The organism is Streptomyces sp. SID3212, assembly GCF_009865405.1.
Classification (GTDB): Bacteria; Actinomycetota; Actinomycetes; order Streptomycetales; family Streptomycetaceae; genus Streptomyces.
The window spans coordinates 1-55,425 of record NZ_WWJY01000010.1 but is presented as its reverse complement, the minus strand read 5'-3'; the positions used below and the strand labels follow the sequence as shown (position 1 = coordinate 55,425).

Annotated in this window: 45 protein-coding genes; 25 read left to right on the top strand and 20 right to left on the bottom strand. The window is 71.0% G+C overall.

Annotated elements, in window-relative coordinates; translation table 11 throughout:
- Positions 1-204: PfkB family carbohydrate kinase (locus tag GT042_RS00960; protein ID WP_237530359.1), on the top strand; the 204-nt coding region annotated here is incomplete at its 5' end.
- A gap of 113 nt (positions 205-317) precedes the next feature.
- Positions 318-1,169, top strand: coding sequence for a class II fructose-bisphosphate aldolase (locus GT042_RS00955; protein WP_161306789.1), 852 nt, complete (start codon positions 318-320; stop codon positions 1,167-1,169).
- 45 nt (positions 1,170-1,214) lie between these two features.
- Here GT042_RS00955 and GT042_RS00950 read toward each other — a convergent pair whose 3' ends face one another.
- Together GT042_RS00950 and cdgB are read right to left on the bottom strand one after the other, a co-directional pair.
- Entirely contained in the window at positions 1,215-2,228 is a 1,014-nt protein-coding gene (locus tag GT042_RS00950; protein WP_161306788.1) for a carbohydrate-binding protein, read from the bottom strand.
- Between the two features lie 188 nt (positions 2,229-2,416).
- Complete coding sequence (gene cdgB, locus GT042_RS00945) at positions 2,417-4,198, bottom strand: diguanylate cyclase CdgB (protein WP_161306787.1); 1,782 nt, start codon at positions 4,196-4,198, stop codon at positions 2,417-2,419.
- Between the two features lie 393 nt (positions 4,199-4,591).
- Between cdgB and GT042_RS00940 the strand changes: the two genes are divergently transcribed.
- A complete protein-coding gene (locus tag GT042_RS00940) occupies positions 4,592-5,107 on the top strand; it encodes a flavin reductase family protein (RefSeq protein ID WP_345943627.1) in 516 nt (171 codons plus the stop codon).
- Between the two features lie 21 nt (positions 5,108-5,128).
- On the opposite strand, the gene arfB is transcribed toward GT042_RS00940, so the two are convergent.
- The gene (gene arfB, locus GT042_RS00935; protein ID WP_161306785.1) at positions 5,129-5,560 is read right to left on the bottom strand and encodes an alternative ribosome rescue aminoacyl-tRNA hydrolase ArfB; all 432 of its coding nucleotides are present in this window, start codon (positions 5,558-5,560) and stop codon (positions 5,129-5,131) included.
- 219 nt (positions 5,561-5,779) lie between these two features.
- Between arfB and GT042_RS00930 the strand changes: the two genes are divergently transcribed.
- The gene (locus tag GT042_RS00930; protein WP_161306784.1) at positions 5,780-6,355 is read left to right on the top strand and encodes a TerD family protein; all 576 of its coding nucleotides are present in this window, start codon (positions 5,780-5,782) and stop codon (positions 6,353-6,355) included.
- 150 nt (positions 6,356-6,505) lie between these two features.
- Entirely contained in the window at positions 6,506-7,057 is a 552-nt protein-coding gene (locus GT042_RS00925) for a GNAT family N-acetyltransferase (protein WP_161306783.1), read from the top strand.
- 11 nt (positions 7,058-7,068) lie between these two features.
- Here GT042_RS00925 and GT042_RS00920 read toward each other — a convergent pair whose 3' ends face one another.
- Positions 7,069-8,463: a M1 family metallopeptidase gene (locus GT042_RS00920; protein ID WP_161306782.1), complete on the bottom strand. Its 1,395-nt coding sequence runs from the start codon at positions 8,461-8,463 to the stop codon at positions 7,069-7,071.
- Positions 8,464-8,583: 120 nt separating this feature from the next.
- Here GT042_RS00920 and GT042_RS00915 point away from each other — a divergent pair, with 120 nt between their 5' ends.
- Positions 8,584-9,081 carry a hypothetical protein gene (locus GT042_RS00915; RefSeq protein WP_161306781.1) on the top strand — a complete coding sequence of 166 codons (498 nt, stop codon included), beginning with the start codon at positions 8,584-8,586 and terminating at the stop codon, positions 9,079-9,081.
- A gap of 241 nt (positions 9,082-9,322) precedes the next feature.
- Here GT042_RS00915 and GT042_RS00910 read toward each other — a convergent pair whose 3' ends face one another.
- The gene (locus tag GT042_RS00910) at positions 9,323-10,048 is read right to left on the bottom strand and encodes a pentapeptide repeat-containing protein (protein ID WP_161306780.1); all 726 of its coding nucleotides are present in this window, start codon (positions 10,046-10,048) and stop codon (positions 9,323-9,325) included.
- A 124-nt stretch (positions 10,049-10,172) separates the two neighbouring features.
- On the opposite strand from GT042_RS00910, the gene GT042_RS00905 reads away from it, so the two are divergent.
- The 4 genes from GT042_RS00905 (at position 10,173) to GT042_RS00890 (ending at position 14,878) form a co-directional block, all read left to right on the top strand.
- Entirely contained in the window at positions 10,173-11,369 is a 1,197-nt protein-coding gene (locus GT042_RS00905) for an NAD(P)-binding protein (RefSeq protein ID WP_161306779.1), read from the top strand.
- Between the two features lie 161 nt (positions 11,370-11,530).
- Positions 11,531-12,529 carry a zinc-binding dehydrogenase gene (locus GT042_RS00900; RefSeq protein WP_161306778.1) on the top strand — a complete coding sequence of 333 codons (999 nt, stop codon included), beginning with the start codon at positions 11,531-11,533 and terminating at the stop codon, positions 12,527-12,529.
- Between the two features lie 145 nt (positions 12,530-12,674).
- On the top strand, positions 12,675-14,219 hold the full coding sequence (locus tag GT042_RS00895) for an MFS transporter (protein WP_161306777.1): 1,545 nt from the start codon (positions 12,675-12,677) through the stop codon (positions 14,217-14,219).
- Between the two features lie 77 nt (positions 14,220-14,296).
- Entirely contained in the window at positions 14,297-14,878 is a 582-nt protein-coding gene (locus GT042_RS00890) for a Uma2 family endonuclease (protein WP_161306776.1), read from the top strand.
- Here GT042_RS00890 and GT042_RS00885 read toward each other — a convergent pair.
- Together GT042_RS00885 and GT042_RS00880 are read right to left on the bottom strand one after the other, a co-directional pair.
- Positions 14,807-15,340, bottom strand: a complete 534-nt coding sequence (locus GT042_RS00885; protein WP_161306775.1) for a GNAT family N-acetyltransferase — start codon at positions 15,338-15,340, stop codon at positions 14,807-14,809. The two genes, GT042_RS00890 and GT042_RS00885, sit on opposite strands and share 72 nt — an antisense overlap.
- A gap of 89 nt (positions 15,341-15,429) precedes the next feature.
- On the bottom strand, positions 15,430-16,323 hold the full coding sequence (locus tag GT042_RS00880) for an aminoglycoside phosphotransferase family protein (protein WP_161306774.1): 894 nt from the start codon (positions 16,321-16,323) through the stop codon (positions 15,430-15,432).
- A 95-nt stretch (positions 16,324-16,418) separates the two neighbouring features.
- Here GT042_RS00880 and GT042_RS00875 point away from each other — a divergent pair, with 95 nt between their 5' ends.
- Entirely contained in the window at positions 16,419-17,825 is a 1,407-nt protein-coding gene (locus tag GT042_RS00875; RefSeq protein WP_161306773.1) for an FAD-dependent oxidoreductase, read from the top strand.
- Positions 17,826-17,892: 67 nt separating this feature from the next.
- Here GT042_RS00875 and GT042_RS00870 read toward each other — a convergent pair whose 3' ends face one another.
- Positions 17,893-19,995 carry a restriction endonuclease gene (locus GT042_RS00870; protein WP_161306772.1) on the bottom strand — a complete coding sequence of 701 codons (2,103 nt, stop codon included), beginning with the start codon at positions 19,993-19,995 and terminating at the stop codon, positions 17,893-17,895.
- A 272-nt stretch (positions 19,996-20,267) separates the two neighbouring features.
- Here GT042_RS00870 and GT042_RS00865 point away from each other — a divergent pair, with 272 nt between their 5' ends.
- The 3 genes from GT042_RS00865 to GT042_RS00855 all read left to right on the top strand — a co-directional run bounded on the left by GT042_RS00865 (position 20,268) and on the right by GT042_RS00855 (position 24,764).
- Positions 20,268-20,708, top strand: a complete 441-nt coding sequence (locus tag GT042_RS00865) for a CBS domain-containing protein (protein WP_161306771.1) — start codon at positions 20,268-20,270, stop codon at positions 20,706-20,708.
- A 54-nt stretch (positions 20,709-20,762) separates the two neighbouring features.
- The gene (locus GT042_RS00860) at positions 20,763-22,604 is read left to right on the top strand and encodes an MOSC and FAD-binding oxidoreductase domain-containing protein (protein WP_161306770.1); all 1,842 of its coding nucleotides are present in this window, start codon (positions 20,763-20,765) and stop codon (positions 22,602-22,604) included.
- 159 nt (positions 22,605-22,763) lie between these two features.
- Complete coding sequence (locus GT042_RS00855; RefSeq protein WP_161306769.1) at positions 22,764-24,764, top strand: Ig-like domain repeat protein; 2,001 nt, start codon at positions 22,764-22,766, stop codon at positions 24,762-24,764.
- A gap of 88 nt (positions 24,765-24,852) precedes the next feature.
- Here the strand turns inward: GT042_RS00855 and GT042_RS00850 are convergent, their stop codons facing one another.
- Together GT042_RS00850 and GT042_RS00845 are read right to left on the bottom strand one after the other, a co-directional pair.
- Positions 24,853-25,659 (bottom strand): alpha/beta hydrolase, encoded by an 807-nt coding sequence (locus GT042_RS00850; RefSeq protein ID WP_161306768.1) that lies wholly within the window; start codon positions 25,657-25,659, stop codon positions 24,853-24,855.
- A gap of 382 nt (positions 25,660-26,041) precedes the next feature.
- Positions 26,042-26,626 carry a histone deacetylase gene (locus GT042_RS00845; RefSeq protein WP_161306791.1) on the bottom strand — a complete coding sequence of 195 codons (585 nt, stop codon included), beginning with the start codon at positions 26,624-26,626 and terminating at the stop codon, positions 26,042-26,044.
- A gap of 179 nt (positions 26,627-26,805) precedes the next feature.
- Between GT042_RS00845 and GT042_RS00840 the strand changes: the two genes are divergently transcribed.
- From GT042_RS00840 to GT042_RS00830, 3 genes are all read left to right on the top strand, one after another.
- Complete coding sequence (locus tag GT042_RS00840; protein ID WP_161306767.1) at positions 26,806-27,216, top strand: CPCC family cysteine-rich protein; 411 nt, start codon at positions 26,806-26,808, stop codon at positions 27,214-27,216.
- A gap of 357 nt (positions 27,217-27,573) precedes the next feature.
- Positions 27,574-28,401: a DUF899 family protein gene (locus GT042_RS00835; RefSeq protein WP_161306766.1), complete on the top strand. Its 828-nt coding sequence runs from the start codon at positions 27,574-27,576 to the stop codon at positions 28,399-28,401.
- Between the two features lie 244 nt (positions 28,402-28,645).
- On the top strand, positions 28,646-29,644 hold the full coding sequence (locus GT042_RS00830; protein WP_161306765.1) for an LPXTG cell wall anchor domain-containing protein: 999 nt from the start codon (positions 28,646-28,648) through the stop codon (positions 29,642-29,644).
- A gap of 99 nt (positions 29,645-29,743) precedes the next feature.
- Here the strand turns inward: GT042_RS00830 and GT042_RS00825 are convergent, their stop codons facing one another.
- The 3 genes from GT042_RS00825 to GT042_RS00815 form a co-directional block, all read right to left on the bottom strand.
- Complete coding sequence (locus tag GT042_RS00825; protein ID WP_161306764.1) at positions 29,744-30,616, bottom strand: NAD(P)-dependent oxidoreductase; 873 nt, start codon at positions 30,614-30,616, stop codon at positions 29,744-29,746.
- Positions 30,617-30,801: 185 nt separating this feature from the next.
- Positions 30,802-32,013, bottom strand: a complete 1,212-nt coding sequence (locus tag GT042_RS00820; protein WP_161306763.1) for an NAD(P)/FAD-dependent oxidoreductase — start codon at positions 32,011-32,013, stop codon at positions 30,802-30,804.
- Positions 32,014-32,015: 2 nt separating this feature from the next.
- Positions 32,016-32,717 carry a TetR/AcrR family transcriptional regulator gene (locus GT042_RS00815; protein WP_161306762.1) on the bottom strand — a complete coding sequence of 234 codons (702 nt, stop codon included), beginning with the start codon at positions 32,715-32,717 and terminating at the stop codon, positions 32,016-32,018.
- Positions 32,718-32,866: 149 nt separating this feature from the next.
- On the opposite strand from GT042_RS00815, the gene GT042_RS00810 reads away from it, so the two are divergent.
- Together GT042_RS00810 and GT042_RS00805 are read left to right on the top strand one after the other, a co-directional pair.
- Positions 32,867-34,483 (top strand): serine/threonine protein kinase, encoded by a 1,617-nt coding sequence (locus tag GT042_RS00810; RefSeq protein ID WP_161306761.1) that lies wholly within the window; start codon positions 32,867-32,869, stop codon positions 34,481-34,483.
- Between the two features lie 145 nt (positions 34,484-34,628).
- A complete protein-coding gene (locus GT042_RS00805) occupies positions 34,629-35,243 on the top strand; it encodes a cysteine hydrolase (RefSeq protein WP_161306760.1) in 615 nt (204 codons plus the stop codon).
- Here GT042_RS00805 and GT042_RS00800 read toward each other — a convergent pair.
- Positions 35,189-36,739 carry an MDR family MFS transporter gene (locus GT042_RS00800; protein WP_161306790.1) on the bottom strand — a complete coding sequence of 517 codons (1,551 nt, stop codon included), beginning with the start codon at positions 36,737-36,739 and terminating at the stop codon, positions 35,189-35,191. The genes GT042_RS00805 and GT042_RS00800 overlap by 55 nt on opposite strands.
- 168 nt (positions 36,740-36,907) lie before the next feature.
- On the opposite strand from GT042_RS00800, the gene GT042_RS00795 reads away from it, so the two are divergent.
- Complete coding sequence (locus GT042_RS00795) at positions 36,908-37,519, top strand: TetR family transcriptional regulator (protein WP_161306759.1); 612 nt, start codon at positions 36,908-36,910, stop codon at positions 37,517-37,519.
- Between the two features lie 17 nt (positions 37,520-37,536).
- Here GT042_RS00795 and GT042_RS00790 read toward each other — a convergent pair whose 3' ends face one another.
- The 4 genes from GT042_RS00790 to GT042_RS00775 all read right to left on the bottom strand — a co-directional run bounded on the left by GT042_RS00790 (position 37,537) and on the right by GT042_RS00775 (position 42,815).
- Positions 37,537-38,913 carry an amidohydrolase family protein gene (locus GT042_RS00790; protein WP_161306758.1) on the bottom strand — a complete coding sequence of 459 codons (1,377 nt, stop codon included), beginning with the start codon at positions 38,911-38,913 and terminating at the stop codon, positions 37,537-37,539.
- 323 nt (positions 38,914-39,236) lie between these two features.
- A complete protein-coding gene (locus tag GT042_RS00785) occupies positions 39,237-39,908 on the bottom strand; it encodes a response regulator transcription factor (RefSeq protein WP_161306757.1) in 672 nt (223 codons plus the stop codon).
- Positions 39,905-41,371, bottom strand: coding sequence for a histidine kinase (locus tag GT042_RS00780; RefSeq protein WP_161306756.1), 1,467 nt, complete (start codon positions 41,369-41,371; stop codon positions 39,905-39,907). The genes GT042_RS00785 and GT042_RS00780 overlap by 4 nt, the downstream gene beginning before the upstream one ends.
- Positions 41,372-41,576: 205 nt before the next feature.
- A complete protein-coding gene (locus GT042_RS00775) occupies positions 41,577-42,815 on the bottom strand; it encodes an amidohydrolase family protein (RefSeq protein WP_161306755.1) in 1,239 nt (412 codons plus the stop codon).
- Between the two features lie 156 nt (positions 42,816-42,971).
- Here GT042_RS00775 and GT042_RS00770 point away from each other — a divergent pair, with 156 nt between their 5' ends.
- Both GT042_RS00770 and GT042_RS00765 read left to right on the top strand, forming a co-directional pair.
- The gene (locus GT042_RS00770; RefSeq protein WP_161306754.1) at positions 42,972-43,481 is read left to right on the top strand and encodes a MarR family winged helix-turn-helix transcriptional regulator; all 510 of its coding nucleotides are present in this window, start codon (positions 42,972-42,974) and stop codon (positions 43,479-43,481) included.
- Positions 43,482-43,938: 457 nt separating this feature from the next.
- Positions 43,939-44,895 (top strand): DUF2090 domain-containing protein, encoded by a 957-nt coding sequence (locus GT042_RS00765; RefSeq protein WP_161306753.1) that lies wholly within the window; start codon positions 43,939-43,941, stop codon positions 44,893-44,895.
- A gap of 49 nt (positions 44,896-44,944) precedes the next feature.
- Here the strand turns inward: GT042_RS00765 and GT042_RS39795 are convergent, their stop codons facing one another.
- Entirely contained in the window at positions 44,945-45,070 is a 126-nt protein-coding gene (locus GT042_RS39795) for a hypothetical protein (RefSeq protein WP_272925662.1), read from the bottom strand.
- Between the two features lie 527 nt (positions 45,071-45,597).
- Positions 45,598-45,999 carry a hypothetical protein gene (locus GT042_RS00760; protein ID WP_161306752.1) on the bottom strand — a complete coding sequence of 134 codons (402 nt, stop codon included), beginning with the start codon at positions 45,997-45,999 and terminating at the stop codon, positions 45,598-45,600.
- A 774-nt stretch (positions 46,000-46,773) separates the two neighbouring features.
- Between GT042_RS00760 and GT042_RS00755 the strand changes: the two genes are divergently transcribed.
- The 3 genes from GT042_RS00755 to GT042_RS00745 all read left to right on the top strand — a co-directional run.
- Positions 46,774-48,429 (top strand): serine/threonine-protein kinase, encoded by a 1,656-nt coding sequence (locus tag GT042_RS00755; RefSeq protein WP_161306751.1) that lies wholly within the window; start codon positions 46,774-46,776, stop codon positions 48,427-48,429.
- A gap of 128 nt (positions 48,430-48,557) precedes the next feature.
- The gene (gene drmD / locus GT042_RS00750) at positions 48,558-51,806 is read left to right on the top strand and encodes a DISARM system SNF2-like helicase DrmD (RefSeq protein ID WP_161306750.1); all 3,249 of its coding nucleotides are present in this window, start codon (positions 48,558-48,560) and stop codon (positions 51,804-51,806) included.
- On the top strand, positions 51,806-55,425 hold a 3,620-nt coding region (locus GT042_RS00745), incomplete at its 3' end, for a DNA methyltransferase (protein WP_161306749.1). The genes drmD and GT042_RS00745, both read left to right, overlap by 1 nt.

Genomic DNA, 55,425 nt, shown 5'->3' with positions numbered 1-55,425 from the left:
GGCAACCCGACGGGCGCGGGCGACTCGGCCGTGGCGGGCCTGCTCTCCGCGCTGGTGGAGCGCCTCCCGTGGCCGGCCCGCCTCACGCGCGCGGTGGCCCTGTCCACGGCGACGGTCCTGTCCCCGGTGGCGGGCGAGTTCGACGCGGTGGCGTACGGCGAGCTGCTCTCGCGGGTACGCGTGACGGAACAGCCCGCGCAGTGAGCCCGCCCTCTCCTGCCGCGCGGTGAGCCCCCGCCCTCTCGTCCCCCACCCACGACCGGACAGCCGGACAGCACCACGTACGACGGGCCCCCGGCCCGGGAAACCGAGGCCCTGTGCCACTCGTCAGCACCGGTGAGCTGATCACCGCCGCCGCGACCGCCGGACACGGCGTCGCCGCCTTCAACGTCATCACCCTGGAGCACGCGGAGGCGATCGCCGCCGGGGCCGAGCGGGCCGGCGTCCCCGCGATCCTCCAGATCTCGGAGAACGCGGTGGCGTTCCACGGCGGCCGTCTCGGCGCCGTCGCCGCCGCCGCGAGCGCCGTCGCCCGCGCCGCCTCCGTACCGCTGTCGCTGCACCTCGACCACGTCGAGTCGGCGGACCTGCTGCGGTCCGCGCCGGCCGAGGGGTTCAGCTCGGTGATGTTCGACGCCTCGAAGCTGCCGTACGCGGAGAACCTCAAGGCCACCGCCGAGGCCGTGCGGTGGGGTCACGACCACGGCGTCTGGGTGGAGGCCGAGCTGGGCGCGGTGGGCGGCAAGGACGGTGAACCGCCGCGCGGGGCGCACGCCCCGGGTGTCCGTACGGACCCGGCGGAGGCGGTCGTCTTCGTCGCCGAGACGGGCGTGGACGCGCTGGCGGTCGCGGTCGGTTCGTCGCACGCGATGACGGCACGCACCGCCGCCCTCGACCACACGCTGATCGCCACCCTGCGCGAAGCCGTGTCCGTACCGCTCGTCCTGCACGGCTCTTCCGGTGTCCCCGACGACGAGATCCGCCGGGCGATCGCCGCCGGGATGGTCAAGATCAATGTCGGTACGGCGCTCAACTCGGCGTTCACCGCCGCCGTACGGGAGCACCTGACGGCGCGTCCGGCGACCGTGGACCCCCGGAAATACCTCGCCCCGGCTCGCGAGGCGATGACCGGGACGGTGGCGGGGTTCCTGCGGGTGATCGGCGCCTGACGGCCCGCATCGGGGCGTGAGACCGGGCCGGCGTGTGACAGCGCGTCAGCGGTCGACCTGACCCGCCTTCAGTTCGAGCTGGTCGAGGACGGTCTCGCACTGGTCGCCCTGCTCACAGGAGATCTTGAACGTGTTCGATCCCTTGTCGAGGTCGACGTACGCGTAGGTGACCGTCCACCCCTTGTCCCAGGCGCCCTCGGGCGCCTTCGCGAAGTTCTTCATGTTTATGTCGCGGCGCTCGTCACTGTTGACGAACAGCGAGGTCTTGGCGTCCTTGCCCGGCACGCCGTACGTCACGAAAAGGGTGTACGCCCCGGCCTTGGGCACCTCCACCTTCCACGTCGCCGCCGCGCCGGCGCCGTTCAGCGACACGTACGCGCCGTTCGTGCCCTTCGCGCCGGGGATGTCGGACGCCACCGCCGCCGGAGGGGTGAGCTGGAGGGTCGCGGCGTCCTGCTTGGGCAGCTCCGCCGGCTTCTTCCCCGCCTCCTGGCTGGGCTGCTCGCTGGGCTGCTCCGACTCGCCGACGCTCGGGGCGACCGTCGGGGCCGCGTCGTTGTTCTTGTCCTCGTCGCCGCCGCTCGACACGAGGGCCGCTGTGATTCCGATCACGACCACCGCGACAACCGCGACCGCGCCTATGAGCAGGCCCTTGGTGTTCGGGCCGTTGGGGCCGCGACCCCGGCCGCCGCCGCGCTGGAGCGGTACGCGGCTGGTGGATTCGGAGGCGTGCGGAGCCGCCGGGGCGCCGTACGGGCCGGTCGGCGCGGGGCCGTTCGGCTGCTGGCCGTAACCGGCGTAGGGGGCCTGGCCGTACTGCTGCTGCTGGCCGTACCCCTGCTGCTGAGGGACCTGCGACTGCTGGCCGTACTGGCGCTCGCCCACCGCTCTGACCTGGTTGTACGACGTCCGCGGTACACCTGGCTGGGCCGCGGGACCGGGGTATCCGTACCCCCCCTGCCGTCGCTGATTGGCGGCCGCCGCCTGTCCGTCCTCGTACAGATAGCCGAACGGATCGTCGTCCTCGGGTGTGCTCGCGCCGTTGTTCCCGGCCGTCATCCCTGGGTCACTCCTCACCATCTCGCCAGCGTCGCCGACCGACCGAGCCTACCTCGAATGAACAGGCCCCCCGACGGCGCTCGGCCCGGCGCCAAGCCTTCCGGGCCCGGGTGAACAAAGCATCGCGAAGATGTCCCGGCCTTGTCCCGAACGGCGTCCCGCCCTGGGCGGACCAGGGGCCGCGCTCCTCAGCCCGCCCTGCGGTGCACCTTGTTCCGCGACCGCTTCTCGATGTACATGCGCTGGTCCGCCGACTGGAGGACCTCCTCGACCGACATCCCGCAACTCGCCCAGCTGATGCCGAAGCTGGCGCCCACCCGGACCGCCCTGCCGTCGACCCGGATCGGCGGGATGATCGCGTTGCGCAGCCGGACGGCGAGGTCGGCGGCGTCGGCCGCGCCCAGGCCGTCGGCGAGGACGACGAACTCGTCACCGCCGAGGCGGGCGACCGTGTCCCCGTCCCGTACGCCCGTGGTCAGCCGGCGCGCGACCTCGATCAGCACGGCGTCCCCGGTGTTGTGGCCGAACCGGTCGTTGATCGACTTGAAGCCGTCGAGGTCGCAGAAGAGGACGGCGAGGCCCTTCGTACCGTCGTCGGTGCCGTCTCCCGCCACGTCGCCCGGCGCGATCATGTGCACGTGGTGGTCGAGAGGCGATCCCGGCGGCGCGAAGCCGCCGGCGCGCAGACCGCCGCGCTCGCCGGCCGTCTCGCTGTAGCCGTCGTACCCCTCGTAGCTCTCGTACGTCTCGTACGGCTCGTACGTGTCCCGGGTGTCCCGGCCGTCGTACCCGTCACTCGCCTCGTAACTGGGCTCGTAGCGGACCATGCCGTCGTACCCGCCGTACGCCTTGTCCAGCGCCTCCACCGCGGTCTCGCGCATCGCGTGGGGCCGCGAACAGAGCCGGGCGCTGAGGCGCGCGCGCAGCTCCGCGCTGTTGGGCAGGCCGGTCAGGGAGTCGTGCGAGGCGCGGTGGGCGAGCTGGAGCTCGCGGCTCTTGCGCTCCTCTATGTCCTCGACGTGGGTGAGGAGGAAGCGGGGGCCGTCGGTGGTGTCGGCGACGACGGAGTTGCGCAGCGAGACCCAGACGTACGAGCCGTCGCGGCGGGCCAGGCGCAGCTCGGCGCGGCCGCCCTCGGCGGAGGTACGGAGGAGGGTGCCGATGTCCTCGGGATGGACCATGTCGGAGAAGGAGTAGCGGCGCATCGCGGAGGCGGGGCGGCCGAGCAGCCGGCACAGCGCGTCGTTGGTGCGCAGGAGCCGGCCGTGCTGGTCGCCGCCCATCTCGGCGATGGCCATGCCGCTGGGCGCGTACTCGAAGGCCTGGCGGAAGGACTCCTCGCTGGCCCGCAGGGCGGCCTGTTCGCGCTCCAGGCGGACCAGGGCGCGCTGCATGTTTGCTCGCAGGCGAGCGTTGCTGATCGCAATGGCGGCCTGGGACGCGTACATCTGGAGCGCCTCGCGGCCCCAGGCGCCCGGACGGCGTCCGCCGCGCGGCCGGTCGACGGATATGACGCCGAGGAGGTCGTTGCCGCTGCCCGACGCGTACATCGGCGCGTAGAGCCGGTCGGCGGGGTGCCACTCGTCCTCGAAGCGGGGGTCGGGGCCCTCGGTGTGCCACTGGGGGACGTCGTCCTCCAGCAGGACCCAGCCCTCGGTGTGCGGGATGTACCGCAGGGAGCCCCAGGACTCGCCCATCACGAGCCGGCGCTCCCAGGACGCGCGGGAGCCGACGCGGCCGGTGATCAGCGCCTCGGCGGCGGCGCTCCCGGCGAAGGCGGCGACGACGAGGTCACCGTCGGCCTGGACCACGTTGACGCAGGCGAGTTCGTAGCCGAGCCCCTTGACGATGCCGTCGGCGACGGTCTGCAAGGTGTCCGCCAGGCTTCGGGCCGTGTTGAGTTCGGCGACAGCCTGATGCAGCTGACGCAGGGTCGCAAGGCGGACATACGGCTCCGACTCGGTCTCCATCGTTCGCTCTCCCCGAGACCTCGACAGCAACTCCAGGATTCTCATCGGCTCTCGTGTTGCACGGTCCCCAGTCACTGAATCACAGCGAGCTGTGCACCCGGTACACAGGGTCAACAAATACTCACCACTGTGACCCAAGTCACATCATGTGACGAACCGGGCGGAGTGCCTGGTACCGGCGCCCCACTCTTTTCTGATAGCAAATCGCGAGGGTATCTCGGCGACCGCGACGCCTGGTCCTAGGACCTGGCTGGTCCCCTGGCCCGATGCGGCGGGGGGAGAGCCGAGATTAGCGTCTTCCGCGTGTCCCAGACGACCCCTCCTACGACGCCTCCCGCGGCGAGGCCCGATTCCCGGGCCCCCCGGGCCGCTCCCGTCCCCCATCCTGAGGGGGTGAGCAACGACGAGTTCCGCGCCGCCCTGTCCCGGCTCGCGGCGGGGGTGGTGCTGGTGACGGCCCACGAGGAAGCACTGAGCGCGGACGGCCCCGGCGGCCAGGACGCGGGGATGACGGCGACCGCGTTCCTGTCCGTGTCCCTGGATCCGCCGCTGGTGCTGGTGAGCGTACGGAACGGCTCCCGGATGGACGATCTGCTGGACGAGCAGCCGCTGTGGGGCGTGTCCCTCCTCGCGGAGAGCCAGCGGCACATCGCGGGGCGCTTCGCGATGAAGGGGCGGATCAGCGACCGGCTGCTGTTCGAGGACATCCCGTACCGGCGGGGCGAGGTGAGCGGGGCGCCGCTGGTCGGCGGGGCGCTGGCGGTGCTGGAGTGCCGTACGGAACAACGGGTGGTCGCGGGGGACCACACGCTGGTGATCGGGCGGGTGCTGACGGCGGAGCTGCCGAGCGCGGAGGGCGGGCCGCTGACGTACTTCCAGGGGAAGTACCGGACGCTGGGGCGGGGCTGAGGGGGCGTTCGGCCTGGACCGTCAGGTCCAGTCGCGGCCCGTGCGGCCGCGCTTCGTCTCCGCCCGCTGCTTCTTCTCCCGGAGCCTGCGCTCGTTGAGCCCGCGCGGGATCTTGCCCTTGCGGCGCGCCCGGGGCGGCGGGGCCGTGGCCTCGGCCAGCAGCGCCGTGAGCCGTACGGCCGCCGTCTCGCGGTTGCGCCACTGTGAGCGGTGCTCCGACGAGCGTACGGTGATCACGCCTCCGACCAGCCGGCTCTCCAGCCGCTCCAGCGCCCGCTCCTTCCAGACCGGCGGCAGGGCCTCCGTCTTCGCGAGGTCGAAGCGCAGCTCCACCTGCGAGTCGCTGGTGTTCACGTGCTGGCCGCCGGGGCCCGAGGAACGCGAGAAACGCCACATGAGCTCGGCCTCCGGCAGGGAGACCGAACCGCGGATGACGTACGAGGGCCCGGACATGCCTCCATGGTCCCGTGCCGGCGGGGTTCCGTCACCCTCTTTTCGGCGCGGGAACGGGTGGCGGCCCCCTTGGGACGCTCCCGGGGACCCTCCTGGGGACCTTTCGGGTAAAGAAAGTAAAGAGGTGTGGAACCTCCCGGTCCTCTGCCTGCGTTATGCGGGGTGACGGTAACTTCGGGACAGCTCGAAGCCCGCACACGACAACGAAAGGGACATCCCATGGCTGTAAGCCTGTCCAAGGGCGGCAACGTCTCGCTCACCAAGGAGGCACCGGGCCTGACCGCTGTCACCGTCGGCCTCGGCTGGGACGTCCGTACCACCACCGGCACCGACTTCGACCTCGACGCCTCGGCGATCGCCGTCACCGCGGCCGGGAAGGTCGTCTCCGACGGCCACTTCGTCTTCTTCAACAACAAGTCGACGCCGGACCAGACGATCGTCCACACGGGTGACAACCGCACGGGCGAGGGCGACGGCGACGACGAGGCGATCAACGTCAACCTGGCGGGCCTGCCCGCCGAGGTCGACAAGATCGTCTTCCCGGTCTCCATCTACGACGCCGAGACCCGCAGCCAGAACTTCGGCCAGGTGCGGAACGCGTACATCCGCATCGTCAACCAGGCCGGCGGCGCGGAGCTGGCGCGCTACGACCTGAGCGAGGACGCCGCCACCGAGACCGCGATGGTCTTCGGCGAGCTGTACCGCAACGGCGCGGAGTGGAAGTTCCGCGCGGTGGGCCAGGGGTACGCCTCGGGCCTGGTCGGTATCGCCACGGACTTCGGCGTCAACCTCTGACCCGTACTTCCGTCACGCCCCGGTGGGCCCCCGGCTTCGGCCGGGGGCCCACCGGCGTTTCCGGGCCCACCCGGTGGGGCCCGGCTCCCCGTGTCCGCCGCGCGTGCGTCCGTACGGCCCCGTGGCGGTGGCCGCCGGTAGCCTGCCCGCATGATCGTCGATGTGGTGACGGCCGGTGAGGCCCGTGCCCTGCCCGGGGAGCTGCTGACGGAGCTGGCGGGCTTCTACGCCTCGGACCGCGCGTTCCAGCAGCTCGGCGGGGACTTCCCGGACCCGGCGCGCATCCGCCCCGAGGACGTCGCGGTCTCGCTCGCCGACGATCTGGCGCACCCGGACGCGGAGGTGCTGCTGGCGCGTTCGGCGGGCCGGCTCGTGGCGGTCGCGGTGGTCCTGGCCGCCGACCCGGACCAGGTGTCGGCCCCCTCGGGGACCGACCCCGTACCGGAACCCGTACCGGACCCCGACCCCTGGATCGCCCTGCTGATGGTGCACGGCCGCGAGCGGCGCTCCGGGTACGGGCGGGAGCTGGCCGGGCGCGTCGAGGACCGGTTCCGCGCGGCGGGGCACCGGGGCGTCCGGCTCTCGGTCGCGGAGGCGAACACCGGGGCCGTCGCCTTCTGGACGGCGCTCGGGTACGAGGAGACGGGCAGCCGCCCGGACCGGAGGGGCCACCGGTGCCGGCTCCTGCGCAAGGCGTGGTGAGCGTCCGCCCGCTACAGGTCGGGCTTGTCGTCCCCGTACAGCCAGCTGTCCCAGACCTCTGAGAGATCCCGCCCTGACTCCTTCTCCACGTACGCCGTGAAGTCGGCGGTGGAGGCGTTGCCATGACGGTGCGTCCGCGCCCAGCCCCGTACGATCCGGAAGAACGTGGCGTCGCCCACCGCGTCCCGTACCCGCTGGAGGACCATCGCGCCGCGCCCGTACACCGGGGGCTCGGAGAGGTCGGCGGCGGTGGGCGGATCGGCGGGTGGGAAGGCCCAGTTCTCCTCGTCGTCGTACGCCTCGGTGAAACTCTCCGCCACCGGCGTACCCCCGTGGTCCGCCGCCCAGAGCCACTCCGCGTACGTCGCGAAGCCCTCGTTGAGCCACATGTCCCGCCAGGACCCGGGCGTCACGGAGTCGCCGAACCACTGGTGGGCCAGCTCGTGGACCAGCGTGCTGACGTCGGTCGGGCCGGGGAGGAAGGGGCGGGTCTGGGTCTCCAGGGCGTATCCGGCGTCGGCCTTGCGCCCGATGATCACACCGGCGGAGGAGAAGGGATAAGGGCCGAAGAGCTTCTCCTCCCAGGTCAGGATCCCGGGCAGCGCGGCGACCAGGCGGGACCCCGCCTTGCCCGCGCCGGGATCGACGGCGGAGTAGAGCGGGAGGGGGCCCTTCACCTCGTGCACGCGGTACGGGCCGATGGCGAGGGTGGCGAGGTAACTGGCCATCGGCTCGGTGCTGCGCCAGCGGAACGCGGTCCGGCCGCCGCTGGTCCGCCGGCCGACCAGCTCCCCGTTGGAGACGGCCTCGGTGCCGGCGGGCACGGTGACGGTGAGGTCGTAGGCCGCCTTGTCGCCGGGGTGGTGGTTGCCGGGGAACCACGCCATCGACCCGGTCGGCTCCCCCAGCGCGACCACCCGCCGCCCGGAGGCGAGCCAGCCCTCGGCGGACCCGTCGGGGTCGGTGATGCGGCGCGGGACGCCGGAGTACCTGACGACGGTACGGAAGGTCTCCCCGCGCCCCAGCTCCTCGGTCGGCCGCACGACCAGCTCCGTACCGTCACGGCCGACGACGGCCGACCGCCCGTCCACGGTCACGGACGCGACGTCCATCCCGGCGAGGTCGAGGTGGAAGCCGGTGAGATCCCGGGTGGCCCGCGCGGTGATGACAGCGGTGCCGTCGAGGTGGCGGGTGGCGGGGGCGTAGTCGAGCGTGAGCCCGTAGTGCGAGACGTCGTACCCCCCGTTCCCGAGCCCGGGAAAATACGGATCCCCCACCCCACGCCCCCCGGACACGTCCGGCACCGCGCTTCCGTTCCCCCCGCCCGCCCCACCACAACCGGCGACGGGCCCGACCAGCCCGAACAGGGCGACCGCAGAGACAGACGAGACCACGTACCGACGCATCCGCCGATGCTAGGCGCCGACCCCCCGAGTCAGGCGTTCAGGCACGCTCGCGGGCCGGTGGCGGACCGCCCCTCGCATCCCGGGGCCGGGTGGGTGAATCGGCGTGACACCATCGGGCGCGTGCTCGACATCGGTTACTCCCTCTCCCGGCGCTTTCCCGATCCTCCGCAGACCGACTACCGCATGGCGGACGTACGGTCGCTGCGGCACGACCTGTTCTGCGGGGACGTCTATCTCGCCGACACCAAGGCGGACCGGGAAGTGTCCACAGCCTGGGGATGGGTGCCGGTGCTCGACTTCGCCTGGGCGTTGTGCGACATCGTCGAGCAGCTCGACCTCGATCCGCGGGGCGCGCGGGCGGCGAAGCCGCAGTACGCCGAGCTGGACTTCACCGAGTCGGCGGACCGGATGCTGTTCGCCCGGCGGTTCGGGTGGGTCGACGTGGAGGCCGACTGGATGCCCGGCGACGAGCCCCCGCTGACCTTCGGGCACCGGCTGCTGCGCCGCGAGGCGCGGGACTTCCTGCACGATCTGATCGCCGATCTCTCCGACCTGCACGAGGGTCTCGCCGACAATCCGGTCGTGTGGGACCTCCAGTCGCGGTTCCCGCGCATCTGATCCGGCGGCCGTCCGGCGCTGACCTGGGGCGTCACACCTTCCCAACACAGTGACCACACAGCCCACCCATCGATTCGCGGATCCGCAGGCGTACATCCCCGCGCGTCGGGCACATGAAGATTGCCGGGGCACTGGCCGGGAAGCAGGCAACCGCTTCCTCCCCCCACCTCAAGGCCGTGCTCCGGGCGCACACCGAAGGCTCCGACTCCTCCCCCCGGGTCGGGGCCTTCGCAATGTCGCGCTACGACTCCGGCGTGTCCTCCACCCGCACCCCGATCTGCGCCGCGAACGCCGGGGCCAGCTGGAGCAGTTGCGCCGAGCTGATCACGGCCCCCGCCAGCCGGTCCAGCCCCCGCGCGATGTCCAGCTCCGCGACCGTCCGCAGGTCGACGTCCGTCATCCGCACCCCGCTCAGGTCCGCCTGCCGCAGCACGCAGTCACGGAACTCGACCCGTTCCAGCACCGCGCTCCCGAAGTCCGGCTCCGACAGGAAGCAGCCCTCGAACACGACGTCCTTGAGGCGGGCGTTGCGCAGGTTCAGGTAGTCGATCTTCCCGCCCCGGAAGAGCACCCGCTCCAGCACCGCGCCGTGCAGCTGCGTCCCGCCCAGGCGCGCGTCCAGCACCTCCACGTCCCGCAGGGACGCCCCCGACAGGTCCGTCCCCACCCCCCGTACGCCACTCAGCACGGAGTCGATGAACCGCGCGCGGGCCAGCTCCGTCCCGTCCAGGCCGCACTCCCGCAGCGCGCAGTCCATGAACCGCGAGCCCGGCCCCTCCTGCCCCGCCAGGTCGACCTCCTTGAACTCCAGCCCGTCGTAGTCCCCGTCCGGTTCAAGACCGCCGCCCTCGGCGTCGTACGGCACCAGTGGCGGCAGCCGTACCTCCGGCCGCCTCGCCACCGGTCCGCTCCTCGCGGCCTTCGTCGTCCTCGTCCCGCTCGTCGCCTTCGTCGTCTTCCGCACCATGCCCCCAGGGTGACGCACCCCACTGACAACGCTCTGATCCCCGATGTCACATCTCGGGGGCCGGCGACCGTCACATCCGTAGGAGGACGCGAAGAACCACGACCGAGAACGGGGAGCAGCAGCCATGGATCGCATCACTGTCGTCGGAGGCGGGCTGGCCGGACTGACCGCCGCCATCACCGCCGCCGAATCAGGCGCCCGCGTGACCCTCCACGAGGCCCACCACACCCTCGGCGGACGCGCCCGTACCGCTGAGGGTCCGTACCTCACCAACGACGGGCCGCACGCGCTCTACCGGCGCGGGCCGCACCGGGCCTGGCTGGAGCAGCGCGGCCTGCTCGGCCCGGCCGCCGGTCTGCCGCCTCTGCGCGAAGGTTCCCGTTTCCTCTTCCACCGGGGCGGGGTCCTGCGCAGGACCCCGCCCCTCGGGCTGTTCAAACTCGCCCTCTGTAGGACGGCACACGCTCCGGTGGACGCCGACTTCCTGACCTGGGCGACGTCCGTCGTGGGCCCGGAGGCGGCCGGTGCCGCCGCGCACTACGTCGCCGTCGCCCTCTTCCACCACGATCCCGGTTCGCTCTCCGCCGCGTTCGTCCAGGAGCGGCTGCGCCGGGCCACCGCCCTTCCGCCGGAGGCCCGCTTCCCGGTCGGCGGCTGGGGGCAGGTCGTCGACCGGATGGCGGCGCGCGCCTGGAACCTGGGGGTACGGATCGAGACCGCCGCCCGGGTCGAGTCCCTGCCCGAGGACGGGCCCGTCATCGTCGCCACCTCCCTGGACGCCGCGCGCCGCCTGCTCGGTGACGGGAAACTGCGCTGGACCGGCGGCCGTACGGTCCTGCTGGACCTGGCGCTGCGTACGCGCCGGGGCGACCCGTACATCGTGTCCGGGCTGGACGCCCCCGCCTGGCTCGAACGGTTCACGGCCCAGGACCCGTCCCTGGCGCCGGCCGGTGAGCAGCTGCTCCAAGGGCAGTTCCCGGTCGGGCCCGGCGCGTCCAAGGACGAGGGGACGGCGCGCGCCGAGCACCTGCTCGACCTGGGGTTCCCGGGCTGGCGCGAGCGGGTCACCTGGCGGCGCGACTCCCTCGCGACCGGGCGTACGGGAGCGGTGGACCTGCCGGGCACGACGTGGCGGGACCGGCCGCGCATCGACCGGGGCGACGGGGTGTATCTGGCGGGCGATCAGGTGGCGGCGCCGGGGGTGCTGTCGGAGGTGTCGTTCAACAGCGGGATCACGGCGGCGGCCCTGGCGGTCAGCCAACTGTCCGTACGGCGCGCGTCCGCGCAGGGCCCTGCGGCCCTCGACGTCAAGCGTCCTTGACGTCAAGCGTCCACCTCAGGCGCGCTTGACCTTGAGCACCCTTGACCTCAAGCGCGCTTGACGTCGGAGGCTGGCCGTACCAGATCACCGGTCGTACCGGACCTCCGGTCGTACCCGACCACCGGTCGTACCGGGCCACCCCCGGCCCCAGGGAGCCCACCATGCATGCCGTCCGCCTCCACGCCTTCGGCCCCGCCGAGAACCTCACGTACGAGACGACCGACGATCCCGTCCCCGGCCCCGGCCAGGTCCGTGTCGCCGTCGCCGCCGCCGGGGTGCACCTGCTGGACACGGCCCTGCGCGAGGGCATGCCGGGCCCCTTCGCCGCCCCGGCCGAGCTGCCCACGATCCCCGGCCGTGAGGTCGCGGGCACGGTCGAGTCGCTCGGCGCGGGCGTCGACCCCGGCTGGCTCGGCAGGCAGGTCGTCGCGCACCTCGGCATGGTCCCCGGCGGCTACGCCGAACTGGCCGTCACGGACGCCGCCCGGCTGCACGAGATCCCGTCGAACCTCGACGCGGCGCAGGCGGTCGCGATGATCGGGACGGGCCGTACGACCATGGGCATCCTCCAGTTCACCGACCTGGGCCCAGGTGACGTCGCCGTGGTGACGGCGGCGGCCGGGGGCATCGGCACGCTCCTCGTCCAGTACGCGAAGAACCTGGGCGCCACCGTCGTCGGCCTCGCGGGCGGCCCCGCCAAGGTCGCGGCCGTCACCGGCAACGGCGCCGATCTCGCGGTGGACTACACGCGCCCCGACTGGCCCGACCGGGTGCGCGGCCGTCTGGGCGAACGCGGCGCCACCGTCGTGTTCGACTCCGTGGGCGGCGCCACCGCCCTCGCCGCCGTCGACCTCCTCGCCGAGGGCGGCCGGCACGTGGTCTTCGGCTGGTCGGGTGAGGGTCCGCACAGCGGCTCCCCGCTGACCTTCACGGACGAGGAGCTGGCCGCCAGGTCCATCACCTCCGAGTCCGTCCTCGGCCCCGTGATGCTGAGCAAGGTGGGCGGGGACGTACGGGTCCTGGAGGAACGCTCCCTGGCGGAAGCGGCGGCCGGCCGACTGCGGCCCGCCGTACAGCGCTTCCCGCTCGCCGAGGCGGCGGCGGCCCACCGGGCGCTGGAGACCAGGGCGACGATGGGCAAGGTGGTGCTGGAGCCGTAGGGGGCCCGCGAAGCCCGTACCGGCGCCGGTACAGGGGTCCGGCGCCGGTACGTACCCCCTCCTCCACCGAGGGGCGAAACGGTACGTTTCGTGGTGTTCTGAGCTGAGCCATGCCAGCAGAGGTCCACTGCGAAGGAAGATCTCGATGAGCGATCCGTCGACCCCCGGCCCCGTCGGCGCCCCGGGCGTCCCCGCGGACGAACCGGATCCGCACCGCTGGTGGGCGCTGGCCGTCATCGCGACCGCGCAGCTCATGGTGGTGCTCGACGCGACGATCGTGAACATCGCCCTCCCCTCCGCCCAGCGGGCCCTGCACATCAGCAACGGGAACCGCCAGTGGGTGATCACCGCGTACACCCTGGCCTTCGGCGGTCTCCTGCTCCTGGGCGGCCGGATCGCGGACCTCGTCGGCCGTAAGCGCACGTTCATCATCGGGCTCATCGGCTTCGCCGGCTCCTCCGCGATCGGCGGCGCGTCCACCGGTCAGGAGATGCTCTTCCTCTCCCGCGCGCTCCAGGGTGTCTTCGCCGCCGTCCTGGCACCGTCCGCGCTGTCCCTGCTCACCACGACCTTCCCGGCGGGCAAGGAACGCGCCCAGGCCTTCGGCATCTTCAGCGCCATCGCGGGCGGCGGCTCCGCGATCGGGCTGCTGCTCGGCGGGATCCTGACCGAGTGGCTGAGCTGGCGCTGGTGCCTGTACGTGAACGTCCCCATCGCGCTCCTCGCCGTCATCGGCGCCTTCATGCTGCTCAAGGACCGGGCGGGCACCAAGGACGCGCATCTGGACATCCCCGGGGTCATCCTCGGCTGCGGCGGGCTCGTGGCGATCGTGTACGGGTTCAGCCAGGCGGAGTCGGACGGGTGGACGTCCACGGAGGTCCTGACGGTGCTGAGCATCGGCGTCGCGCTGCTCGCCGCGTTCACGTGGTGGCAGACCAGGTCCCCGGGCCCGCTGCTGCCGCTGCACATCATCAAGGAGCGCAACCGGGGCGGCTCGGTCCTCGTGATGGCGCTCACGACGATCGGGCTGTTCGGCGCGTTCCTGTTCCTGACGTTCTTCCTCCAGAACATCCTCGGGTACTCGCCCATCAAGGCCGGCTTGGCCTTCCTGCCGCTGTCGGCGGGCATCATCATCGGCTCGACCCAGATCTCCGCCCGGCTGCTCCCCCTGGTGCCGCCGCGCTGGCTCCTGGTCCCCGGGCTGCTGCTGAGCGCGGGCGGGATGTACTCCCTGACCTTCATCGACACCCACTCCAGCTACCCGGCGCACATCCTGCCGGGCACGATCCTGCTGGGCTTCGGCCTGGGCCTGACGTTCCTGCCCGTCATCTCGACGGCCACGTCAGGGGTCGCCCAGAGGGACTCCGGCGTCACGTCGGCGACGGTCAACACGGCGCAGCAGGTGGGTGGTTCCATCGGTACGTCCCTGCTGAACACGATCGCGGCGACCAGCACGACGACGTACCTGACGGCCCACCTCGCCGCGGCGGCCCGGAAGGGCGGCCTGACCCCGGCGGAGAGGTCCCACATCGTGGACCAGGGCACGGTCCACGGCTTCACGGTGGCCATCGCCTGGGCGGCGATCATCCTCCTGGCGGCAGCGATCATCGGCGCGGTCCTGATCAACGCCAAGTCGCCCCGCTCCATGGCCTCGAACGGCCCGGCGGACGCTCCGGGGGCGGCGGTCTAGGAGCGGGCCGGTCACCCCTTAGGAGGACTCCCTGAACGACCACCTCCTCCCGGCCGCGAAATCGCTAAACTTGTCCCATGACCGCACTGCCCGACTGGATGCGCCCGCCACGCGCGGAAGGCTGGTTCGCGGAGGACCTGGACCGCCTCCCCGAGGCCCCCCGCCACACCGAGCTGATCGACGGAGCACTCGTTTTCATGATGTTCCCGCAGCGGTCGTGGCACGGCCGCGTGGTCACGGCGCTCACGGTGGCGCTCACGGACCAGGCCACCGAAGGTGTCGAGATCGAGCGGGAAATGACGATCCGCCTCGACGCCCGCAACCGTCCCGAGCCGGATCTGCTCGTTACTACCCTCCCGTATGACGCAAATCGCACCTCGTACGCTCCAGAGGATGTCCGACTCGTTGTCGAAGTCGTCTCCCCCGAATCCGCCCACCGGGACCGCACGGTCAAACTCCTCAAGTACGCGAATGCCGGGATTCCGCATTACTGGCGCATCGAGGACGAGGACGGATCTCCGGTGGTCCACGTCTACGAACTCGACGAGCCGACCGCGACCTACGTGCCCATGGGCATCTTCAGAGACTCACTCCGCCTCGCGGTGCCCTTCGAGATCACCCTCGACCTGGGGAAGCTCACCCCGCCCCGGCGCACCTGAGAGCCTGACCAGCGCGTCGTCCGTCAGCCGGTTCATGGTCCACCCCGACATCGGCACCGCTCCGAGTGATCGGTAGAAGTCCACGGCGGGCGTGTTCCAGTCCAGGACCGACCATTCGAGGCGTTCGTAGCCGCGGGTCACGCAGAGGTGGGCCAGTTCGGCCAGGAGGGCCTTGCCGTGGCCGGTGCCTCGGTGGGTGGGGCGTACGTACAGGTCTTCCAGGTGGATGCCGTGGACGCCGCGCCACGTGGAGAAGCTCAGGTACCACAGCGCGAAGCCGGCCGGTTCGCCGTCGGGGGTGTCCGCGAGGTGGGCGAACGCCGCCGGGTGCTCGCCGAAGAGGGCCTCGTGGAGCTGGGTCTCGGTGGCGCGGGCCTCGTCGGGGGCCTTCTCGTAGAGGGCGAGTTCGCGGATCATCGTGTGGATCACCGGGACGTCGGCGGCTGTGGCGGTACGAATCATGGGGACAGCTTGCCCGGTGGGGGTGGGCGGGTGGCACCCGGGCCCGGACACGTCTCCGCGGGTCACACGTATCGGCGGGTCAGCAGGGCTCAGCGGGTCAGCAGGGCTCGCGCCACCGACGCCTGGTCCGGGTGCAGGGCCCGTTCGCCGTCCGCCACGTCCCACAGGCTGTTCTGGAGCACCCGGCCCAGCGTCCACGCACCGGCCCGCTGCCGGTCCAGGTCCAGGACCTCCGTCATCAGGTCGAAGCGCCACAGCGTCTCCGCCGCGTCGAAGCGGTTGTCCAGCGCGGGCATCAGGTCGAAGCCCGGGTCACCGGACAGCGGCTTGGGGTCGATCGCCAGCCACGGGCCGCGCGGGTCGCCCGGAAAGGTCGCCAGTACGTTCTCGTAGTGCAGGTCCCAGTGCAGCAGCCGGTCCCCCGGCTCCCCCGCCACCTCGCGCACCGCCGCCGCGCAGTCCCGCAGCAACGCCCGCTCCGCCGCGTCGGGCAGCCGTGCCGACAGGGCCGGTACGTCGTCCAGCATCCGCGCGGCCACGTCACCGAGGCTCCGTACCTCCGGCGGCGCCGGGACCGCCGTCAGCCGGGCGAGCAGCTCCGCGATGACCCGTACCGCCTCCCGCGACTCCACCCCCGACAGGTCCCGCGTGGAGTCCAGCGCCTCCAGGAGCAGCGCGCCGGTCACGGGGTCGTGGCGCAGCAGACGTACCGCACCGGCGCCCTCCCACAGCCGCAGGGCCACCGGCTCGCCCACGGACTCGTCGTCCAGCAGCTGGAGCTTGAGCATCGCGGCCGTGCCGTCCACCCGCTCCACCGGCAGCACCAGCGCGGACATGCCATACATCGCGGGGCCGTTCACCCGCAGCTCCCACCGCTCCACGAACTCCGCCGCCAGGTCCGGCAGCCCCGCGACAAACGCGCGGCCCGCTTCCCCGTTGGCCTTCGACTGGGTACGGGCCAGCTCCTCCGGGATCTCGATCACGGGGAGAAGCCTACGATCACGCCGAGAAGCCCGGGTGAGCGCGGACAAGCGACAAGCATGGACAAGGGCGACGGCTCAGGCGTATGAACAGCCCCATGAGCACGACGAAGCGCAGCCCGACCGTCAACGGCGGCATCTCCTTCTGGTATGCGGAGAGCGGCGTCCCCGCGCCCCGCGAGCCCCTGCCGGGCGACGCGACCGCCGACGTCTGCATTGTGGGCGGCGGCTACACCGGGCTCTGGACGGCGTACTACCTCAAGAAGGCCGCCCCCTTCCTCAACATCACCGTGCTGGAGGCGAAGTTCTGCGGGTACGGCGCCTCCGGGCGCAACGGCGGCTGGCTGTACAACGGCATCGCCGGCCGCGACCGCTACGCGCGCCTGCACGGCCACGACCAGGCCGTACGGCTCCAGCGGGCGATGAACGACACCGTGGACGAGGTCGTCCGCGCCGCCGCCGAGGAGAAGATCGACGCCGACATCCACCGGGGCGGCGTCCTCGAAGTCGCCCACACGCCCGCCCAGCTGGCCCGTCTCCAGGCGTTCCACGCCGCGGAGGTCGCGTTCGGCGAGACCGACCGGGTCCTGCGCGGGGCCCGCGAGACGGCGGAACGGATCCGCGTCACCGGAGCCGTCGGCTCCACCTGGACCCCGCACGGCGCCCGGCTGCACCCCGTGAAGCTGGTCACGGGGCTCGCGGCGGCCGTCGAGGCGCTCGGTGTCACGATCCACGAGTCGACACCGGTGACGGAGATCCGGCCGAAGCACGCGGTCACGCCGTACGGCACGGTCCGCGCCCCGTACATCCTGCGCTGCACCGAGGGCTTCACCGCCGCGATCAAGGGCTCCCGGCGCACCTGGCTCCCCATGAACTCCTCCATGATCGCCACCGAGCCGCTGTCCGACGAGGTCTGGGACACCATCGGCTGGGAGGGGCGGGAGCCCCTGGGCGACATGGCGCACGCGTACATGTACGCGCAGCGCACGGCGGACGGCCGGATCGCGCTCGGCGGGCGGGGGCATCCGTACCGTTTCGGCTCCAGGACGGACAACGACGGCCGCACGCAGCCCGCCACGGTCGAGGCGCTGCGCGAGATCCTGGTCCGCTTCTTCCCGACCACGGCCGGTGTCCACATCGACCACGCGTGGTCGGGCGTCCTCGGCGTGCCGCGCGACTGGTGCGCGACCGTCACCCTGGACCGCACCACGGGCCTGGGCTGGGCGGGCGGGTACGTCGGCTCGGGCGTGGCGACCGCCAATCTCGCCGCGCGGACCCTGCGGGACCTGGTGCGGCAGGACTCCGGCCAGTCGGGCGCGACCGAACTGACCACGCTCCCGTGGGTGAACCACAAGGTCCGGGCGTGGGAACCGGAGCCGTTCCGGTGGCTGGGCGTCCACGGCATGTACGCGGCCTACCGCACGGCGGACCGCCGCGAGTCGGCGGCCCGCAGCACGGCGACGGACCCGATCGCCCGGGTGGCGGACCGGTTGTCGGGGCGGTGAGGGGCGGGCGGTTTCCGGCGGCGGGAGCATGTGCCCCGCCGCCGGAAACCGTACCCCTCCGCCTTCGCTATTCCGTGTCGATCCCGAAGTCCCCCACCAGGCCGCCCAGTCCGCTCCGGTAGCCCTTCCCGCCCGGTACGAAGTCCCAGTCGCCGCCCGCGCGGCGGCGGAACGAGCCCAGGACCAGGGCCGTCTCCCCGGGGCGGCCGTCCGAGACGTCCAGGCGGTCCAACTCCGTCCCCGCGCGGTCCCGCAGGCGGATGCCGGCCTCGGTGAAGCCCGACAGGTCCGCCTCCGGGTTGACCACCGGGTCGACCGCCGCGACCATCACCAGCCGGTCGGCGGCCGTCGGCAGGTCGTCGAACGCCACCCGTATCGCGGCCCGGTCGCCCGCCGCCGCGGGGACCATCCGGACCGAACCGTCCGGTGTCCGTTCGTTGTTGAAGAAGACAAAATGGTCGTCGCTCAGAACGCGGCTTCCGTGGCACACCAGCGCGCACACGTCCAGGGCCACCGTCCCCGCCCATGTCATGCCCAGCGTGTTGAAGTCGTCCTGGTCGGGTGGAGTGTCGCCGGGGGCGCCGGGGGTGGGGGCGGACGTCGGTACGGCGGCGCCGTCCCCCAACCTCCCCCGCAGACCGTGTTGGTGGAGCAGGTCCACCAGTTCCGTACCCGAAATCAGCGTCAGCGGCTTGCCGTTGGCGAAGGTGTACGAGCCCGGCCCGAAGCCCGAGGTCGTCACCAGCACGCCTTTGTTCGCCCCGGCGCCCTGCACCGTGCCGTACAGGTCACGTACCGCGCTCGGCGACACCGTCCCGCGATACCGCTTCACCTGCACGATGATCTTGCCGCCGCTGATCGGGTCCGGGTCCAGGGCGTCCACGTCCACCCCGCCGTCGTTCGAGCGCTGTGTCATCACCGCCCGCATCCCCCGCGCCCGGAACAACTCCGCGACCAGGCTCTCGAACTCCACCGGATCCATCGCCAGCAGGTCGGGCTCCTCACCGCCTCCGTGCGACACCACCCCCGAGCCCACCTCGTCCGGCCGCCGCACCGGCCGTACCGCCGCCCGCTGGTCGGGCCGCGCCGACAACTGCCCCCGCAGCCCCTCCGTCAGGCAGTCCACCGCGCTGACCAGCTCCAGGTTCAGGCCGTCGAACGCGCCCCGTTCGGCCAGCACCGACGCCAGACACACCTGCGCCCGCCGCCCCGTCGCCGGATCGAAGTCGTCCACGAACCCGTTCAGCGCGACCGAACGCACCGTACGGAACTCGTCCGCCGCGAACAGGTCGCGCAGCACCAGCAACACACACTGCGCCAACACCGCCCGGTACAGCGCCCGTCGCTGCGTCACCGGCCTGGGCGACTCCTTGTCCTGGTCCAGGCTCGGCGCGAACCGTACGGCCTTCACCTCCGGCACCACCGCGTACCCCGGCAGCTCCCAGTCGAGCACCAACTGCCCCGCCCCACGGTCGAAAGCGGCCGACACCTGGCGCGGGAAGTCCTCCGGCCAGCCGGTGGACGCGTAGAGCGCCGCCGAGAAGTACTCCACCACCGTCTCCGGATCCCCCGCCCGCAACGCCTCCACCGTCGCCGCGACCCCCGCGTTGTGCGCCCGCACCTCCGCCAGCCGGCCATTCGCCCATGCGTCGTACTGCCTTCGGTACGCGGCCAGTTGCTCCTGCCGGTGCCCCTCCGCCTGCTGCGCCGCGCGCAGATCGTGCGCGTACCTGGCCTGCGCCTCCTGCTGTGCCGCCGCGCGCCGCCCGGCCGTCCAGCCACCCGCCTGGGGCTGGTAGCGCGCCGGATCCGGCAGCGGCACCGGATACGCCAACTGCCCCGGCGCGAACGGCTCGATCTCCTCCACCCGGGCCAGCGCGGACGTACGGAAGGCGGGCGCCCGGCACCCGGACGCCAGCAGGCCCTCCAACACCACGACGCGCGCGTCGAGTTCCTCCGTACGGCGCCGCGCCTCGGCCTCCCGCTGCCGCCGGTACTCCGCCTGCTGCTCCCGGCCGTACCGCGCCACCTCGCGCGCGTACGCCCGCTGTTGCCGCTCCGCGTCCCGCTGCTGCCGGAAGGCCGCCCGCTCCTGCGCCTCCCGCTGCCGCTGTTGCTGCCGCTGCGCCTCGGCCCAGACCCCGATCAGTCCGCTGGAACGACGACTCATACGGTCACACCCCTCCCCACGGGGCCGCCCGTCCCCGGACCCCGCCCACAAACACCCAGAAAACACACCCAGAAACCACCAGTCTCCCGGACCTGGCGGCTCCGGGACCCGCACCCGTGAAATTTCCCCTGACGGGATGCGGACGGGGCGGACGAGGAGGGGGATCCCGCCGCGGATGCGGACCCGCCGCGACTGTTCCATGCTGGTAAGGACGGGTGTCCCCTCCCGGACAGGACAGCGTCCCCGTCCGTCGAGTCCGAGCGGAGCCCTCGATGCACCACGATCGAGCAGTCGCGACCCACCTCGTACGCGATCGGATGAGCCGCGAACCCGTTACCGTCCCGCCGTACATGTCGCTCACCTCGGTGGCCTCCTGCATGCGGGACTCCGATGTCGGCTGCGTCTTCGTCACCTCCGGCGACGAACTGCACGGACTCGTCACGGACCGTGACATCGCGGTACGGATCACTGCCGAAGGCACCCTCGCGGGCATCGCCACGGCGCTCGAAGCCTGCTCGGGGGACCTGGTGACGGTGACCCCCGAGACGTCGGTCTGCCAGGCGGCGGACCTCATGAGCGCCCACTCGGTCCGCCGGATCCCCGTCGTGGAGGAACGGCGGCTGGTGGGGGTGCTCACGCTGGGGGACATCGCGGACACACCGCACGCCCAGGAGGTGCTGATCGCCCTCAGCCGCACCGAGGCCAATCACTGAGGCCGATGACCGAGGCCGACCACCGAGCAAGCGGGAGCGAGGGAGGCGAGAGACGTGGCCACGCTGACTTCCATGAACGTCGGCATGCCCCAGGACGTCCCGTGGCACGGCCGTACCGTGCACACCGGAATCTGGAAGTACCCCGTCGACGGCCCCCGCATGGCCCGCCGCCTGAACATCGACGGCGACGGCCAGGGCGACCTGGGGGGCCACGGCGGCGAGCACCGCGCGGTGCTGGTGTACCAGACCGACTCGTACCGCCACTGGGAGAAGCACCTGGGCCGCGACCGGATCGAGACCGGGCAGTTCGGCGAGAACCTCACCGTCGACGGGCTGCCGGACGACGAGGTGTGCATCGGTGACCGGTACCGGATCGGCGACGCAGTGTTCGAGGTCAGCCAGCCGCGCGTGACCTGTTACCGGGTGGGCCTGCGGATGGAGGAGCCGCGCATGGCGGCCCTGCTCGTGTCGCACCGGCGGCCCGGCTTCTACATGCGCGTGGTCGTGGAGGGCGAGATCGAGGCGGGGCAGGAGATCGTGAAGGTCGCCGACGGGCCGGAGGGGATGACGGTCGCGGACATCGACTCCCTGCTCTACCTGCCGGGGCACCCGAGGGACGACCTCGACCGCGCCCTGCGCATCTCCTCCCTCAGCCCGGGCTGGCAGGCCTCGCTGCGGAGCCTCAAGGAGCAGTCCGCCAAGGAACAGGCCGGCGGCGCCCCGGCGGGCTCGTCCGGCAACACCGGGCTGACCACGGCCGCGAGCAGCCCGCCGCCCGCCTGGACGGGCTTCCGGCCGCTGCGGGTCGACGCCATCAGGGAGGAGAGCCACAGTGTGTTCTCCCTGACCCTGTCGGCCACCGACGGCTCCCGGCTGCCGGCGTGGCTGCCGGGCCAGTCCGTGACGCTGCGGCTGCGTCCGGAGGATCCCGGGAGCCCCGGGGGTGTGGGTTCTCCGCTGATCCGCAGCTATTCGCTCTCCAACGACCCCGGCGACGGCCGGTACCGCATCAGTGTGAAACAGGAGCCGCACGGCGCCGCCAGCACGCTCATCCACACGACGGTACGGGTGGGCGACACGCTGGACGTGGCCGCGCCGCGCGGCACGTTCTTCCTGGCCGACAGCGAACGCCCGGTGGTACTGGCGTCCGCCGGGGTCGGTGCCACACCGGTTCTCGCGATGCTGCACGCGCTGGCGGGCGGCGCAGGGGACACGAGTACAAATACGGGTACGGGTACGGGCTCCCCCCGCGAGGTCTGGTGGCTCCACGGCGCCCGCGAGCGCGCCGAACACGCCTTCGCCGCCGAGAGCCGCGCGCTGCTGGACCGGCTCCCCGCGAGCCACTCGTACATCTGCTACAGCCGCCCGGCCGACGACGACCGTCAGGGCGTCGACTACACCACGCCCGGCCGCCTCTCCGCCGACACACTCCGCGGCGTCGGACTGCCGACCGACGCCGACGCGTACCTGTGCGGCCCGGTGGGGTTCATGGACGACCTCACCGCCGGTCTCACCCGGTACGGGATGGCGCCCGACCGGATCCACATGGAGACGTTCGGCGCGGGGGCCGCGCTGAACCCCGGGGTGAACCCGTCGGAGCAGCACGACCCGCACCCGCCCGCCGAACCGCCCGCGACCCCCGGTCCCGACGTGTCGTTCAGCCGCAGCGGCCTCACCGTGCCCTGGGACCCCCGGTACGCGAGCCTGCTCGAACTGGCCGAGGCGTGCGACGTACCCACCCGTTGGTCCTGCCGTACGGGTGTCTGCCACAACTGCGAGAGCGCGCTGCTGTCCGGGAGCGTCGCGTACGACCCGGACCCGGTCGAGCCGCCGGCCGAGGGCGACGTACTGATCTGCTGCTCGCGCCCGAGGGACGGCATCGTGCTGGACCTGTGACCAGCGCAGACCCCCCTCCCCGGAAAACCACTCTCCGGAAACCCCCTCTCCGGAAACCCACTGCCGTCCTGTCAGACCCGTGCCTTAGGCTGCCACCAACCGCTCCCCGCGATCCGCGGGTGACTTGATGCGGTCATTACCTGGGGGGTAATCACCACTGTGCGCACGCGCACCCTCGCGGCCGCGACCTCGCTCGCGGTCCTCTTCAGCTCGGCCGCGCTCGTCGCCGCCACGGCGGCCCCTGCCGCCGCCGACTCCACCAAGACCCTCTCCCTGAAGTCCGCGGGCGACGTCCTGGTCGACGGTCTCCACCAGCGCGTCTACGTCTCCGACCCGACCGGCGGCAAGCTCGTCGTCACCGACTACGCGGGTACGGTCCAGAAGACCGTCACCGGTCTGCCGGGCGTCGACGGCCTGGCCCTGTCGGCCGACTCGGGTCAGGTGTACGCGGCTGTCGCGGCCTCGAACCGGATCGTGTCGGTGGACACGGCCACGTACACGAAGGCCGCCGAGTACACCCTCGGCGACGCCAAGAACCCGCGGAGCCTCGCCGTCGCCGGCGGCAAGCTCTGGTTCGGTTACGGACCGGACTCCTCCGGCAACCTCGGCTCGCTCGACCTGTCCGGGGACGGGCCGGTCGTGGCACTCGACCAGGACGGCGACATGTCGTCGTACCTGCCGCCGCTCCTCGGCTCCGACCCGGCCGCGCCCGGCCTGCTGGCCGTGGGCGAACGCGGGCAGAGCACGATCGCGCTGTACGACGTGACGTCCGGCAGCGCGGTGCTGCGGGTCCTCGACGGCAACCCGGGCAACGAGGGCAGCAACCTCCGCGACCTCGACATCTCGCCCGACGGCACGGAGGTGGTCACGGCCGCCGGCTATCCGTACTACAACCCGGCCTACTCCACCACCGATCTGCACGAACTGCGCCGCTACCCGTCGGGTGACTACGGCAGTTCGGTCGCGATCGGCCCGAAGGGCGCGGTCGCGTCGGGCACCAGCTCCTGGTACGGCCCGGACCTGCACCTCTACGAGCAGGGCTCCACCACTCCGATCCGTGAGTACGAGTACGGCAACACGGGCAACAGCAGCGGCGGCGACACCCAGGTCGACGGGGCGCTGGCCTGGACCCCGGACGGCAGCCGCGTCTTCGCCGTCTCGGAGAACAGCAACGGTGTGTTCTCCCTGCGGTCGTACACCGACCCCACCAAGTACGTGCCCAAGCTCACCGTGGCCGCCCCCGCCAAGGCGACCCGCGCCAAGAAGCTCACCGTCACCGGCAAGCTGACCTCGGCGAAGGCCCTTCCGGCGGGTACGGCCCTGACCGTGACGCGTACGGACATCGATTCGCCCAAGGGCAAGGTGCTGCCCGGTGTGAAGACGACGGCGAACGGTTCCTTCGCCTTCGCGGACACCCCGCCGGCCGGCGGCAAGGTGAAGTACACGGTGGGGTACGCGGGTGACGCGACGCACGCGAAGGTCTCGGCGTCCGACACCGTGGAGGTCTCCCGTACCGCGACGAGCCTCACGCTGAACAACAACGGCAAGCTCTACTCGTACGGCGCGGACGTCTCCTTCACCGCGCACCTCGGCAAGACCTACAAGAGCCGTACGGTCGAGATCTACGCGGACCCGTTCGGCGCGGACAAGCCGAAGCGGCTGGTCAAGACCGGCAAGGTCAACTCCAAGGGCAACCTTTCGGTCACCGTGGACATGACCCGTGACACCACCCTCACGGCCGTCTTCGCGGGCGACGCGCGCTCGGCGTCGAAGTCGGTGAAGTCGACCGGGTTCGCCAAGGTCAAGATCTCCACGGCCGTCTCCAAGCACTACAGGACGGGCACGATCGGCTCCACGAAGTACTACTGGTTCCGTGAGACCAGCGACCCGCTCCTGACCACGACCATGAGCTACTACCAGGGCCGCCACCAGCGGTTCGAGCTCCAGGTCTACTCCGGGGGCACGTGGTACTCGGCGGGCGACCCGGAGTACTTCGCGCTGGGCGGCAACGGGAAGTCGGCGGTGAAGCTGGGCGGCCCCGGCAAGGGCGGTGCGGGGATCCGCGCCCGGGTGCGGTCGGCGTACATCAACGGTTCGTCGGGGGACAGTGTGAACTCGTCGACGTACGGGGCGTGGCAGTACCTGTACTTCACCAAGTAGGCGCTCAGCACTGATGAATGGCGGTGTCCCGGACCTCGGAACGAACGAGGTCCGGGACACCGTTGTTTTCTTTCCTTGTTCCTTCCTGTCAGCGGAAGGCGGCCAGGATCGCGGCGAGTTCGGCGGGGCGGGACAGGTGGGGGAAGTGGCCGCTGCCCGCCAGGACGGTGACGGTGACGTCGGGGAGGACCGACTCCAGCCAGTGGCGGTACGCCGGGGGCGGCGGCTCCCCGCTCACGTAGTGGTACGGGATGCCCGCATCGCGGATGGCGCCCAGGGCGCGGGTGATGCCGTCGTCGAGGTCCTTCGCCGGGGTGACCAGGAGTTCGTTCCAATACCCGAGCATCAGGTCCTGCGCGGGGGTGGCCGACCGGGCGAGTTCCTGGGCGGCCGGGGGGAGCAGCTCGATGTGCATGCCGGCGAGCATGGTGTCCCAGACCTCGCCGTACGCGGGGCTCCTGAGGACCGGTTCGGCGCGGCGGAGCACCTCCGCGAAATTGCCGGGGAGGAGGGGCTGGTCGACGTTGACGGCGCCGCGGGCCGGGTACGTCGCGGCGTAGACCGTCGCCAGGACTCCGCCGAGCGAGTGCCCCACGACGACGGGCGCGTCGAGTCCGGCGTCGGTGACCGCCTCATGCACGACGGCGGCGATCTCGTCGGAGCGGTAGGAGTCGCGGCGGGGGGAGTCGCCGTGGCCGGGCAGGTCGAAGGAGAGCACCCGGCGGCCGGGGTCGGTGGCGGCGAGCGCGCGGACGGTGGGGTCCCACTGGTGCCGGTCGTAGCCGAGGCCGTGGAGGAGGACGAGGGGCGGGCGGTGGTCGGGGGCCTGGTCGGGGGCGCCGTAGCTGTCGGCGGCGAGGGCCCCGAAGCGCTGTGGGCGCGTTTCGTCGGACATGTCCGTCTCCCGTTTCCGGTCGCTCGGAGTTCGAGGCTCCACCTGGGAGGCGCGACTCCGATACGTACCATCCGTACGCGACGCGGGTCGCACCCGCCAGCCGGCGGGGCGTGCCGGGCCCGGCCGGTACCGGAAGTGGCGGCCGGTGTGCGGGGAAAGGCGCAGGTGGGCCCTGCGAGCGGGGCCGCCGTCTCGACGCGTCCAGCCAGTGCCGTTGAGCCGTACGGGCGGTGTCGTCCAGCACCGGATCACCGTCCGGCACGCGCGGTCCGGCGCCCCCGGTGCCCCCGGTGCCTGCGGCGCCTGCGGCGCCTGCGGCGACCAGGAGTACCGGTGCCCCACGGCCGGTTCGGGGACGCCGGGCGGCAGCCGTCGCCCCCCGCTACCCGCCCACCAACCCCCTGATCTCGCGCTCCGTCCACCGCCCGGACACACCGGAACACGCCGCCAGGTACGCCACCACCGTCCCCACATCCCACGCACCCGTGGCGAGCAGGCCCTTCCCCAGGAAGGCCAGATACGCGGCGGACGGGGCGTTCGGCTCGACGTCCCCCACCCCCCAGGGCGCCGTGAACGTCACCACCGGCGCCCCGTCGAGCGCGCCCGGACACACCAGCGTCTCGTACCGCCCCTCACCCCGCACCACCCGCCCGCCGCCGCCGCTCACCAGCCCGGCCAGGTCGAGGTCGGTGCCCGGCTCCCCGTACATCTCCTGCGCGGCGATGTCAGAGAACTGCCCCGCCGTGACCAGATGGGCCCTGCCCAGCACACGTCCCGGGGCGTCCGGATCGTAGAACGCCCGTCCCCCGCCCCACACCGGCGACTCGGTGGCGAAATACACCGCGCCCGGGACCTCCACCGGCACGGACCGTTCCGGCGGGCGTGGGTCGCGGCAGCCCCGGTACGCCCTGGCCGCGCCGGGCGGGCGGCCTCCCGTGAGGTAGTACGCGAGCCGGCCGAGGTCCATGTTGGAGCCGTACGACAGGTACCAGACCTGGCGCGGAGAGGGCGGGGAGGAGCGACCGAGGCGACCGGCGGTCCCTGCCTGCTCGATGACGGTCTCCTCGATCACGGTCTCCTCGATCAACGACTTCTCGATGACGTGAAGGCGCTCCATGGGGCTCCCACCGGGTTCAGACTGCGCTGGTGAGAAATCCATACCCCTGCCCCTGCTGCGGCCATCGCGTCCTCGACGAGATGCCCGGTTCCCACGAGATCTGTCCCATCTGCTTCTGGGAGGACGACGGCGTCCAATTCCGCTGGCCCTCGATGGCCGGCGGCGCCAACCGCATATCGCTGCTGGACGCCCAGCGGAACTTCCAGGACTTCGGCGCGTGCGACGAGCACGGCAAGCGGTACGTACGCCCCCCGGCGGAGAACGAGACGCTGGACCCGTCCTGGCGTCCCATCGACCCGTCGCGGGACTCCTTCGAGCACTGGGAGGGCCTGGACGAGGCGGACGCGGAGAACCGTACGCCCTGGCCCGAGGACCGCTCCGTGCTGTGCTGGTGGTTACCGACCTTCTGGCGCCGCGACCTCCGGCCCGGAGCACACTGAGCGGCCCGGCGTCACTCCCCCTTGCACCCTCGCACCCTCAGCCCCTCAGCCCCTCACACCTTCACGCCGAGGCGCCGGAAAGCTGTTCCCGTACCCACCCGACATCCGGGTTGGTACGGGACCGGCCCCGCCACTGCTGCGGCGCCTGGCCTCCAGCGCGCCGGTCGACCTCATGGGCGTGGGCCGGGCCTGGGCGTGACGGTGGGTGTGAACGGTGGCGTGAGCGGGGGCGTGGGCGTGGCGGTCTCGATGAGTTCCGGCCGGATGGCCAGTCTGTTCCGGTGAGGGTTGTACGACACCTGTCGTGACGCGTGTCGTACCGCACCCGGACAGACACCACCCACCCCGGAGGATCCCATGACCACCACCCCCCGCGACCCCGGCAACGACCTCCCCGGCAAGCCGCCCGTCGTTGACCTCGTCACCTGGCAGGCGGCCCGCGACGAGCTGCTGGTCCGCGAGAAGGCGCACACCCATGAGGGCGACGCGATCGCCGCGGCCCGGCGGCGGCTGCCGATGGTGGAGTTCGACGGGTCGGTGGAGGTCGTCGGGCCCGACGGGCCGGTGCCGTTCCTGGACCTGTTCCAGGGGCGCGACGAGCTCGTCGTCTACAAGCACATGTGGTACGACGACACACCCCACCAGGGCCAGTGCGAGGGCTGCACCACCACGGCCTGGCACGTGAAGGACGCCGTCTACCTCAACGCGCGCGGGGTCTCGTACGCCGTGCTGACGACGGGGCGTTGGGACGAGGTGGCGTCCTTCGTCGGGTTCATGGGCTACACCCAGCCCTGGTACTCGGTGCGTGACGTGGACGGGCCGGTCGGCGGGGAGATGGGACACCTCACCGCTTTCCTGCGCGAGGGCGACCGCGTGTTCCTCACCTACTCCACGACCGGCCGGGGCAACGAGCCGGTCAACGGGTCCCTCAGCCTGCTGGACATGACGCCCTACGGCCGCGGCGAGGCGTGGGAGGACCACCCCGGGGGGCGGCGCACGGCCGGTGGCACCCACGAGGGGCACCCGGCGGCGGGCCCGGCCGTGGACCACGAGGCGTGCTGGTACTGGCGGTCGGACGCCGACGGCGTCGCCACCTGGGGTCCGACGAGCCGCCCCGTACCCCAGTGGACCCGGCCCGGCGCCACTCCGGTGGAAACCCTCGGCCGGCACGGTCACCACCACTGACTCGCCCAAGGGCTCTCCCCTGGTCAGCGAATTGTGGCCGGTGTGACGGAAGTTGACACGCCCGCACCGCAGGACCCACGATGCCTGGTGTGCTCCGGGGACCCGACGGTGGTCCCCGAGCGCCCTCGACCATCCAGCCCTGCGCGGCATCAGTGTGCCCTCCCGAGAGGCTGTGCCCTTCTGGGAGGCGTCGCCTTTCCGCGTGCCCGCGCCGGGCTTTGCGAAGCCAGGATTGGATTTCTTCATGCCCAAAGCGAGTCATGTCCCCGTGTGGCGTCTGCTGGGGGTCAGCGCCGCGGCCGTCGTCCTGTCCGCCGTGGCCGCCACGTCCGCGTACGCGGGCGACTGCCCGGGCGGCAACGGCTGGGACAAGGGTCACCCCTCGGACTACAAGCCGGGGACGGGCGCCGGTGTGAAGACCGCGACGGACCGTTGTGAGTTCTCCCTCGACGGCGTGGCCTGGAAGGCCTCCGTCCAGGTCGACGACCTCAACCTCAAGCCGTCGGAGGACGGCAAGGTGCACGTGAAGGTCCGCGCCGCCGGCGACGCGGAGGCGTGCACCGCCTCGCTGGCCTCGTACCGTACGTTCGGGCCGACCTGGGCGACCTCCGGCGCGCAGGTCTTCCACGACTTCGACACCGTGAACGTGAAGCAGAGCGTGACGGACACCCTCGACATAGCCGTCCCGGACGTCGGCTGCTTCGCGCAGGTCGACCTCTACCGCGGCAGTGTCAAGTTCGACGGGAAGAAGGACGCGAACGACGGCTTCGAACACGGCGACCTGCCGATCGGCCCGGACCGTCCGGTCATCAAGGACAAGCTGATCGCGTCCTGGAACGGCGGTACGAAGGACTGCACCGCGCAGACCGTCCCGGCGCCCGGCCCGGACTCGACCCCCACGAAGACCCCGCCCGTGACGACCCCGGACTCGACCCCGACTCCCACGAAGACTCCGGCCGGGACGACCCCGGACACGACGCCGTCGACCACGGCGCCCGCGACGGTCTCGCCCACGGAGGCCGGGTCGGCGTCCCCGAACGCGTCCACCTCGACCTCCGCGTCCGCCTCCGCGGCCGAGTCGGCGTCGCCGGTGGTCTCGACGTCCAGCAGCGCGCAGGGCGGGCTCGCCGAGACGGGCAGCGGCGACGTCGTGGCGACCGCGACGGGTGCAGCGGCCCTGCTCGCCGTCGGCGGCGGAGTCCTCTTCTTCATGCGGCGCCGCGGAGCGGTCCGCTCGCACTGACGGCGGCGTCACGGAAGAACACGTGACACCACGGTGTGACGAGGGGTGCGGCGGATCATCCGCCGCACCCCTCGGTGTTTCGTACCGCCTGACGAACCGTCACGCGTCCTGCGCCGCGAACCCCGTCCGCCAGGACGCGTACTCAGGTTCCCAACCCCGCGAGCGGGCCAGTTCGTTGGACGCACCCCGCGCCCAACTCTGCTGTCCCGATACGGGTCCTGGCGCCGGCCGCCCGAGCGCGGCGGCCAGGACCGGCAGCCACGCGCGGCCCCGCGCCGGTTCGTCGTCCACGATGTTCACCGGACCGGAGGGCCAGGTGAGGGCGGCGACGGCGGCCCGCGCGGCGTCCGCGACGTGGACGAACGAACTCACCGAGAGATCCGCCTCGATGTTCCCGAGGAAACGCGCCTCCCGGTCACCCCCGAGGGCCGCGGACACGGCGCCGCCCGGCTCGTACCAGGTGCCGGGGCCGTACAGGACGCCGTACCGCAGCAGCACCGCCGTGTCGATCTCGGCCGCCGTCTCCTCCAGCACCCGTACCCCCTCCACCATCGCGCCGCGCGGCTCCGCCGCCCCGAGGTCGAGCGGTACGGTCTCGTCGGCCGGCTTGTCCCCGGGCGCGTACACCCAGGCGAGCGACTGGACGACGATCCGGTGCACGTCGGCGTCGTGGGCCGCGTCCACCAGATTGCGCGTGCCCTCCCGGCGCAGCCGGTCGGTCGCCCCGGCGTCGGCGTCCGTCAGGTCGGTGAGCTGGTTGATCACCGCGTCGGGCGCGGCGGCGGTCACCGCCTGCCGCAGACCGTCGGGGTCGAGCGCGTCGGCCTGGACCGCCGAGGCGCCCTGGCGGCGTACCCGCTCGGTGCCCGCGAGGGTGCGGGAGACGCCGGTGACCTGGTGTCCGGCCTCCAGCAGCAGGGGTACGAGGAGTCGGCCCACCGCACCGGTGGCACCCGCGACCAAGACACGCATGGGGATCAGTCCTCTGGTCGGTCCAGCCCGGAAGAGCCGCCCGGCCCCGGCCCCGGCCTCACGGCCGACGAGGGGCGGCGCGGTCGCCCATCGTGGCACCGCCGTGGGTCCCGGCACCCCGGTCACCCGGCCGAAGCCACCGATGACCACCCGAAGGAACGCACAGGGGGCGGCGCGGACACCCCCTAGGGGGTGTCTTGCTGCGACGACGCGAAGGCGGCGAACATGTCGACGATCGGCTGCGGCGCCCGGTCGTCGAACATCGTGTCCAGGCTCGTCGCGGATTGGCGGGCGGTGCTTTCGCCGCGCGGGAAGAGGGAGGCCTCGTAGGCGGTCAGCGCGGCTTCCACGTCTCCCGGGTGCGCGGCGAGCGCCCGCCCCAGATCAGCGCCGTCGATCATCGCGAGGTTGGCGCCTTCCCCCGCGAAGGGGGACATCAGGTGGGCGGCGTCGCCGAGGAGGGTGACGCCCGGGGTGCGCCGCCAGTGGTGTGCGACGGGCAGCGCGTGGATGAGCCGGGGCACCAGCGGGGTGTCGGCGTCGGTGACCAGCCGCCGCAGGGCCGGGTCCCAGCCCTCGAAGTGCTCCAGTACGGCGGCCTTGGCCGCGTCCGCGTCGGTGAAGTCGATCCCGGACAGCACGTCCTCGGCGGCGCGCAGGGCGACGTAGATGTGCAGGCTGCCGTCGGTTTCGCGGTGGGCGAGGAAGCCCCGGTTGTCGCCGAGGGCGAAACACATGCCGCCGCCCACGAGTTGCGCGCTCTCGGGGTGGCGGGTGTCGGCGTCGAGGAGGTCCAGCTCGACGAAGGAGACGCCGGTGTAGGCGGGGCGGGCGTCGGAGAGCAGCGGGCGGATACGGGACCAGGCACCGCCCGCCCCGACGAGGAGATCGGTGGTGAAGGTGGTGCCGTCGGCGAGGGTGACCTCGTGGCGCCCGGAGTGCTGCCCGTCTCCTCGCGGCCCGGAGCCGAGCGGCCGGGCGCCGGTGACCTTGGCACCCCACCGCACGGTCCCCTCGGGGAGCGAGTCGAGCAGGAGGTCGCGCAGGTCACCCCGGTCGACCTCGGGACGGCTGCCCTCGCCGTCGTCCTTCTCCTCCAGTACGAGCCGGGCGTGCCGGTCGTAGACGCGCAGGGTCTCGCCACCGGGGTGGATCCGGGCCAGGAACCCCTCGTACAACCCGGCGGCGCGCAGGGCGGCCTGCCCGGACTCGACGTGGATGTCGAGCATGCCGCCCTGGGTACGGGCGTGCCGGCCGGGCTCCAGGTCGAAGACGGCCGCGTCGACGCCGTTCACGTGCAGGACGCGGGCGAGGGTGAGACCGCCGAGGCCGGCGCCGACGATCGCGACGGCGTAATGCGTACTCGTACTCGTACTCGTACTCCTGCTCAAGCTCATGCTCATGCCTCCGTGGTGACCGGGGTGCTCCTGGCCCCGTTGATGACCATGCGAAAGATCCACGCCAGGCGCTGCTCGTGGGAGCCGGAGAGCAGCGCGGTGCCGAGGGCGGCGATCCGTGGATGGGTGACGGCACTGACGTCACGCAGCGCGGCGACGAGCTTGTCGTGCTCGGCCTCCGCGTCGACGGCCCGGCCGCGGACGGACTGCTCGGCGGCGGTGGCGGTGGCGACCTGCAACAGCACGTCCACCCCCCAGGCCGCCTGGGCGTCGGGCACCTCACCCTCGTGCAGGAGATCGAGGATCGCCTCGACGAGGGCGAGGTAGTGGGGCCCTGAGGGCCGGGCCACCAGGGCGGCGTGGGCAAGGCTGGGGTGCTCGAACAGAACACGGGTGTACGACCCGAGCACGGACACCAGCCGATCACACCAGTCCCCACCCCTCTTCCCCCCGCCGGGCCGCAGGTCCACACCCCCCAGCAACTCCTCCAAGATCGCCGCATGAAGCTCGGCGGTGTTGGCCACGTACACGTACAGCGAGGCGGCCCCGGTATCGAGCTCCTGAGCCAGCCGCCGCATGGTGACGCGCTGAAGCCCCTCGGCCCGCATGAGCCCGACGGCGGTGGCGACGATCCCGTCATAGGTGAGAGCCGCCTTGGCGGGCCGCTCACGACGGCTACGGGGTACGGATTCACGTGAAGTCACCCCCAGACCGTAACGAACATGTTCGTCACGAACAAGTTCGCTCGCCACATCGGACGAAACACCCCCTATGTAGAGCGCGGTCGATACGATGCGTCAGGCTCACCGGGACGCCGCTGACGACGTTCGCTGATGACGTTCAAGGAGCATGTGTGTCCAGCCGCTTACAGTCGGCACAGCTCGGCGATCCGCGCCGCATCGGGCCCTACCGTGTCGTCGGCCGACTCGGGACCGGTGGCATGGGTACGGTCTACGCCGCGCTGGACGCGGCTGGCTCGCGGCTGGCCGTGAAAGTCGTTCACTCCCCGCTGGCCGGCGACGAGGAATTCCGCGCCCGCTTCCGGCGTGAGGTCCAGTTGTCCCGGCGTGTCAGCGGCCCGAGCCTGGTTCCCCTGTACGACGCCGACACCGAGAGCGCCACGCCTTGGCTGGCCACACCATTCGTACCGGGTCCGACCCTCAGCCGGTACCTGGCCGAGAGTGGTTCGCTGACCGGCGGCCGACTGCACGCGCTGGCCGCAGGCACCGCCGCCGCTCTCGCCGCGATCCACGCCGCCGGGGTCGTACACAGGGACGTGAAGCCGCAGAACGTCATCCTCGCGCCTGACGGTCCGCGCATGCTGGATTTCGGTATTGCCCACGCTTTGGACGGCACAGCCGTGACCCGCACCGGCGTGATGACCGGTACTCCTGGCTGGATCAGCCCCGAGCACTACCGGACCGGCGCGGTCGGACCGGCAGGCGACATCTTCGCCTGGGGAGCGCTCGTCGCGAACGCCGCGACCGGTCGCCTCCCGTTCGGCACCGGCGCGCCCGAGGCTGTCGCTTTCCGCGTCATGTCCGGCGCGCCCGATCTCGACGGGGTCCCGGACGGTCTGTTGCCGCTCATCGAGATGGCACTGGCGAAGGATCCGACGAACCGACCAACGGCGGCTGAACTAGCTGACTCCTGCACTGAATTGCTCAGCACCCAGATCACGGCCGCCCGTCCTCGTGAGAGCGGGCAGCAGACTCTGATATCCGACCTGGTGACGGCCCACTGGGACCTGCCGCCGGAGAACGATCCGACCTGGCAGACTCCCGCGCCGCACCGCCGACGCACCAAGCTCTACGGTGCCGTCATCGCCGTGGCACTGGCGGTGGGAGGAATCGGCGGAGCCGTGGCCGCGACCTACAAGCCCAACTCGTCCCGAACGCCGAACGCCACAAAACCGGCCGGTCAGCCCCAGCCCCGACCGACCCAGAAGACAGCTGCGGCCGACAAGGCGAACAGCGACCGACAGCAAGGCCCAAAGCCGTCGGCACCCGAGACCGCCGCACCCTCGCCTCAGGCCGCACCCTCGCCCGCGTACACCCGCAGCGACTACGCGGAGCCGACCGTCGCGGAATGGGTGTCCGCCCGAGTCCCCGTCACGCCTGCGGAGAAGGCTGCCTCTCAGCGGTTCCGCCGCGACTCGGTCCAGCCCTTCGAGGGCAGCGCTTTCGCGGCCGAAAGTGTGACCCTCACCTTCAACCCCCAGGCACAGACCATGTTCGTCACCTTCGGCCCCAACAGCTATCCGGAGGGACAGACCTACGAGGACGACCCGGACTGGATCGACACCATGCGCTCACTCATGTTCGGCAGTTGCAGCGAAGCCCAGCAGCGCTTCCGTGACGACATCACCTGGCCGTACGGACGGGTCGTCATCGTCTATCGCGAATCCATGGCCAGCCCCACCGTTGTGGACTACCGCGAAGTCACCCACACCGACTCCTGCCGAGCCTGACTGCGGGAAGAGGGAGGGGAGGGCGGCGCCGAACAGCGTTCCCACGGCGTGGGGTGGCTGAGCCTGCCCGCCTCGGACTGATTGGTCCCCTTGTCGGGCAGGCTGTTCCTGCCGCTGATGTGTCCCAGCTCACCGAGGAGCCGTCATGTCCGAGACTTTCCGCCTTGACCCGGCGAAGACCGCGCTCGTCCTGATCGAGTACCAGAACGACTTCACCAGCGAGGGCGGGGTGCTCAACGGGGCCGTGGCCGGGGTGATGGCGAAGACCGGGATGCTCGCGAACACCGTGGCGCTGGCCGGGGCCGCGCGGGCCGCGGGGGTCACCGTCATGCACGCGCCCATCACCTTCGCCCCCGGCTACGGCGAGCTGTCCCGGCACCCGTACGGCATCCTCAAGGGGGTCGTGGACGGGTCGGCGTTCGTCAAGGGCAGTTGGGGCGCGGCGATCGTGGACGACCTCGCCCCGGCCGACGGGGACATCGTGATCGAGGGCAAGCGCGGCCTCGACACCTTCGCGAGTACGAACCTCGACTTCATCCTGCGGAACAAGGGGATCGACACGATCATCCTCGGCGGCTTCCTCACCAACTGCTGTGTCGAGTCGACAATGCGCAGCGGGTACGAGAACGGCTACCGGGTCATCACGGTCCCGGACTGCGTGGCCGCCACGTCCCAGGAGGAGCACGACAACGCGATCACGTACGACTACCCCATGTTCTCCCTGCCCATGACCTCGGCGGACGTCATCGCCGGCCTCTGACCGCCTGGCGCGGGTGAGACGGGCGCCCCAGCCGCGGGCGCGGGCGGGCCGGCCTTCTGGAGCGGGACCTCGATGACGAGGAGCGACGCGACGAAGGCGAGCGCGCAGAGGATCGCGCCGGTCAGGAAGATGTGGCTGGTGCCGCTCGCGACCGCCGTGAGGTAGGCATCCCGGGCGCCGGTGGGCGGATGGGACTGGACGGCGCGGGTGAACAGCGAGCCGAAGACCGCGACGCCGAGGGATCCGCCCAGGGTGCGGAAGAGGTTGGACGAGCTCATCGCCGCACCCATGTCGCGCAGGGAGACGCTGTTCTGCGCGATGGTGCCGGCCATCTGCATGGTGAAGCCCAGGCCGATCCCGACGACGATCATGTACAGGCCGGTCAGCAGCAATGAGGTGCCGGTGTCCATGGTGGACAGCAGACCGAGCCCGGCGGTGAGGAACGCGGCGCCGACGACGGGGAAGATCTTGTAGCGGCCGGTGGCGGACATGACCTTTCCCGCGACGGTCGAGACGATCACGACGGGGATCATCATCGGCAGCATCAGCAGCCCGGAGTGGGTGGCCGAGGCCCCCTGGACGTTCTGCTGGAACAGCGGCAGATAGAGGCCCGCACCGAACATGACCACACCGGCGGCGAGGGTCAGCGCCATCGCCAACGGGTAGTTGCGGTGCCCGGTGAACACGGTCAGCGGCACCAGCGGCTCACCGACCCGCTTCTCCACCGAGATGAACGCGGCGAGCCCGATCGCGGCGACGGCACCGAGCGACAGCACCTGCCACGAGCCCCACGCGTAGGTGCTGCCCGCCCACGTGGCGGCCAGGACGATCGCGGTGATGGAGAGGGTCAGCAGGCCGATACCCGCCCAGTCGATCCTCGCCCTGATGCGGGGCGCGGGAACGTGCAGCGTCAGCCACAGCCACACCAGGGCGACCAGGCCGAGCGGCAGGTTGATGTAGAAGGCCCACCGCCAGTCGAAGTGGCCGGTGACGAACCCGCCCAGCAGCGGTCCGCCGATGGTGCCGACCGCCATGATCGAGGCGGTCATGCCCTGGTACTTGCCCCGCTCACGGGGCGGTACGAGCACGCCGATCAGCGCGAACGCGCCCGCGCCGATCCCGCCGGCGCCGACGCCCTGGAGGACGCGGAAGGCGATCAGCTGGCCCATGGACTGCGACGCTCCGCAGAGGGCGGACCCGACGACGAACACGGCGATGGACGCCAGGTACATGGATTTACGGCCGAACAGGTCACCGAACTTGCCCCAGATCGGAGTGGTGACGGCGGTGATCAGGGTGTAGGCGGTCACCACCCAGGAGATGTACTCCAGGCCGCCGAGCTGGCCGACGATCGTGGGCATCGCGGTGCTCACGACCATGTTGTCGAGCATGGACAGCAGCATCGCGAGCATGATGCCGAGCATCACCCAGCGCACGTTCTTCGGCACGGCCGAAGGGCCGGCGGATGCGGAGGGAAGGGATGCGGAGGTGGGCATGGCTGCGGAGGTGGGCATGGCTGATCACCCCTTTCGTACAGAGGGGAAGAAGAGACGGGGAAGCGGGACGGTGTTCCGTCGACCGCCACCCCAGAACACCACACCGATTCCATAAGTGCAACCGTTGCACTTTTGAAGTCGCACCACCTTGCGGATAGGATCGTACGCATGCCCTCGACCGACTCCCCCGCCCCGCCGGCGCCGATCGGACGCCGCGAGCGCAAGAAGGCCGCCACCCGCCGGTCCATCAGCGACGCCGCGATGCGCCTGTTCCTGGAGCGCGGATATGACGACGTCGGCATCCGCGAGATCGCGGACGCCGCCGACGTGTCCACCACCACCCTGTTCAAGCACTTCCCCGTCAAGGAAGCCCTCGTCTTCGACGAGGACGCCGATCAGGAGGCCCGCCTGCTCGCCGCCGTACGCGAGCGCCCCCCGGGCCGGTCGATCCCCGCGGCGCTGCGCGACCACGCGCTGCGTCATCGCATGGCCGCCGTGGACGGCGACGCCGGTTTCACCGCGTTCTTCGAACTGGTCCACACCACCCCGGCGCTGCGCGACTACGTCCAGGCCATGTGGCTGCGCCACACCGGCGCCCTCGCCCGGGTCATCGCCGAGGAGAGCGGCCTGCCCGCGGACGATCCGGCCTGTACGGCCCTGGCCCACTTCGCCCTTGAGGCCCCCCGTACCGCCCGTGGCCACGAAGACCCCCGCCAAGCCGTCGTCCGCGCCTTCGACCTGCTCGAAAGCGGCTGGGGAGCGCTCGTCCCCAGCCGCTGAAGAGACGGGCAGTGGCGTCAGCGCCGAGGCTGCCTGGCTCCCCGGCGCCACACCTCGCGGATCGACAGGCTGTCGGAGATCGTACGGGTGGGGTCGCCGTCGACCAGGAGGAGGTCGGCGCGCATGCCTTCCGCGATACGGCCCCGGTCCTTGAGACCGAAGCGGCGGGCCGGTACGGACGTGGCCGCACGCAGGGCCTGGACGGGCGTGAGCCCCGCCCGGACGAGAAGCTGCAACTCGTGGTGGACGCTGGCGCCGTGGGCGAGTCCGCCGAGGTAGCGCACGGCCACCGAGACGTCCGTACCGACCAGGATGTCCACCCCCGCCTCGTGGAGGGCGAGGACGCTCCCGAGGACGTCGTCGAAATCGCCCTCCGGGTAGTGGTTGAGGCTGCCGTGGCGCAGGGTGTCCAGCCACTCCTTGCTCAGCCGGGAGCTGACCCGCTTGTCGGCGGCGAAATCGGCGCCGGTCTCGCCCATGATCGACCTGTTCAGGCACAGGCACGCGGTGACGAACGCCTTGGAGTCCGCGACCTTGCGCACGATCTTCGCGTCGGCGGGCCGGTCGATGAAGAGGTGGACCAGACCGTCCATCTTCGCGTCGATCGCCTGCTCGAATGCCTGCACGGTCAGTGCGTGGGCCACGGCCATCTTGCCGAGCTTGTGCGCCTCGGCCACGGACGCCACGATCGTGTCGTTGCTCAGGGCGGGCAGGTCGGTGGCGCCGAGGACCGAGCCGTCCTCGATCATGATCTTCACGTAGTCGGCTCCGTCCGCGACGACGCGGCGGATCAGCTTCACCGCCTCCTGCGGGTTGGAGACCCCCTCGTCCGGCGGCGGCCCCGACCCGTCCCCGGTGTCCGCGCCCTCCGGCGGGACACCGGGCGGACCGCCCTCGGGGAACAGTTCGGCGGGGTGGCCGCCGGGCGCCCCGACCCCGGTGCCGGCCGAACGGACGTCCGCGATGCTGTCGTTGTTGTCGGTCTTCTCGGGGTCGTGCCCGCCACCCTGCATCTCCAGTTCGGTGGTCACACCGAAGAGCAGTGCGTTCTTCAACCCGTCGTCCGAGGTGTGCGTGTGACCGTCGATGAGTCCGGGCAGCAGAGTGGCGCCGGACGCGTCGACGACGGTGGCGCCGCTCGGGGCCCTGCCGCCGACCTGGACGATCCTGTGGCCCTCGATGACGACCGTACGGGCGCTGATGACCCGCTCTCCGTCGAAGATCCGCACGTTCTGGACGGCGGTCGTTCCGGAGATGTCACGGCTCGGCGACCTGGTGCTGCTCGCCTTGGCGCCGGTGTCGTCGGCGCAGCCGGACAGCAGTACCGCCGCTCCGGCGACCGCGGCGCCCGCGCCGGCGTTTTTCAGGAGTGTACGGCGATGGATCCCGCACATGGGACAGCCCTTTCGGTTGAGCCCCCCGGCCGGATCGGGCCGGTGTCGACGGTGTCGACGGATCCGCCGGTGGGGGGCAGGGGCGCATCGCGGGCGCGATGGCAGGCCCTGGTGGAGAGGCGTGTCGGGGCGCGTTTCCGCCCGCGGCCCTGCCTTCACCCTAGGAAGGGGAAGGGGTCGGAAACGCGGTACCACGGGGCCGATCGAGGGCCGGGCGCGGTACCGGAGTACCGGGTACGAGGCGACCTGGGGATGACCTGCCGGGCCCCGTCCTCCCCGTACCCCGGTGGGGGGTCAGCGGTTCCGGGTCAACGGGTTCCGGGTCAGCGGGTTCCGACGAGGCCCGCCTCGTACGCGATGATGACGGCCTGGACCCGGTCACGGGCGCCGATCCTGGCAAGCACCTTGCCGACATGGGTCTTGACGGTGGATTCGGCCAGCACCAGCCGCGCGGCGATCTCGGTGTTCGTGAGGCCCTGCGCCATCGCCAGCAGCACCTCGCCCTCCCGCTCGCTGAGCCCGGCCAGACGGGGATCGCTGCCCGCGCCGCCCGCCCGGTCGGCCGGTGGCGGGCCCTGCCGTACGAACGTGTCCAGCAGGCGGCGCGTCAGCGCCGGGGCCGCGACGGCGTCCCCCTCCGCCACCGCCCTGATACCGGCGACGAGTTCGCCCGGCAGCGCGTCCTTGAGGAGGAAGCCGCTGGCACCGGCGCGCAGCGCGCCGTACGCGTACTCGTCCAGGTCGAAGGTCGTGAGCATGAGGACCCGGGACCGGCCGCCGGACGCCACGATGCGGCGGGTGGCCTCGATGCCGTCCACGCCGGGCATACGGATGTCCATCAGCACCACGTCGGGGCGCAGTTCGGCCGCCTGCCGTACGGCTTCGGCGCCGTTCGCGGCCTCTCCGACGACGTCCGTGCCGGGGTGGGCGTCGAGCAGCATGCGGAAACCGAGGCGTTGCAGCGCGTGGTCGTCGACGATCAGGACCGTGGTCACAGGGGGTTCTCTCCGGGTACGGGTGGGGGCAGCAGGGGCAGGGAGGCGTGAACGAGCCAGCCGCCGCTTCCTGTTGGCCCGGCCTCGGCCCGGCCCCCGCACAGGGCGGCGCGTTCGGCGATGCCGACGAGCCCTCGGCCGGTGGGGGCGGCGGGGGCGGTGGGTCCGGTGAGGGCGGTAGGGGCGATGGGGTGGTCGCTGGTGTGACCGGCGGTGTGGTCGGCCGGGGCGGGGGCGGGTCGTGGTGCCCGAGGGCCGCTGTCGCGAATGCACAGGTCCACGTCCTGGCCGGTGACGCGCAGGGCCACGTGGACCGTGGTGTCGGGTCCCGCGTGTGTGAGGCTGTTGGTCAGGGCTTCCTGGACGATGCGGTGGACGGCCAGTTGGACGCCGGGGGACATGGCGTGGTGATCGCCTTCCGTACGGTGGGAGATGCGCGGTCCCGCGGCCCGGGCGCGCTCAAGGAGCCCTGGGAGGTCGGCGGTTCCCGGCTGGGGGGCGAGGCCGGCGGTGGTCTCCCGGGCGCCGGGGTCCTCGCAGCGGGCGCCGAGGGCGCGGCGCAGTTCGCTCAGGGCCTGGCGGCCGGTGCCGGCGATGATGGACAGGACGTCCGGCCCAGGGGCGGAGCCCCTGTCGGAAGCGGGGCCCGTACCGGCGCCGGAGCCCGTACCGGAGCCGACTCCTGCTCCCGCGCCCGCCGCCGCGCCGTCCGCGAGGGCGATGATCACGGCGAGGTGGTGGCCGACGATGTCGTGCATCTCCCGCGAGGCGCGCGAGCGTTCGGCGAAGACGGCGAGCTGCTCGCGCTGCTCGCGGTCGACCTCCCGTTGCGCGGCCCGCTCCGCCAGGACGACGAGTTGCCCCTCCCGTACCCGGAGGACCAGGCCGACGGCGAGGGCGGCGGTGACGGCGCAGTACGAGAAGAACAGCGCCGAGAGCGTCTGCTCGGTGAAGGGCCTGATCCAGAAGGTGACCGCGGTGAGCGCCGTCGCGACGTACAGACCCGACCACGGCAGTCGCCTGATCCGGTCGTAACGGGCCGCCGAGTACAGCGCGATCATGAGACCGACGAGGGCGGTGCCGAAGTCGGAGGACAGGAACCACTGGACCAGGCAGCAGAACACCACGGCCGCCAGCGTGGCGGACGGGGCCCGGCGCCGCCACAGAAGGGCGAGCGCCTGGCCGGCCATCGACCCCGCGACCAGGACGGAGGCCCCCGGGCCCAGCGCGTCCACGGACACGTCCGCGATCAGCCCGGGGCCGGGGCCGGGGTCGAGCAGATCGAGGAGTCCGCCCGCCAGCACGAGCAGCGCCGGCAGCGCGTACAGCACCGCCGGGTGCTCGCGGCTCAGTCTGCGCAAGGCACCGGCCGCGTCCGTGGCCCTCCGTACCAGCGCACTGCCGCGCAGGACGTCGGGTTCGGGCGGGATCAGGTCCCTCCGCCGGGGGTGGACCGGCACCATGGCTTTCCGCTCTCTGTCATTCGTACGCGCGCCGCTCGCACGTCGGAACGCTTGAGCCGCCACGCGGCGACGGCGGCGACCGGGAGGACCGGGAGCGGCCGGGGGCGGACGGGGAGGGACGGCGAGGGACGGGGAAGGACGACGGCCCGGACCGAGCCCCGCCGGGGGCCGCGCGCCCGTGCAGCGGTCTCCCGGCGGGGGGTGCTCAGGCGTGGGTGAGGCGGCTGCCCCGGCGCCAGACGGCGCGGGTGTTGAGGGTGTCGGAGATGGTCGTGGTGGGGTCGCCGTCGACCAGAAGGAGGTCGGCGCGCAGTCCTTCGGCGATACGGCCCCGGTCTGTTAGCCCGAAGCGGCGGGCGGTGGTGGAAGTGGCCGCGTGCAGCGCCTCCACCGGGGTCAGACCGGCCCGGACGAGATACTGGAGTTCGTGGTGGACGCTCGCCCCGTGGGCCAGACCGCCCAGGAACTCGAACGGCGCGGACGCGTCCGTACCGACCAGGAGGTCGACCCCGGCGTCCCGCAGCGCGCGCACCGACCCGAACACATCACCGAGCCTGCCCTGCGGGTAGTGGCCGAAGCTGCTGCGCAGCGTCTTCATCCACTGCTCGTCCAGGCGCGACGCCACCCGCGGGTCGTCGGCCAGCTCGTCGCCCGTGATGCCCATCATCGAGGCGTTCAGCACCACACACGGCACCACGAACGCACCGGCGTCGCGGATCAGGGTGATGATCTCCTCGGTGTGCGGGCCCTCCATGAACAGGTGCACGAGACCGTCGATGCCCGACTCGATCGCCATCCGGGTCGCCTCGATCGTCAGCGCGTGGGCGACCGTGAGCATGCCGTGCTTCTTGGCCTCGGCGACCCCCGCGCTCAGCGTCGCCCGGTCGAGCATCGGCAGGCCCGGGTGCCCCTCCACCGAACCGTCGTCCACCATGAACTTGATGTAGTCCGAGCCGCGTTCGACCAGCTGCGGGATGAACCCGACCGCTTCTTCGGGGGTGGTGGAGAACGGCATCAGGGGCGCCGGTTCCGACGGCTTGGGGCCGCGCGCGCCGGGAGGCGGCCCGGGGCGGAATCCCTCCGGGAACAGCTCGCTCGGGTGACCACCGGGAGGCGTGATGGCGAACCCGGAGGAGCGGATGTCGGCCACCGCGTCGTTCTCCGTGATGTGCGCGCGGTTGCCGGCGGTGTGGTTGCCCTGCATCTCCAGCGCCGTGGTCACACCGAACCGCAGATCCAGGGCGAGAGCCTGCTCGTTGGTGTGTACGTGCGCGTCGATCAGGCCGGGCAGCAGCGTCCCGCCCGCGGCGTCCACGATCTCCGCTCCGGCGGGTGCCTCCCCGCCCACCGCGAGGATCCCGGTGCGGTCGAAGACGACGGTGGTCGCCTCCAGCGGCCGGTCCCCGTCGAAGACCCGCGCGTTGATGATGGCCGTTGTGCTCATGGGGGTGTTTCCCGTCGTTGTCGATCCGTCGCGGTGAGCCGGGTCTCCCGGCACCCACCGGTCTTCTGCCGTCTTCTGCCATCTCCTGCGAAACGCAGATGCATGCATTGTTGCACGTAATTGCGTTCGACAGCGACCTGGGACTAAGGTGTCAAAGTGACCAGGGGAAACGAGACCGGGCGGAACGAGACCGGGCGCAACGAGACTCAGGACGACGCGCTGCTGGACGCGGTCGGCGCGGCATTCGCCCGGCTGCGGCGCCGTACCGCCCTGGTGGACGTCGACCCGCCGGTCACGCGCAAGGACATGGCGCGGAACCAGGTCATCAACGTCGTCGACGAGGCCGACGGCGAGATGACGGTCGGCGGCATCGCCTACCAGCTGACCGTCGACTCCTCCGTCGCCAGCCGGATGGTGAGCGACTGCATCACGGCCGGCCTTCTCGTACGGGCCGCCTCCCAGACCGACGGCCGCCGTACGGTGCTCCTCCTCACCCCCGAGGGCATCGCCCTGCGCGACCGCTTCAGCAGCCAGCACCGCCAGGCCTTCGAGCACATCACCCGCGACTGGCCCCAGGCCAAACGCCTCGAATTCGCCCGGCTGCTGGTCGACTACGCGGACGCCGCCGCGGAGTTGGGCACGCGCACCCGCCCTGACCCCGGCTAGGCCGCCCACGGCGCGGCGTCCGCGACCGCGCCTTCGGTGATACCGCGCCCTCGGTGACCGTCCCGACCATCGCGTCCTGGCCGACCGAGGCTTCCTTGTAGCGCGACGCGGTGACCTTCCGGCCGTCCGGCGCGACGAAGACGAGGCGGGCGTCCGCGCCCTCGGAGTTGCCGGAGGGGAAGCGCTGGTCCAGCAGGTCGAACGCGTTCTGCGACTCCGTACCCGGCATCGGGGGCGATGACCGATTCGGTAGAGGAAGGCAGCCACGAAGAGAGCTCTCCTGTCGGGATCGGAGCACCCGCGCGGCACCCCGCCCGGGACCGGCGGGCGGACGCCGGAGACGGCCCCCGGGAATGTGCTCTTCGGCGTACGGCAGGCGTTGTACGCGGCGCCCCGTGCGTGGCACACCTCCCCACACCCGGTTAAAATTCAGGGGGAATAGCAAGGAGGGATTAATTTGTCCTGGACAGCGCAGAACAATCCCGCCAATCCTGAGAACGCACCGAGTCATGACGATCTCCTGATCTGCGCCGTTGACCACCGCGCGAGCCTCGAAACCGACCTTTACCAATTGACCGCCACCCCGACACCATCACAGGCGGCGAGGATCGCCGACGGCAAATTGCTGGTGTACGAAGCGGTCGTGGACGCCCTGCCGCAATTCCCGGAATCGACCCGGGCCGGCCTGCTCATCGACGAACGCTACGGGGCAACGGCAGCGGAGCTGGCGGTGCAGAGCGGGCAGATCGACCTCGCGATGCCGATCGAGGAGAGCGGCCAGGACTGGTTCCATTTCGAATACGGCGATGAGTGGCAGCAGCATGCCGAGTACTTTCCGGCCGCGTTCTCGAAGGTCCTGGTACGTGACAATCCGGGCTACGGGGAATCCGACCGGAACGCACAGGCCGAGCGGCTGGCACGGGTGGTGTCCTGGGGGAATTCCGTGGGCCGCAGCCTCATCCTCGAACTGCTGGTACCGGCCACGGAAGCCGACCTCGCGGCGGTCGACGGCTCAGCCGACCGGTACGACAAGGAGCTGCGCGGCGCGGCGACGGTGCGGGTGATGGAGTACCTCCAGGACCGGGGCGTGGAGCCCGCGATCTGGAAGGTGGAGGGCCTGGAGACCCGCGAGGACGCCGAGTCCGTGGCCCGTACCGCCCGACGCGGGTCCCGGAACGCACGCTGCGTCGTCCTGGGCCGTCACGCCCCCAGGGAGAAGCTGGACCACTGGCTGGAGATCGCCGCACCCGTGGAGGGATTCATGGGTTTCGCCATCGGCCGGAGCATCTGGTGGGAGGCCCTGGAGAATTACGTCCACGGACAATCGACCCGCGACGAGACACGCGCTTCCATCACAGAGGCGTACGTGGGCTACGCGCGATATTACGTCGAAGCGCGAAACGGCAAGGCGTAGAAGAACCCCCATCCGACCGTTCACGGCCACAAACGTATGGCTCGCGGCACTACCCCTTACGCACCTTGCTCACCAAGAACACCACCCCGACGACAAGGATCAGGGCGATGGCAACGATCCAGAAGGGTGGGGTGCCCTCCCCGGCTCCCTTGGCCAACAACTGACTGAATGCCATGTCACCCTCCTACCGATCCCGCGTCGCGTCGACCGAGCCGATGACCGAACCCTGGACGGAAGTGAGGCAGTACGGACTGCCGCCCCCCGATCCCTGCCGGTGCCCCGGGTTTCGCAGCCGAAACCGATCGCGGTTCCGGCACCGCCGTATGGGAGCCGCCTCCATCGCCGGCCCCGGGCCCACTGCTGCGACCAGGACCGAGACCACAACCCACGCAAAAGCCCCGCCCACCGGGCGCTGGTGGGCAGGGGCTCTCTTGTCGCTCAGGTTCGTGACTACACCCGCAGGGTGCCGATCAGGACTCCCGTGCCTTACTGGGTGGTGCCTCCCGGGCAGGTCTCACGGCTCGGGTGGGGTTTCTGATGCCCCGTCGTCGGCGAGCCGGGCGGCGAGCCGACCGACTGCCCGCATGACGGGCACGTCCCCTCGACCCGGGCGGGATCGGACCGTAGTGCCATATCAGCTCCTCCTCGCAAAGGTGGTGCCTGACAGGTGGTGCACTCCTCCCCGGCCGGCGGCCGGGAAGGTCAGATCTTCCGCACAAAAGCACGCGCCCCGTTGTGGAAGAAGACGGTGAGCCCCGGCGACTCCTTCCCGCCGGCACGGCTCGACCAGGGCTCGATGTTCGCGATCTCAGGGGACTCCGCCCGCGCGAGAACCGCGACGAGCCAGCCCTCGTGATCCCCCGGCTTGGGCTCGGTCCAGGTCCCGAACGGGTCACCGCTGACGGGCACATCAGGCTGCTCATGCTTCTCGCCGTCCGCGAGCTGACCGATGATCTGCCACCGCGCCTCCCCGTCGCCGTTCGTGATCGCCACTCCGAACGGGTGGGTGGTGTCCCCGGCATCCGCGAGAGTCTGCACGCGGGTCACACCGGGGGTGTTCTTGGCCAGGTCGAGGGTGAAATCCTGAAATCGCGCGGGTCGCATTTGTGATCATTCCTTCCGTGGCGGCCGGGTCAGTCTAGGCGTCCCGGGTCGCCTGGGACGGAGGATTGCCCGGCCCCTGCCCAGAGTCCGGGCACGGACGCGCCGACCGGCCGCAGGGATCAATGCGAACAAAAAAGCCCAGCTCAGACACCGTCTGAGCTGGGCTTGCAAGTGAGCCTCCTGTCGGATTCGAACCGACGACCTACGCATTACAAGGGCCTGCAAGATCATGACGAGGGATGCCAGGCCATGCAGTCCCATCCCGTTGCACCTGGTCAGAGACGTGCAACTCCAATTCGCGTAACGCCTGGTCCAACGCGTGCCGCCCCATCCGCTCACGCATCGCTCACGTATTCGGCGGACAGGACGCGTCGCTCCGAGGGCACCTAACTAGCGTGAAGTGGGGCGTCGGTAGTTTGGGGCTGTTTCCGTTTTGCTCGTCCGCTCCCAGGTCCTCTCGTACTGACCTAGGATCGTCAGCGACCTTGAACGCACCGTGATGGTCCGGGACGGACCGGTTCTGTACATAGTTTGGGGAGGCCCCCGCATGGCTCGGGGACGGCGCATCGTCGATCGCTGCGAGATGCGCACGCCGATCGGCCGCGGAGCGATGGGCCAGCTACGGGAATGCACCGATCTGTATCCAGTCGCCCTCAAGTTCATTCGCTCGGAGCACCTCGACTCCAACATCGAACGGCAGCGCATCGTCCGACGATTCCCAGCTTCACCGCGACCATCCGCAACCCGGTTCGACAACAGGGCGCGGGGAAAGCGATGAGGGACCACCACCTGACGAGGGGCGAACTGATCGACGGCCGCTACGAGCTGGCGGAGCTGCTCGGCAGAGGCGGCATGGGCGAGGTATGGGCGGCGTACGATCAGCGGCTGGACCGGTCTGTGGCCGTGAAACTGCTGACACCGCAGACGGCTGTCTCCAAGATGCCGCGCAGGCTCGATCCGCAGGACCCCGCCGTCGTCCGCTTCACCAGGGAAGCACGACTGATGGCCAAGCTGGAGCATCCGTACGTACCGGTCATCCATGATGCGGGCACCCATCGAGCGAATCGGCTCTATCTGGTCATGCAGCGCGTGTACGGACACACGCTGGACCGGCTGGTGGCCCAGCGCGGACCCTTTCCCGTGGAGTGGGCCGCCGCCGTGGGCGCCCAGGTGTGCTCCGTGCTGGTCCAGGCTCACGGACGCGGCTTCGTCCACCGGGACCTGACGCCCCGCAACGTGATGCTCACGCCAGACGGCACGGTACGCGTCCTCGACTTCGGTATTGCTACTGCCCTGCAACCACCGGACGGGCCACGGTTAACCGACGCGGGCATGGTGGCCGGAACTCCGGGCTTCATTTCTCCGGAACAAGGCAAGGGGCAAGCAGCCACTCCTCTCAGTGACCTGTACGCACTGGGCTGCGTGCTGTACGAGCTCCTGGGCGGCCGACCGCCGTTCACGGCCGACGAGCCGCTGGCCCTGGTGATCCAGCACATCGCGGATACTCCGGTACCGCTGGATCAGCTGCGCGACGACGCACCAGCCGAACTGCGTGACCTAGTCTCCCGCTTACTCGCCAAGCGCCCGGAGGATCGGCCGGCTGACGCAGCCGAAGTCCGGGAGGTCCTCGCGCCCTGGGCCGAGCAGGCGGTGCCGAAGTCCGCCCGCGCCGGAACTCCGAGGCCCGGCAAAGCCACCGCGCGCCCGCCCCACGATGGCACGGACCTTCGGAACGATCCGCCTCCGGACAGAGCACACGCACGCGTTCCGGAGCCCGCCCCGTCCCCGCTCGCAACTGCACAACCTCCCGTTCGGCCAGCGCAACCGCCATCCACATCCGGGGCCGGACCGTCAGCAGAATCGACGGACCTGCGCGAACGCGCGCAACGCCTTGCGGCAGAGGGACGGTTGTCACAGGCGCTGGAACTACTGGGCAAGGATCTCAACAAGGTACTGCCGCGTTTCGACTCCTCCCACCCAGAGGTCGTCTCCCGCCGACTGGCCATCCTCCAGTTGCAGTTCGAAGCGCAGGAACTGCAAGCGGCACGGGAGGGCTGCCTGGAGCTCGCGGAAGCCCTGGCGTCGGCCCGCTCCGCGCCGGACGCGGACCTCGCGGCTTGCCGGGTGATGGCAGCCCGCTGCCTTGGCCGGCTAGGGCACAACTCCGCCGCACTCCTGGAACTTCGCGAGGCACTCGAACTCCAGAAGGGGGTGTTTCCCCCGTTACATCCGGAAGTGTTGGAGACCCGTCGGGACATCGCCACCCTCCTGGCGGGCTCAGGCTCGGCCGGTGAAGCCCTGGAGGCTCTGCGCCACCTTGCCGACGACCAACGGACCGCGCTGCCTCCCAACCATCCCGCCCATGCCGAGGTCGAGCGTCTGGTCAGCCGCCTGGGCAGGCTGACCCGCGCTCTCCGCCTCCCGCAGTGATCCGCCGACGACCCACCCACAAGCAGGGCAGAACTATGTGACTAGGTCAATGAACGAATCGCTCGTCAATATGAGGCACTCCGGTAGGCAACGCCGTCCCGCCGATAGAAATAGTGGAGGATGTCCGCATGCCCGGAACCACCTGCACTTCCGAAGCCTCCGCAATCGTCGCGCCGCCGAAGGAGAACGCGCTCGTCCAGGTACGCGGCCAGAACTGGGTGGTGTCCGGAGTCGAAGCCGCCCCGGTCGGCAATGTCACCGTGGTGCATCTACAGTCCGTCGCCGATGGCCGCTACGGCGATACTCTCTCCGTGATATGGGAGGTCGAGCCGGGGCGCCGCGTCCTTCCCGCCGGCTCCCTTCCCGACGCCTCTACCGGAGCGTTCGATCCGCCGGAGCAACTAGCGGCCTTCCTCGACGCCGTCCGCTGGTCCGCTGTCGCTTCCGCCGACGTGAAGACGCTCCAGGCCCCCTTCCGGTCAGGGGTGGCCATCGAGCCGTACCAGCTGGAACCGGTCGCCCGTGCCGTCGGTGCTCCCCGCGTCAATCTGCTGCTCGCCGACGACGTCGGTCTCGGCAAGACCGTGGAGGCCGGACTGGTCGCCGAGGAGCTGCGGCTGCGCGGCCGGGCTCACCGCGTCATGGTCGTCTGCCCAGCTGGCCTCACTCTCAAGTGGCGCGATGAGATGGCCGACAAATTCGGCCTCGACTTCACTGTGGTCGACTCAGCCTGCTGCGCCGAGTTGCGCCGCACGCACAGCAGCGCTGCGAACCCGTTCCGCGTGTTCCCCCTGACCATCGTGAGCCTTCCCTGGCTGCGCACGCCCAAGGCCCAGCGGCTCCTCGACGAGGTGCTGCCTGCGGGCGGGTCGACGGAGCTGCCGGGCCGCCCCGGACGCCGTACCTTCGATTTGTTGATCCTGGACGAGGCGCACCATGTCGCCCCGAGCGCACCCAAGCAGATCTACGCCGTCGACTCCCTGCAGACCAAGCTGATCCGACGCCTCGCCCCCCACTTCGAGCACCGGCTCTTTCTCTCCGCAACCCCTCACAACGGCTACCAGGAGTCATACACGGCCCTGCTGGAACTGATCGACAACCAGCGCTTCTTCCGCGGCGGCGAGCCGGACAAGGCCGCCCTCGACGACACAGTCGTACGACGTCTGAAGACCTCCGTCACCAACGAGGACGGCACCCCCCGGTTCCACATCCGCGAATCGAAAGCCCTGCCCGTCGAGTACCCCGACACCGAGCGCGAGATCCACGCCCTCCTCACCCGCTACGCCGAGCTGCGCAAGAAGCGCGTCGCGCCCGAGCGGCGCGGCGGCCGGAAGGCCGTCGACCTGGTCACCCTGCTGCTGAAGAAGCGCCTGTTCTCCTCCCCCGCAGCCTTCGCGCACACCGTCGGCGTCCACCTCGAATCAGTACGCGCCAAGGCGAAGTCCGGCGGGAAGAAGGAGGTTCCGGCCCCGGTCGAGACCCCCCTGTGGATCACCCAGTACGAGGACTACGCCGCCGAGCTCGACGACGAGGAACTGGCCGAGGCCGAGCACGACGCGATCACCCGCGCCGCCACGGTCACCCCGGGAACCTCCGAGGAAGAGGCCGAGCTGCTCCAGCGGATGGCCCACTGGGGCCAGGCCCACCAGGCGTCCCCCGACGCCAAGGCGAAGGAGCTCGTCAAGACCCTCAAGTCCATCTGCCTCACCGGTGGGACGTGGGGGAACGAACGGGTCGTCGTGTTCACCGAGTACCGCGACACTCAGGACTGGCTGCTGAACCTGCTCCAGCAGGAGGGCCTGGCCCAGAAGGGCCGCGTCCTCACGCTCCACGGCGGGAAGAACGCCGAGGAGCGCGAGCAGACCCGGCTCGCGTTCCAGGAACAGCCCACCATCCCCGAGGGCATGGTCCGCATCCTGATCGCCACCGACGCAGCCAGCGAGGGCATCGACCTACAGGACCACTGCCGGTATTTGATCAACTACGACATCCCGTTCAACCCCAACAAGCTTGAACAGCGCATCGGCCGTATCGATCGCTACGGCCAGCGCCACAACCCGCAGATCATGCACTTCGTCGGCGCTTCCTGGGACAGGGCCAGGACGGACGTGTACGAGGCCGACTTGGAGTTCCTCGCCCGTATCGCGAGGAAAGTCGCGCAGATGGAGGAGGACCTCGGCGAGGTTAACGCCGTACTCGCTGAGAAGGTACAGCTGCGGATGACGGGCCAGCTCAGCGACTTCGACATCGAGCACGCCCGCGCGAAGAAGATCAAGGGCCGTCCCACGGGCGGGAAAGTGGACGCCGAACAGAACGTCACTGAGCAGGTGCGGCGGCTCAACGCCCAACTGAAGCAGACGACCGTAGAACTCGGCATCACCCCGGACCGGGTCGCTCGCGTGGTGAACACTGCGCTGAACCTGGCCCGCCAGCAGCCCCTCGTGCCGTGTCTCGACGAGAACGCACCGTCCGAGGACGACTTCCGGCAGGGCCTGTACACCGTGCCGCCACTGACCGGCTCCTGGGAGCGCGCCACCCGTGGCCTGCCCGACAAGCTCCGCCCCGACGTACTGCGCCCGGTTACCTTCGACGCGCAGGCGGCCTCGGGACGCCCCGACATCGTGCTGGCTCATCTGAACCATCCGCTGGTCGCCATGTCGACGCGGCTGCTGCGCGCCGCCGTGTGGAACGCGGACAACGTCGACCTGCGCCGGATCACGGCCGTCGTCAGCGACGACCCGGCCCTGGAGACCACGTTCGTCGGCGCGTACGCCCGCTTCGTGCTGGTCGGCACGGACGGGCAGCGCCTCCATGAGGAGGTCCTGCACGCGGGCGGCTGGCTCGGCGACAACGGCTGGCAGCGTCGGTTGCGAGGCGTGGAGGCGGTCGCCTCGATCCTGGACCACGCCCTCACCGAGGGCCGCCCCGCCAAGGAGCGCCTGCTCCACCGCCTCCAACAGAGCTGGCCGAAGACGTATGAGGGCCTCACCCAGTCCGTCGACGCACGGGGCAAGGAACGCAAGACGTCCCTGATGGACCGGCTGGCCGAGCGGCAGGCCGATGAGGAGCAACGCATCAACGCCACCCTCGACCGTCTCCAGCGCACCCTGCGAAACCGGCTCGGGGAAACTTCCTCCGCCACTGCGGCCTCCCGCACGGCCAGCACGGACACGCTCTTCGGCCTGGACGAGCTGAAGGATCCCGACGAACGCCGCCAGCTCGCCGACGACCGCAAACGCTGGCGGGCCCGGCTCGACGGCGTGGAGGACGAGCGGGAGCGCGAACTCGCGGCAATCTCTGCCCGTTACCGCGACCCGCAGGACCATCTCTTCCCTGTCGCCGTCGTCTTCGTCATCCCCGCCAAGGAGGCTTACTGATGAGCCACGCGCCCCGTAACGGAAGCCGCCGCCCCTCCGCCGCCGCCATCCGTGCCGCGAAGGCGTCTGACGGCAAGCAACAGCACCTGGACTGGCTGAACCTCGTCGAGGTGTCCGGCCCGTTCCTCACCCTGCCGGTCCTGCTGCGCAGCTGGCCACAGCTGGAGGGTGTGCCCAGCGGGCGTCGTGCGGACATCCGCCTCCAGCACGGCATCTGGCAGGACGACCGCAAGGGCGCAGGTCGGCTCGACTGGATCGGCTTCCTACTACGCACCCTGCTGGAATGGGACGAGGCTCTGCATCTGCGGGAGGGTGCCGGGCAGTGCGACAGTGGCGAGAGCCTCGCCGAGGACGACACTCTGCTGGATCGTTTCGCGGTCAGCCCGCCCGGGGCCGACACCACCGTGCGCCCCGACTTCGCTCTCGTCCGCCCCGGAACCGACCTCACTGCCGAACCGGACGCTGCCGGCAGGGCCCAGCACGTACCGATCCTCGGCATGGTCCTGCCACCCGACACCGTGCCAACCCGCCGTATCAGGGACGACTCCTGGGCTGCGAGCGGAGTCGACCGGCTCGCCCACGTCCTGCGCCACCACGGCGTCGAGCTGGGCCTGGTCACCGACGGCCGCTGGTGGACCCTGGTCTGGGCACCGCCCGGCGGCGTCACGACAAGCGCCACCTTCGACACCATCGCCTGGAACGAGGCGGCCGACTTGGTGGCGGTCCGCGCCTGGGTGTCTCTCCTCCGCCGCGGTCGGTTCTTCGGACGCCCGGCAGACGAACTCCTGCCGGCGCTGCTGCGCGAGAGCCTGGACGGCCAGGAAGACGTCACCGAGGCCCTTGGCATCCAGGTCCGCCAGGCCGTCGAACTCCTGGTGGACTCCATCGGCCGCGCCGAGACCCGGATGGTCAAACGCGGCGGCAAGGGACTGTCAGGCGTGTCGGCGAGCGAGGTCTACCGGGGCGCCGTCGCGGTCATGATGCGCGTCGTCTTCCTCCTCTTCGCCGAGGAACGGGGCCTGCTGCCCGCTGACAACGAGCTCTACGCGGAGGCGTATTCGGCCGGGCGGCTGTACGAGACGCTGGACAAACGCCGCCGCGCGGACGGTGAGGACTCCCTGGACCACACCACCGCCGCCTGGCACCGGCTGATCGCCCTCTTCCACGCCGTCCACGGCGGAGTGGACCACCCCCTGCTCACGTTGCCCGCATACGACGGCTCGATCTTCGACCCGAAGCGCTTCCCCTGGCTGGAGGCGGTGCCGGAGGGCGCAGACGCCACGGACAATGACGCCACGCGGGCCGCAGACGGCCACACCTCCCTCCTCCCGATCGACGACCGGACCGTCCTGCACGTCCTCGACTCGGTGCAGTTCGTCGTCGTCAACAAGGAGCGGCGCCGACTGACCTTCCGGGCCCTCGACGTCGAGCAGATCGGCTACGTGTACGAGGGCCTCCTCTCGTACGACGGCAAGCGCGCCCAGGACACCGTGCTCGGCCTCATCGGCAAGCCCGGCCTGGAACACGAGGTGAGCCTGACCGAACTAGAGGAACAGGCTGCCCCGTTCGGAGTGGGCCCACGCGCGGTGCCCGGCCAGAAGCCCAACCTCCCGGGCTTGTCGAAGAAGCTGTACGAGCACTTGAAAGACCCCAGGCCGCCGGCTGCGGCGTCGAAGATGGAGAAGCTACTCGCCCCCGGCGACGACCAAGCGCGGGGCAAGGCCGTTCACCGCTTGCTCGCGGTCACCGAGAACGACCGCGACCTGGCCGAGCGCATCCTCCCCTTTCACGGCCTCCTCCGCGACGACCTGCGTGGCCTGCCGGTGGTGATCCCGGCGGACGGCCTGTACGTCACGGAGTCCCGCCTCCGCAAGAACACCGGCACCCACTACACGCCACGTGTCCTGGCCCAGCAGGTCGCCGAGGGAGCCCTGGAACCTCTCGTCTACCGTCCGGGCCCGCTCCAGACGGCGGACGACAAGCAGTGGAAGCTCATCAGCGCGGTCGACATCCTGAAGCTCAAGGTCGCCGACATCGCGATGGGTTCGGCCGCCTTCCTGGTCGCCGCCTGCCGCTACCTCGCGGACCGACTGGTCGACGCCTGGGTCGAGGCAGAGGACGAGGAGGCTCTGGCCTTCCGCGGCAGCCACCGCGACCAGACAGGCGCGATGACGGCGGCGGACGCGGAGAGCGACCCACTGATGGTCCGCGCCCGGCGCCTGATCATCGAGCACTGCCTGTACGGGGTGGACATCAACCCCATGGCCGTGGAAATGGCCAAGCTGTCGCTGTGGCTGATCTCCATGGACCCGGAACGGCCCTTCACGTTCCTGGACGACCGGTTGGTGGCGGGGGACTCGCTGCTGGGGGTTGCCAAGCTGGAGCAGATCGAGAACGTTCACCTGGATCCGGTCGCAGGGCGCAAGCTACACGAGGGACGCCTTGACGAGCTGTGGACTGAACAGGCGCGCGCCCGTGTCCATAGCGCGTCGGGCAACCGTCAGGCCATCGCCGGAATCCACAGCGACTCCATCGCTGACCTGGACGAGAAACGGCGCCTGCTCGCAGCCAGCAACGAACATCTTCAGCGTCTACGACTGATCGGCGACCTCACGACGGGAGCCGGCCTCGCTTCCAGGGGCGGCAGTGACTCGCTCTACCTCAAGGCCGCGGAATTGGCCAGCACGGTCGCCTCAGATGAGGTCCGCGACTCCGACCCCGTGATCCACGAAGCTCGGACGCGGGCTCTGGAGTGGCTGAGCAAGGACCTACCCACGGATGGCTTCGTTCGCCTGCCAGTGCACTGGCCTCTCGTCTTCCCCGAGGTCTTCGAAGCCGAGCAGGGTGGCTTCGACGCGATCATCGGCAACCCGCCTTTCCTCGGCGGTCAGAAGCTGACGGGGACTCTGGGACAGGCGTACCGCGAGTACCTCGTGCTTGGGCTGGGACGCGGGCAGCGGGGTAGCGCGGACCTCGTCGCGTACTTCGAACTCCGGGCCCACCAGTTGCTCAGCGAACGCGGCCAGACGGGCCTGATCGCTACCAACACCCTCGCCCAGGGAGATACTCGGGAGGTTGGCCTCGACCAGCTACTCGACGACGGCATCGAGGTACGCCGAGCCGTGAAGAGCGCGCGCTGGCCTTCGAGGTCTGCTGCGCTGGAGTACTGCGCCGTGTGGACCACCAAGCTGGGCTTGGGTAACGAGGCCACTCGTGTGCTGGACGATGTCGTGGTCCGGGGTATCACTTCGTCACTTGATCCGCGGTCTCGGGTTTCCGGACGGCCATACCGTCTGGTAGCGGGGTCATCTTCCGGAGGGCCCGACGGTCGTACAACTGACAGGCCACAGGCATTCATCGGTTCATACGTACTGGGGAAGGGGTTCGTCCTCACCCCCGAACATGCAGCCGACCTCATCCAGCGCGACCCTCGCAACAAGGACGTTCTCTTCCCCTACCTCAACGGCGAGGACCTCAACTCCCGCCCGGACTGCTCGGCGAGCCGCTGGGTGATCAACTTCCATGACTGGAGCGAGGAACGAGCACGGAGCTACCCGGAAGTTTTTTCCCGCGTCGAAAGAGACGTCAAGCCCGAACGACTCAAGAACAACCGCAAGGT

Excerpts from the sequence above, each read along its gene's own strand:
- GT042_RS00950 (WP_161306788.1), bottom strand. The coding sequence starts at position 2,228 with ATGACGGCCGGGAACAACGGCGCGAGCACACCCGAGGACGACGATCCG.
- cdgB (WP_161306787.1), bottom strand. The coding sequence starts at position 4,198 with ATGGAGACCGAGTCGGAGCCGTATGTCCGCCTTGCGACCCTGCGTCAG.
- arfB (WP_161306785.1), bottom strand. The coding sequence starts at position 5,560 with ATGTCCGGGCCCTCGTACGTCATCCGCGGTTCGGTCTCCCTGCCGGAG.
- GT042_RS00930 (WP_161306784.1), top strand. The coding sequence starts at position 5,780 with ATGGCTGTAAGCCTGTCCAAGGGCGGCAACGTCTCGCTCACCAAGGAG.
- GT042_RS00925 (WP_161306783.1), top strand. The coding sequence starts at position 6,506 with ATGATCGTCGATGTGGTGACGGCCGGTGAGGCCCGTGCCCTGCCCGGG.
- GT042_RS00920 (WP_161306782.1), bottom strand. The coding sequence starts at position 8,463 with ATGCGTCGGTACGTGGTCTCGTCTGTCTCTGCGGTCGCCCTGTTCGGG.
- GT042_RS00910 (WP_161306780.1), bottom strand. The coding sequence starts at position 10,048 with ATGGTGCGGAAGACGACGAAGGCGACGAGCGGGACGAGGACGACGAAG.
- GT042_RS00905 (WP_161306779.1), top strand. The coding sequence starts at position 10,173 with ATGGATCGCATCACTGTCGTCGGAGGCGGGCTGGCCGGACTGACCGCC.
- GT042_RS00900 (WP_161306778.1), top strand. The coding sequence starts at position 11,531 with ATGCATGCCGTCCGCCTCCACGCCTTCGGCCCCGCCGAGAACCTCACG.
- GT042_RS00895 (WP_161306777.1), top strand. The coding sequence starts at position 12,675 with ATGAGCGATCCGTCGACCCCCGGCCCCGTCGGCGCCCCGGGCGTCCCC.
- GT042_RS00890 (WP_161306776.1), top strand. The coding sequence starts at position 14,297 with ATGACCGCACTGCCCGACTGGATGCGCCCGCCACGCGCGGAAGGCTGG.
- GT042_RS00885 (WP_161306775.1), bottom strand. The coding sequence starts at position 15,340 with ATGATTCGTACCGCCACAGCCGCCGACGTCCCGGTGATCCACACGATG.
- GT042_RS00875 (WP_161306773.1), top strand. The coding sequence starts at position 16,419 with ATGAGCACGACGAAGCGCAGCCCGACCGTCAACGGCGGCATCTCCTTC.
- GT042_RS00870 (WP_161306772.1), bottom strand. The coding sequence starts at position 19,995 with ATGAGTCGTCGTTCCAGCGGACTGATCGGGGTCTGGGCCGAGGCGCAG.
- GT042_RS00865 (WP_161306771.1), top strand. The coding sequence starts at position 20,268 with ATGCACCACGATCGAGCAGTCGCGACCCACCTCGTACGCGATCGGATG.
- GT042_RS00850 (WP_161306768.1), bottom strand. The coding sequence starts at position 25,659 with ATGTCCGACGAAACGCGCCCACAGCGCTTCGGGGCCCTCGCCGCCGAC.
- GT042_RS00845 (WP_161306791.1), bottom strand. The coding sequence starts at position 26,626 with ATGGACCTCGGCCGGCTCGCGTACTACCTCACGGGAGGCCGCCCGCCC.
- GT042_RS00835 (WP_161306766.1), top strand. The coding sequence starts at position 27,574 with ATGACCACCACCCCCCGCGACCCCGGCAACGACCTCCCCGGCAAGCCG.
- GT042_RS00830 (WP_161306765.1), top strand. The coding sequence starts at position 28,646 with ATGCCCAAAGCGAGTCATGTCCCCGTGTGGCGTCTGCTGGGGGTCAGC.
- GT042_RS00825 (WP_161306764.1), bottom strand. The coding sequence starts at position 30,616 with ATGCGTGTCTTGGTCGCGGGTGCCACCGGTGCGGTGGGCCGACTCCTC.
- GT042_RS00820 (WP_161306763.1), bottom strand. The coding sequence starts at position 32,013 with ATGAGCTTGAGCAGGAGTACGAGTACGAGTACGAGTACGCATTACGCC.
- GT042_RS00805 (WP_161306760.1), top strand. The coding sequence starts at position 34,629 with ATGTCCGAGACTTTCCGCCTTGACCCGGCGAAGACCGCGCTCGTCCTG.
- GT042_RS00800 (WP_161306790.1), bottom strand. The coding sequence starts at position 36,739 with ATGCCCACCTCCGCATCCCTTCCCTCCGCATCCGCCGGCCCTTCGGCC.
- GT042_RS00795 (WP_161306759.1), top strand. The coding sequence starts at position 36,908 with ATGCCCTCGACCGACTCCCCCGCCCCGCCGGCGCCGATCGGACGCCGC.
- GT042_RS00790 (WP_161306758.1), bottom strand. The coding sequence starts at position 38,913 with ATGTGCGGGATCCATCGCCGTACACTCCTGAAAAACGCCGGCGCGGGC.
- GT042_RS00780 (WP_161306756.1), bottom strand. The coding sequence starts at position 41,371 with ATGGTGCCGGTCCACCCCCGGCGGAGGGACCTGATCCCGCCCGAACCC.
- GT042_RS00775 (WP_161306755.1), bottom strand. The coding sequence starts at position 42,815 with ATGAGCACAACGGCCATCATCAACGCGCGGGTCTTCGACGGGGACCGG.
- GT042_RS39795 (WP_272925662.1), bottom strand. The coding sequence starts at position 45,070 with ATGGCATTCAGTCAGTTGTTGGCCAAGGGAGCCGGGGAGGGCACCCCA.
- GT042_RS00760 (WP_161306752.1), bottom strand. The coding sequence starts at position 45,999 with ATGCGACCCGCGCGATTTCAGGATTTCACCCTCGACCTGGCCAAGAAC.
- GT042_RS00755 (WP_161306751.1), top strand. The coding sequence starts at position 46,774 with ATGAGGGACCACCACCTGACGAGGGGCGAACTGATCGACGGCCGCTAC.
- drmD (WP_161306750.1), top strand. The coding sequence starts at position 48,558 with ATGCCCGGAACCACCTGCACTTCCGAAGCCTCCGCAATCGTCGCGCCG.